The sequence below is a fragment of the Lacticaseibacillus baoqingensis genome, from assembly GCF_003946165.1.
In the GTDB taxonomy this organism is placed as follows: domain Bacteria; phylum Bacillota; class Bacilli; order Lactobacillales; family Lactobacillaceae; genus Lacticaseibacillus; species Lacticaseibacillus baoqingensis.
In genome coordinates this window covers 1-47,795 of record NZ_RHOI01000022.1, presented here as the reverse complement: position 1 = coordinate 47,795, position 47,795 = coordinate 1, and the positions used below count along the sequence as shown (strand labels likewise).

Below are 47,795 nucleotides of genomic sequence, written 5' to 3'. Positions count from 1 at the left end.
TGGAGATTGGCAATGCTGGCAGCGGGACGCTTCAATCTGGCGACCAAGGTGGCAATTCGTTGCTGCACAAGCATAATTGGGCAGTGCACTTGCCGCAAAGCGTAAAGCTCACGATCCATCGCCACCAGCTCATTATAAATAAAGCGACTGGCATCGCTGTTGCGTTTGATCAAGCGTTTCTGTTCAGTCGATGGGTAGACACGCAGGCGAACGCCGAAGTGATACGGGAGTTGTGCCATCGTCACTGTTTTGGGCCTAGGCATATTGTCACCTCCGTCATGGTAAAAGTAATATGCCAAACACACGTTCCCGTGTCAAGCTACATTTTTGGCGGTACCCGCCAACTTGCATTCCTCCCCCGATTGAAATCGGGGGATTCTTGCCACGATTATATTGAACCTGCAGTAGTCAAGCCGTAAAATTAGAGTTGTTGTAATTAAGACGCGATCATGGAGGATGACATGCCGACACAAGATGAACTCAAGCAACAAGCGGCACAACAAGCGGCTGCAATGGTCCAACCACATACTGTATTAGGCGTCGGGACCGGCTCGACAGTCGCTTATTTTATCGATGCCCTCGCGGCACGCAACCAGCAAACCCCCTTAAACTTGAAGGCGTTGGTGACGACGAGCTCGCGCAGTCAAAAGCAATTAGAGGCCAATGGGTTTGTGGTTTCTGAATTAGCCGATATCGATCAAGTCGATTTGACGATCGATGGGGCTGATCGCGTTGATCATCAGCTTAACGGGATCAAAGGCGGCGGGGCCGCACATACGCTTGAAAAAAATGTGGCGATCAACTCAAAGAAGAATTTATGGATCGTGGATGAATCAAAGATCGTCACGCGCTTAGGTGGTTTTCCACTGCCAGTAGAAGTCTTGCCGGTCAGCGCCAAACAAACTTTTGCCAAATTTGCGGCAGCGGGCTTAAAACCAGAATTTCGGCTCAAAGCGGATGGCAGCCGCTTGACGACCCATTATGGGAATTGGATCATCGATTTGCATGTTGACCCATTGCCGATCCCAGCAGGCCTAGCCGCTTACTTAGACCAGACGGTGGGCGTTGTTGAACACGGGTTGTTTTTGAACATTGCCGATGAAGTATTGATCGCGACCAGTAAAGGCACGATCGAGCATTGGGTACGTTAGTTGACTTAAAATGAGAATCTGTCCCCCTCAAATGGCTTGAGGGGGACTTTTTTGGGTTAATTGTCACTTAACTTGTGCAAAATACACGTGAAAACGACTTAATTTTACGGAATTTGTCAGATTTTTCTAGAAAATTAAACGAAACTGATTGACATATTAAAATTTGATGATAGCCTACTAATTAAATCGACGCCGCAAACGTCGGCGCACGAAACTATTTGGCAACGGAGGGTGATCGTTAATGAGTGACACGTTGAACTTTACTGTCAGCGGTGAAGATATGCAAAAGCGCAGTGATGAAATCACGGTTGGGGTCGACCGGGCACCAGGGCGCAGCTTGTTATATGCCACAGGGAAAGTTAAAAACCCTGAAGACATGAAGAAACCGTTTATCGCGATTTGTAATTCGTATATTGAAATTGTGCCAGGCCACGTGCATTTGCGCGAGTTGGCAGATATCGCCAAAGAAGAGATCCGCAAGGCTGGCGGCATTCCGTTTGAATTCAACACGATCGGGGTCGATGATGGGATCGCCATGGGGCACATTGGCATGCGTTATTCCTTGCCGAGTCGCGAGATCATTGCCGATTCAGCCGAAACGGTGATCAATGCCCATTGGTTCGACGGCGTGTTATACATGCCAAACTGTGACAAGATCACGCCAGGCATGATCATGGCCAGCTTGCGGACCAACGTGCCTTGCACCTTTGTTTCCGGCGGTCCAATGAAAGCCGGCGTGGATCCCAATGGGAAAGCAGCGACGCTTTCAACCGTGTTTGAAGCCGTCGGGGCGTTTAAAGACGGGAAGATGAGCAAAGAAGACTTCTTAGAATTGGAACGCAACGCTTGTCCGTCATGCGGCTCTTGTGCCGGGATGTACACGGCCAATTCCATGAATTCGCTGATGGAAGCACTGGGGCTGGCATTGCCATATAATGGCACGGCTTTAGCCACTTCAAAAGAACGTCGGGAGCTGGTCCGCAAGGCTGCTCGGCAGGTAATGTACAACGTGCAGCATGACATCAAGCCGCGCGATATCGTGACCAAAGAAGCCATCGATGATGCGTTTGCTTTGGACATGGCCATGGGCGGCTCGACCAATACGGTCTTGCATGGTTTGGCGATCGCGCATGAAGCTGGGATCGCTTATAGCGAAGAAGATATCAATAAGATCGCTAAGAAGACCCCACATATCGCTAAGATCGCCCCAAGTTCTGCTTATACCATGGAAGAAGTCCACGAAGCAGGTGGGATCCCAGCGATTTTGAACGAATTGATCGAAAAAGGCGGGATCTTGCATCCTGACCGCTTGACGAACACCGGCAAGACCTTACGTGAAAACGTGGCTGGGGCGCATACCAAAAATCCAGAAGTGATCCGCACGATCGATAATGCGTATTCACCAGAAGGCGGGCTGTCTGTATTATTTGGGAATATTGCTAAAGACGGCTCGGTCATCAAAGTGGCTGGTGTCGATGACGATATCCATGAATTTACCGGTACAGCGGTTTGCTTTGATTCACATGATGACGCCGTCGAAGGCATTGATAACGGCACTGTGAAAGCCGGAGACGTGGTTGTCATCCGCTATGAAGGGCCTAAAGGCGGTCCGGGAATGCCAGAAATGCTCAACCCGACGAGTGATATTATTGGCCGCGGCTTAGGCCGCAGCGTTGCGTTGATCACGGACGGCCGCTTTTCCGGGGCGACACATGGGATCTGTGTTGGCCATGTGTCACCTGAAGCCGCTTCTGGCGGTGAGATCGCGCTGATCCATGATGGGGATAAGATCACCATCGACTTGACTAACCGGACGCTGAATGTGGCGGTATCAGAAGCTGAGTTTGCCAAGCGGCGCAAGGAATTGAAGCCGTTTAAGCCAAAGGTCCGCTTTGGGTATCTGGCGCGGTATCAATATCTTGTGACCTCGGCTAATACTGGCGGCGTCATGTTAGGTGCTGATGAGCTGTTCGGCAAAGAAGATGACGCGCAATAGGAGATGATGGCGATGGCGACTGAGACGACAACGCCTTTGCAAGATCGGCTGTTAACAGATTTGACTGGCGTGATCGATCCTGAATTAGGGGTGGATCTGGTCAATTTGGGGCTGATTTATGGGTTGGCAATGGCAGACGGCGTGGTGACGGTCACGATGACGTTAACGACAATGGGCTGCCCGATCACGCAAGTCTTGCAAAACATGATCGAGTCGGCTTTAGAAAAAGAACCGGAAGTCACGGCAGTCACCATCAAGCTTGTCTGGACGCCCGCTTGGACGCCCGCAAAAATGAGCCGCTATGCGCGTATGGCATTGCGGTATCACGGGTAGGTAATGATTAGACACAATAAGAGGCGAAACATATGGAAAAAGTAGAAGCATTTGGTAAATGGCTTAGTCGTTGGTTTACGGTCGTGGTGATCGTGTGGGCCGCATTTAACTATTTTGTCCCACAAACAAGTACTTGGGTCGTCCCGAATACCTCATATCTGTTGGGGATCATCTTGTTCGGGATGGGGCTGACCTTGCGGGGTGAAGATTTTGCCCGCATCTTGAAGCGCCCATTACCGGTTATTTTAGGGACCGTCGCGCATTATGTGATCATGCCGCTGATCGCGGTGGCATTATGTGCGATCTTCCATCTGCAAGGCGCGACCGCCGCTGGGGTCATCTTGGTGGGTTCTTGCCCAAGCGGGACCTCTAGTTCTGTGATGGCTTACTTAGCCGGTGGCGATGTGGCCTTGGATGTGTCGATCGAAACGTTGTCAACGTTATTAGCACCGCTGGCTTTACCAGGCTTGCTGCTGTTATATGCTGGCAAGTATGTGCCGATCCCAACCCAGTCCCTGTTTTTAAGCACCGTTAAAATCGTGTTAGTCCCGATCATCTTAGGGGTCGTGATCCACACCTTGTTCCGCAAGCAAGTAGACATGGTCACCCGGGCCTTACCGCTGATCTCTCAAGTTGCGATCTTATTGATCATCGGCGCCGTTGTTTCGGCTAACCATGCCAACTTATTCACCGCAGCCACTGCACTGGTGATCCCAGTCGTTATGCTGCACAACCTGTCTGGCTATGCTTTGGGCTTAGGGTTCTCCTTCTTGATCCGTTTGAAAGAACCACAACGCAAGGCGATCACCTTCGAAGTGGGGATGCAAGATTCCAGTCTTGGGGCGACTTTAGCCATGGCATATTTTGCCCCGGCGGCAGCGATCCCATCCACGATCTTCAGTATCTGGCATAATATCTCTGGTTCTGTTTTATCCAGCTGGTGGCGTGGACATTCCGAAAAGAAAGCCGCAACCGCACAAGTTGGAACAGCAGCGGTACATTAAGCGTTACACGCGAGGCGGGCCATGGGCGCGCCTCGTTTGTGTCATGATGAGTTGATAAGTGAGGTGATTCGATGAAACGTGAGCGCTGGCAAACGAACTTGGTGTATTTATGGTTCGGTAATTTCATGACCGGGATGGGTTTTTCGATGACGATGCCATTTTTGCCTTTGTTTATTCAAACGCTGGGGCATTTTGGTAAATGGGAGTTGAACTTGGTGAGCGGCACCGCGTTTGCGATCACCTTTTTGGCTAAAGCGATCGTTTCGCCTTTTTGGGGCCGCTTAGCCGACCAATACGGCCGCAAGCCCATGTGTTTGCGGGCCAGCTTGGGGATGACCTTCACGATCACCTTGTGCGGGCTGGTGCCTAATATTTGGGTACTGATCGTGTTGCGCGCGATCCAAGGCTGCTTTTCCGGATATATCAACAACGCCAACGCGATCATCGCCGCCAGCGTGCCAGCCCAGTGTTCTGGCAAAGCCATGGGGACTTTAGCGACAGGCAACGTCGTCGGCACGCTGTTAGGCCCATTGTTAGGCGGGATCTTAGCCGGAGCGTTTGGGTATCGCAGTTCGTTTTTAGTGACCGGGGCAATGATGCTGGTGGTGTTTATCCTCACATTGCTGTTTGTGCACGAAGACTTTCAACCGGTTTCTAAAGCAGCGATGGTCCCGACTAAGCAAGTCTTTAAGCAAATGCGGTATCCTTACTTAGTTTGGGGGCTGTTCATCACCACGATGGTGATCCAAGCGGCCAATATGTCGATAACCTCATTTATCAGTTTGTTGATCGATTCAATGGTCAAAAATCCTGGTCAAGTCGCCTTTGTCAGCGGGGTGATCTCGAGTTTGCCGGGGATCGTCACGCTGATCGCATCACCGATATTAGGTGCATTAAGCGATCGCGTCGGTCCGGAAAAAGTGTTGTTAGGCGGTTTAGTGATGGCGGTTTTTTGCTTCATCCCGATGAGCTTCATCCACAACGTCTGGCAATTAGGCGCGTTGCGGATGTTGTTAGGGGTCTCTGATGCCGCGCTGTTGCCAGCGATCCAAGCGCTGATGACGCTGTATGTGCCTAAGTCCGGGTTTGGCCGCATCTTTAGTTACAACCAGTCGTTTCAAGCGATGGGCAGTGTTAGCGGGCCGATGATGGGCTCGATCGTGGCCAGCATGTTCAACTACCGCTCAGTGTTTACCATGACGGCGATCCTTGAAGGCCTCAATGTGTTGATCTTATTCCCAGCCACGCGCCAAGTTTGGCGGACCAAAGATCAAGTGCCAGCCGTGCAACGCGCAGAATGATGGGGGCCACGCTTTGTTGACCCACAATAACGCTCATGGACCACGATTTGGGCTTAAAATCGTGGCCGATGGGCGCTTTTTGTGGCGCAAGCGCTGATTTTACCAGCAGCGGTGATGAAGGGCCTTTGATTTGCGTCCTTTTTTTTGTTACCCTTACCCAAAGACGCCAGGGGGGGATTTAGATGATAAAAAAAGGCATCGGCATCATCGTATTGCTGGTGATGGGCTTAGCGGCATGTAGTCGCCAGACTCACGCGCCAGCAGCAAAATCGCCAACGACCTGGTCACGGATGGTCAAAGAAGTGATCCAAACCCAAGACCCTGCTCGAATCGTGGATGCGATCTCAGGGCAAACGATGGTGGATACGATGGAAGGGTTATACCGCTACCAAGGCAATCAGCTTGAACCTGCCTTGGCCAGCAGTGTGGCCAAACCAAGCGCTGATGGGCTGAGTTATACTTATCATTTGCGGCAGTCTCAATGGTCTAATGGCGAGCCGGTGGTGGCTAGTGATTTTGTCTACGCGTGGCGCCGTGCTGTCACCCCAGCCACCCAGTCTGAAAATGCGTATTTGTTTGCCGGGATCAAAAACGCCAATCAGATCATGGCCAAACAAGCTGCGCCGCAAACGCTTGGGGTCCAAGCGCTGGATGCACATACCTTAAAGGTGACCTTGGCGCATGCGGTGCCGTATTTTAATACGATGATGGTCAATCCAGTGTTTTACCCATTGAATCAAAAAGCAGTGGAGCGCTATGGCAAGCAATATGGCAGCCAAGCGCGCTACATCGTCAACAATGGGCCGTACACGCTCAAAGGGTGGCATGGCACCAATAATTCCTGGTATGAGGTCAAAAATGCGCATTACTGGAATGCTAAGGCCGTCAAGATCCACCGCATCAATGTGCAGGTGGTCAAAGATGCCAACGCGGCTTTATCCTTATTTAATACCGGTAAGCTCGACGATGCGCAATTATATGGCACAACGGCGCAAAAAGAACGCCACAACAAGCATTATCAGGCCCTCAAGCAAGGCCGGACAACATTTTTGGATATGAACGAGCAACAAGTCCCGGCGTTTAAAAACGTGAAATTGCGCCAAGCGTTGAGCCTGGCGATCGATCGCCAGACGTTTGTCGGTAAGGTCTTAGGCGATGGCTCACTGGTCGCGCATACCTTAACGGCGGAGGGCTTGGCGCAAGACCCTAAATCTGGCAAGGACTTTGCCACGCAAGCCGCCCAGCCGACCTTGGATCAAACCACTTATGATCTGACCCGTGCCAAGCGCTTGTGGAAAGAAGGCTTGCGTGCGGTAGGCAAAACCCAACTGGCAGTCGAGCTGATGAGTGATGACACCGCCCAAGCCAAGCAAAGCGCCGAGTATTTGCAAGCGGCGTTAGAGCGGTTGCCAGGGTTCAAGGTGACGATCGTTTCTGTGCCGTTTAAGACCCGGGTGGCACGGTCGCTGGCTGGCGATACGCAATTGGTGATCTCAAGTTGGCAAGCAGATTTTCCGGATCCGCTGACGTTTTTGGATCTGTATACAGCAGACAATGATTATAACTTCAGCCGGTGGCAAAACAGTCAATATGACCGGTTGATCCAACAAGCTAAAACCACTGATGCCGCCAACGTCGAGCAGCGCTATCAAGACCTCTTGCAAGCCCAAACCCTGTTGACGCAGCAAATGGCAGTGGTGCCGTTGTATCAAACCGTCGAAGCGCATTTGGTCGCCAGCCGAATGACGAAGCTGACTTATAGCCCGGCGAATATGTATAATTTTGTCGGCGCTGAGTTGCGTTAGCGACACCGCTTTTGACATTGGCATCAACCGGCGTGTGATGAGGAGTCGCACGCCGGTTTTGCTGTCCGATAAAAGGTTGGCAAAAAATGACAAATCGATGTGTTTCCTCGCCTTTTTCCTCATTTTCTAGTATCATAGAGCAATGTTAATCAAAAAAACGGTCAGGAGGAATGGCTATGTTTAATCGCTATCGCAGCGTCAGTTTGATCTTGCGGATCGTGATCGGCATCATTGTCGGCACGATCTTAGGGGTGTTGGTGCCATCATGGTCATTCATCGCGATCTTAGGGCAATTATTTGTTGGCGCCTTGAAAGGGATCGCCCCAGTGATGGTGTTTTTCATCATTGCCAGTGCGATTTCAAAATATGAGCAAGGCACTGAAAATCATTTCGGCACCGTCGTGATCTTATATTTGACCGCCACGTTTTTGTCGGCGGTGACTGCAGTGGTGGCCAGCTTCTTGTTCAAGGTCCATTTGGTCTTTCCCCAAAGTGTCAAAGTCGACGCTTCGGCTGCGCCTAAAGGCTTAGGCAAAGTGATCTCTGATCTGTTGGTCAATGCGGTGGGCAATCCGGTGCAAGCGATCAGCCAAGCCAATTACTTGTCCATCTTGTTTTGGGCTTTGATGATCGGGTTTGCCTTGCGGATGACCAGCAAACAGACGCGGGCGGTGATCGCTGACGTGTCGCAAGCTGTCACGGCTGTGGCGCAGCTGGTGATCGAATTGGCGCCAGTAGGGATCGTTGGGTTGATGTTTTCGACGATCAGTGAAACTGGGTTTGATGGGGTAGCGAAATATGCACAGCTGGTGATCTTGTTAGTCGGGACGATGGCATTTGTCTATTTGGTGGTTTATCCGCTGATGGCGTGGTTGATGACCGGGCAAAACCCATATCCGCTGACGTTTTGGACGTTAAAAGTTTCTGGCATCCCGGCGTTTTTCACGCGCAGCGGCGCCGTGAACATTCCGATCAACTTGCAAGCGTGTGAAGATCTGGGCTTAAACAAAGCGTCTTATGCGGTGTCGATTCCTTTAGGCGGCTCGGCCAATTCCGGCGGTGCGGCGATCACGATTTCGGTGATGACCTTGGCGACGTGTTTTACCTTAGGCATTCACGTCAGCTTCCCGCTGGCTTTGATCTTGTGCTTTTTGACCGCTTTAGCTTCTACGGGGGTTTCTGGCATTGCTGGCGGATCGTTATTGATCATTCCGATGGCGGCCAGCTTGTTTGGGATCTCCAATGATATCGCGATGCAAGTCGTCGGGATCGGCTTTATTATCGGCGTGATCCAAGACTCCGTTGAAACCGCGGTCAACTCGGCTTCTGATTTGTTGTTCACCGCGACTGCAGAGTATCATGATTTGAAAAAAGCCGGCAAGCCGGTCGATATCCATGCGGCAGTCAAAGCAGCCAGAGTCAAAGAATAGGCAGTCTCAAACAAACGGCAATGTGGCGCCCCTAGGGGGTTGCGGCATTGCCGTTTTTTGGTGCGCAAAGGCGGCGCGCGCCGGCTAAAATGACGACTTGATGAAAGCGGCACCACCGTAATCTTAGAAAAAGTTAATTTTATTGTGCAAAAAGCGTAGACAAGTGTTCTAAAATCGTGTACTATATATCACATCAACTTAAAAGTCGCGCCTCGTTCTAGGGGAGTAGGCGCGGATTTATCTAGGAGGAGTTGCTTATGTTTGCGAAGTATCGTTCGGTCAGCTTGATTTTGCGGATCATCATCGGGTTAGTGGTTGGCGCGGTGTTGGCCATAGTCTTTCCTAAAGCCGCATTTATTGGGATCTTAGGGCAATTATTTGTCGGCGCTTTAAAAGGGATCGCCCCAGTGATGGTGTTCTTCTTGATCATGGCGGCGATTTCAGCGTTTCATGAAGGCGGCGAGAACCACTTTGGCTCTGTCATCAAGTTGTATTTGTCAGCAACGTTATTGTCTGCGTTTGCTGCAGTGGCGGCCTCTTGGCTGTTCCCATTGAAACTGGCCTTTCCTAAGAGCGTGAAGGTAGCTGCTTCCGCTCCCAAAAGCTTAGGAAAAGTCATTGAAGATCTCTTGGTCAATGCGGTGGGGAACCCGCTGGATGCGATCGTCAATGCGAATTACTTGTCCATCTTGTTTTGGGCGTTGTTGATTGGCTTTGCTTTACGGTTGGCATCTAAGCAAACCCGCACCGTGCTCACCGATGTTTCCAATGCGATCATTCATGTGGCGCAGTTAGTGATCGAGTTTGCCCCATTTGGGATCGCCGGGTTAGTGTACACCTCGATTTCTGAAACTGGGTTTGCCAGCGTGGCTAAGTATGGGCAATTGGTCTTGTTGTTAGTCGGGACGATGGCGGCGGTATATTTAGTCTTATATCCATTGATGGTGTTTGTGATGACCGGGCAAAATCCGTATCCATTGACCTTGTGGACTTTGAAGGTTTCTGGGATCCCGGCATTTTTCACCCGCAGTTCTGCGGTGAACATCCCGATCAACTTGCAAGCTTGCGAAGACTTGGGATTGAATAAGGAATCTTATGCGGTTTCCATTACCTTAGGCGGGTCGGCTAATTCCGGCGGCGCGGCGATCACCGTATCAGTGATGACCTTGGCGGCGTGCTCCACGTTAGGGATCCATGTGTCTTTCTTCTTGGCGATCATCTTATGTGTCTTGACTGCTTTAGCCGCAACTGGGGCTTCTGGGATCGCCGGCGGGTCTTTGTTGATCATCCCGATGGCGGCATCGATTTTTGGGATCTCCAATGACATTGCCATGCAAGTCGTTGGGATCGGGTTCATTATCGGCGTGATCCAAGACTCTGTGGAAACGGCGGTCAATTCTGCGTCTGACTTATTGTTTGCGGCAGCAGCGGAGTATCATGATGTCCAAAAGCAAACCGGTCAAAAAGTGGATATTCGCGGCGCTGTGCGCAAAGCCAACCACAAAGAATCCTCGCGGACGGTTGAAGCACCAGTAAACGCAGAAGCTTAAGCTTTTATCTTAATAAGTAATAACTCCTAAGGGCGAACCGAGTGATCGGTTCGCCCTATTTGTTTGGGTCAAGGGGCTGGCGACACGGTCAGTTTTGCGGTTGACAAGCCTAAGAATAAACGGCAAAATATTTAGGGTGTTTCTCATTTTCTTAATTATCATTAATACTTACATAGGAGGACGACGATGCGCGCGCTTTTCAAACGGATGACGCAAAAAGAAGACCCTAGTGTTTATGAGGATAAAGACTCGCATTTACCGCGGGTCTTAAAGGTTCGCGACTTCTTGGCTTTAGGCGTCGGGACCATTGTTTCTACCACGATCTTTACTCTTCCAGGCGTGGTCGCAGCCGATCATGCCGGCCCAGCAGTGGCGTTGTCGTGCTTAGGCGCGGCGATCGTAGCCGGATTAGTGGCATTTGCTTATGCGGAAATGTCGGCGGCAATGCCATTTGCCGGCTCGGCTTATTCTTGGATCAACGTTGTTTTTGGGGAAGTATTTGGCTGGATCGCCGGTTGGGCGCTATTGGCGGAATATTTTATCGCGGTGGCCTTTGTGGCTTCCGGGCTATCGGCTAACTTGCGGGGCTTATTGGCGAGTTTTGGGCTGGTGGTGCCTAGGGCCTTGGCCAATCCTTTTGGCCACAATGGCGGGGTGATGGATCTGATCGCCACGATCGCGATCATCTTAGTGGCGGTGTTATTGTCGCGCGGGGTCAGTGAAGCCGCCCGCGTGGAAAATATCTTGGTGGTGTTGAAGGTGCTGGCGATCTTAGCGTTTATCGCGATCGGCTTGACCGCGATCCACTGGGAAAATTACACGCCGTTTATTCCGGCTTATCATGTCAATCCTGATGGCACGGCGTTTGGCGGCTGGAAAGGGATCTATGCCGGGATGAGCACGATTTTCTTAGCATATATCGGCTTTGATTCGATCGCAGCCAATTCAGCTGAAGCCAAAGACCCGGAAAAAACCATGCCGCGAGGGATCATTGGCAGCTTGATCATTGCGGTAATCTTATTTATGGCGGTTTCGTTGGTGTTAGTCGGGATGTTTCATTATGCCGACTATGCTGGCAACGCAGAGCCTGTCGGTTGGGCATTGCGGCATTCAGGCCACAAGCTGGCAGCGACGGTGATCGAAGGCGTGGCGGTGATCGGGATGTTTACCGCACTGATCGGCATGATGATGGCCGGCAGCCGCTTGTTATACAGTTTTGGCCGTGATGGGATGCTGCCGAAACCTTTAGGCAAGCTGACCAAAGACCAAGGCTTGCCGAACAATGCGTTGCTGTTGTTGGCGGTGATCGGCGTCGTGATCGGGGCGTTTTTCCCCTTCGACTTCTTGTCGCAGCTGATTTCTGCAGGCACCTTGATCGCCTTCATGTTCGTCAGTTTAGGTGTTTATCGCTTGCGGCCGCGTGAAGGCAAAGATATCATTGACCCGGCGTTTAAGATGCCATTTTACCCGGTGATGCCGGCTTTAGCGTTTCTTGGCGCTTTGATCGTCTTTTTAGGCTTAGATATTCAAGCAAAACTGTATTCTGGCGTTTGGTTTGTGATTGGGCTGATCGTTTATCTCGCATATGGCATGCATCATTCGGTATTAGAACGGAAAAAGTAGTATACTACAATTGGCCATTGTGCCAAACTATCGGATTCCTTGCACTTTCCGTATAAACTCATCATGTTTTAATTTTTTGTGCTAAACTATCATAGTATCCTCACAAAAGAAAGGTGATCAAGCATATGACGCAAGCTACCGACTACATTGCAGCGGTGCGGGCAAAGATCCAAGCACGCGACCCGCACCAACCAGAATTCCAAGAAGCGATCTCTAACTTCTTTAAGACCATTACCCCAGTCTTCGAGAAACACCCAGAATACATCAAAGCCAATGTTTTGGCCCGCATCACGGAGCCGGATCGGGCGATCCAATTTCAAGTGCCGTGGGTCGATGATGCCGGCAACATGCAGGTCAATCGCGGCTTTCGGGTCCAATTCAATTCTGCGATCGGCCCTTACAAAGGCGGTTTGCGCCTGCACCCGTCAGTTAACTTGTCGATCGTGAAGTTCCTTGGGTTCGAGCAGATCTTCAAGAACTCCTTGACCGGCTTGCCGATCGGCGGCGGCAAAGGCGGGTCTGACTTTGATCCTAAAGGCAAGTCCGATAATGAGATCATGCGTTTTTGCCAAAGCTTCATGTTGGAATTACACCGCCACATCGGCTTAGACATTGATGTGCCTGCTGGTGATATTGGTGTCGGCGGCCGCGAGATCGGCTACTTATATGGGATGTATAAGCGCCTGCATGGTGCAGAACGCGGCATTTTGACCGGTAAAGGCTTGAGCTATGGCGGGTCTTTAGCCCGCACTGAAGCGACCGGTTATGGGTTGTTGTACTACACCAATGCCATGCTCAAAGAAAATGGCCAAAGCTTGCAAGACAAGCGCATCGTGATCTCTGGTGCCGGCAACGTGGCGATCTACGCCACGGAAAAAGCGCAAGCCTATGGCGCCAAGGTTTTGACCGTGTCTGATTCCAGTGGTTACGTTTATGATGAAAACGGCATCGATGTCGCGACTTTGAAGCAGGTCAAAGAAGTTGAACGCGCCCGAATCAGCGAATATGCTAAGCGCGTTGCCACGGCTGAATATCATGAAGGCTCAGTTTGGGATGCGGACATCGCCTATGATGTGGCATTGCCATGTGCGACCCAAAACGAGATCAATGGCGATCAAGCGCAGAAATTGCGCGCTAATGGTGCCATTGCAGTCGCTGAAGGGGCTAATATGCCGTCAACGCCAGAAGCGATCGCCGATTACCAAGCCAATGGGATCTATTATGGCCCGGCTAAGGCCGCTAACGCTGGCGGTGTCGCAGTCTCTGCATTGGAAATGGGGCAAAACTCTCGGCGCGCGTCAGATTCGTTTGAAACCGTGGATGGCGAACTGAAGGGCATTATGGAAACCTTGTTCCAAAACTCTGTGGTTGCCGCTCAAGAATATGGCGTTGCCGGAGATTACCTTGCCGGGGCCAACATCGCCGGCTTCACCAAAGTGGCGGATGCGATGACGGCCCAAGGCTGGTAGGCACCGAGCACTGGCCAAGCGCTGCTGAAAATGCGGCGGTTAGCTTAAAGTTTGCCGCCAGGCCGGCAAATTGCGGGTTGCAGGCAAGAGTTTGCGAGTTCCTGCGCAAAAGCATTAGGTTTTGTTGCAAGTCTGTGGTATACTGAACTCAAGTAATTAACAGAAGCGAGAATTATTGTGTCATGCATAATGAATTTTCCTTTCGAGATTACCGTTGTTTGTCACTATGTATTTATAAAGGAGATTCATCACATGCAACAAGGCACAGTTAAATGGTTTAATGCAGACAAAGGCTACGGCTTTATCACAGGTCAAGATGGCCAAGACGTATTTGTACATTTCTCCGCTATCCAAGGCGAAGGCTACAAGTCTCTTGACGAAGGTCAAGCTGTTTCCTACGATATCGAACAATCCGATCGTGGGCCTCAGGCTGCTAACGTTAACAAGCTGTAATCTTACCGCTTATTAACAAAAAACCGTTTCAGCATTTGCTGAAGCGGTTTTTTTTATGCCAATCATCAGGCTAAGCGGAAACATTGCTGATGATCTGCGCGATCACAGCCGGGGACTCTTTGGCGCCCTGGCTGAGCCAACGGGTGATCACGTGAATGGCGCCGCTGAAGTAATAGTCAAAATAGTAGTTAAGCACTTGCGGATCAGATTCGTTGAAACGCTGGGCGTAAGCGAGCAGCGTTTGTTGGCGCAACGGCTTTAAGATCGTTTGCAGGATCGGGCTGGCGTCAATATTTTGCAAGATGATCGTTGTGGCAGTATGCGCTTGGCGGATCACGTCTAACACCTGCGGCAGCCAGGTCATCACCGACACATCTGGTTGGATCAAAGGCGCAACTTGTGCGACCAGATCTTGTTCGATCGCGTGAAATAAGGCCGTCGGGTTGTCATAGTGCATATAAAAAGTCCCGCGATTGACGTTGGCCTGCTGGCAAATCGCCGTGACTGTGACATGGGCTAAAGGTTGGGTGCTCAGCAGTGCGATCAGCGCGGCTTTGAGTTGCTGGCGGGTGTATTGGGCGCGGCGGTTATTTTTGATCCCGACCATGGCGGCTCCTTTCGACACTTTTTTAAAAAGTGTTCAATTAATGACAGACTGATGGTTTTTTGTGGTTGAGGTCATTTTCCCATAGCGGGATAATATTAGCAATGAGCCAATATGGGAGGTTTTGTCGTGGCATATATTGAAGTGAAAAACGAATTTAAAACGTATCAAATGGGGGAAACACAGATCCATGCCAACCATGACCTCAGCTTTGCGTGTGAGCAAGGCCAGCTGACGGTGATCTTAGGCCCGTCTGGTGCCGGCAAGTCAACGGTGTTGAATATCCTTGGCGGGATGGATACGCCGACTAGCGGTGAAGTGTTGATCGATGGCGTCGACATTGCCCAATTCAACGATAAACAGTTGACTGAATATCGCCGCAATCAAGTCGGATTCGTCTTCCAGTTTTATAACTTGGTGCCCAATTTGACCACCAAAGAAAATGTTGAGTTAGCTAACTCCATCGTCGCTGACGCTTTAGATGCGACGGCGACCTTGCAACAAGTCGGCCTTGGCGCACGGCTGGATAACTTTCCATCACAGTTGTCTGGCGGGGAACAACAGCGGGTGGCGATCGCCCGCGCGCTCGCGAAGAATCCGAAGCTGTTATTGTGTGATGAGCCGACTGGGGCGTTGGATTATGAAACCGGCAAGCAGGTGCTGCAGTTGTTGCAAGATGCCTCGCGCAAGGACAACAAGACGGTTTTGATCATCACGCATAACGCGGCTTTGGCTAAGATGGCGGATCGGGTGATCCATATCAATGATGCGCGGGTGCGGGAAGTGATCGATAATCCCACCCCGACACCGGTCGCACAGATCGAGTGGTGAGTGCATGAAACCAATGACAAAAAACATGTGGCGGGAGATCGGCGCCAGTCGCGGCCGGTTTATCGCGATTATCTTGATCATCATGATGGGGTGTTTGACCTTCGTCGGCGTCAAAGCCGCCGGGCCGGGGCTGAATGAATCGTTGACCACAACGGTGCAAGACTTGCACCTGGCCGACGTGCAGCTGATGAGCACGACCGGCTTCACGCCAAAAGATGTGCAAACCGCTGAAAAAGTGGCTGGCGCCCATGCTGAAGCAGTCAAGTTCATGCCGGCGACTGGCGGGCAAAATGCCTTAGCCGTGGCGGTATATGGGTATGATGCAAAACATTCGGTGAATCAGCTGGATTTGGTCAGCGGCCATTTGCCGCATGCCGCCGATCAAGTGGTCTTAGACCAAAAGGCGCAAACCGATCATGGCTACAAGCTGGGGCAGACTTTTACCTTTGGTCAAGCGGCCAAGTTGAAACGACATCGCTTTAAGATCGTCGGCTTTGCCAATTCGCCGCAATATATCGACAATGGCTTGCGCGGCGCGACGAATGTTGGCGACGGTACGGTCCGCTTTTTTGCCTATGTGCCCGCGGCTCAAATCGATTTGCCCACGGCGACGCTGCTTAATATCCGCTTTGCAAAGCTGCAAGCCGCCAATACTTATGCGGGGACTTATGAACACGCCCGCGATCGGCAATTGACCAAGTTAAAGCAAGCCTTCAAACCGAGAGCTATTGCCCGGACTAAAGCGCTGATCGCCGCAGCCGATAAGCAAATGGCACCGCAACAAGCGAAATTGGATACGGCGCAACAGCAGTTAGACGCCGCTGTTGCGCAAGTCGCCCAAGCCAGCGGCGGCACGCAGTCCACGACGCCGGCACTGACCGCCCAACAACAGCAGTTAGACACCGCCAAAGCGCAACTTACCGCCGCTAAAAAGCAAGCCGCCAAAGCGGCTGAAACGCATTATACGTGGCAAACGCGCGCTGATCTGCCAGGCTTTTCTGCCTATGGGGAGTCGAGCAAACGCATCGCTGCGATCGCCAATGTCTTCCCAGTGTTCTTCTTTTTGATCGCAGCGTTGATCACTTTTACCACAATCACGCGCATGGTCGAAGAAGCCCGTGGCCAAATCGGGACGTTCAAAGCGTTAGGCTATGGCAAATGGGCCATCGCCAAGAATTATTTGGGCTATGCCTTACTGGCCGCAGTGATCGGCGGCATCTTTGGCAGTGTCTTTGGCAATATGACCTTGCCGCGCTTCATTATCGCCTTATATCATCAATGTATCCCATTGTCGGCAACGGTGCGGATGCAGTGGGGGTCTGCGGCTTTGGCGGTGGGCTTTTCGCTATTGGCCACGGTTGGGGCAGCGGCGTTTGTCGTGCGCCGGGAGTTAGCCGAAGGACCGGCGGCATTGATGCTGCCTAAAGCGCCGAAGTCAGCGAAGCGGATCTTGTTAGAAAAAATCACCCCCTTGTGGTTGCGGTTGAATTTTAACCAAAAGGTATCCTACCGCAACTTGTTTCGGTATAAAAGCCGGATGGTGATGTCGATCGTCGGCATTGCCGGCGGGTGTGCGCTGATCTTATGCGGTTTTGGGATCCGCGATTCGATCATTGCTTCAGGCACACGCCAATATGGCGGAATCGTGCGTTATCAAGCGGTGGTACAACTCAAAGATCAAGCCCAAACCGCCTCAGTGCAAGCGGCTTTAAAACACACCGCGCAATATCAAAGCAGCACTGCGGTGGCAGCGGAGACTGCGAAGCTGCGCTTAGGCGAAAACAGCGTGGCAGCGGTGAATGTGTTTACGCCGCAAAGTGCCGATTTTGACCGCTATGTGCACCTTAGCCAGCCAGATGGGACTTCGTTGAAGCTGCCCAATAGCGGGGCAGTGATCAGTGAAAAAACCGCGAAGCTGCTTGGGGCGCAAACTGGTGATCGCGTGCGCGTCAGCTTGACTGGCGGCAAACAAACACGGATCAAGATCGCGACGATCACGCAAAATTATATTGGCGATTACTTGTACTTGAGCCCGCAGGCATATCGTGCTGCTTGGGGGCAAAAGGCATTGCGCAACGCTTTATTGGTACGCTTAAAGCACCAAAGCGATCAGCAGCGCAATGCTTTGGCACATCGATTGCTTAAAACCGGGGCGGTATTAGGCACCAGCTATATCGCCGATCAAAAGCAGTCCATTGACAGCATGTCCAGTACGCTGGATCCGGTGGTGGTGATCTTCATCGTGATGTCTGGATTGTTGTCGTTTGTGGTGATGTATAATTTGACGAACATCAATGTTTCCGAACGTATCCGCGAGTTGTCGACGGTGAAAGTCTTGGGCTTTTATGATCGGGAAGTGACGATGTATGTCATGCGTGAAAATGTCGTCTTGACCATCGCTGGGATCGTTGTCGGCTATGGGATCGGCAACGCGTTGACTTGGTATATCCTGCAGCAGGCGACTACGGCACAAGTGATGTTTCCATTGACCATTCACTGGCCCGGTTATGTTGCCGCAGCGTGTTTGATGGCGCTGTTCACAGCGATCGTGATGTTTGTGACCCATAAGCGGCTGCAGCATGTCGATATGGTATCGGCTTTAAAAGCTAACGAATAATACGGACGAGACTACAAAAACCGGCAAGCGCGTTTGCGCTTGCCGGTTTTTGATTGGGTCAGAAAGTTTTTAGGCGATCAAGCGGCCAATAGCGCCAAATCACCACGGATTGGACTTGTTTTGCGGTGATGAACCCAAAGGCGCGGCCATCATGGGACACTAGGCGATTGTCGCCCATCACGAAATAATGCCCTGCAGGCACAGTCGTTTGATGGGTCGCTTTTAATGTGGCCAAGGAGAAGTCTGGGGTAAAGGTTTGAGCCTTGTCAGCTTGAGCAAAGGCGCGCAGTTCCCGTTTGGCAAAGGCGGTGTTGAGATAAGGTTCAGTTTGTTTTTGGCCATTTAAGTAGAGCTGGTCGGCTTTGACCGTGATGCGATCGCCGGCCACACCGATCACACGTTTTATGTAAAGCGCCCCAGGCGCATCTGGAGCGTTTAAGACAATGATATCAAAACGCCGCGGCTTTTTTTGCTTCAGCGAGATCAACCGCTGACCGGATTCAAGCGTCGGCTGCATCGAATTGCCGGCGACGATGTCGTTAGAGATCAAGCAGCGCGTGGACACAAAAACGCCGATGAAAATCACAGCGAGACATAATAGCCAACGCCAAGACGATTTAGTTTTTGACGCCAAGGCGCCACCTGCTTTCGTAATAATTACTCCCCAAACGCGGGTTCATCGGTGAAGTCATCCACCAATTGAAAAACGACGTTCGGGTTTTCCTTGAGGAGCTTAGCGACTGGGCATTCGTCCAGGGCCGTGGCAATGATCGCTTGGGCTTGGGAGAGATCGTAATCAGGCATTTTGATCTGCGCGGTGACTAAGAATTGATAGCCAAGATCATCATGGGTGATATCTACGCGGACGCGCATTTGCGAGTTAGCCGGCTGATGCTGGCGGGTTTGCACGATGCGGATCGTCGCGTTGAAGCAAGTGGCCAAGGCAAAGCCGATGAACTGTTCAGGATTCGTGCCTGGCGCTTGGATCAAGGAACTGGACACGCCTAATGCGAGCCCTTCGTCACCTTCAACAAAGCTGGTGCCAGTCAAGCCATTGTGATTTTGCACATACGTGTGGTACAACGACTGCATAAAAACTCCTCCTTGCGCCGCGTCCCCACGCGCGGACGATGTTATTTTGTAGTCGTTTTCAGCGTACCACGGATGACCGAGATTGTCAGGTCAAAAGGCACTGCTATCAGTAAAATTCGGCACTAAGCGCACGCTGACGTTGGCGCTTGACGCCACCAGTTTGGCAATGGGGCATTCGCGTTGGGCCTGGGCTAATAGCTGTTGGGCCGCTGCTTGATCATGTTGCGGCAAGCACACTTGAGCCGTCAAGGTAAACTGGTAACCGGCTTGGTCTTTACCCATGTCGACGCGCACGCGCACGGCAGCATCCAAGGCGTCGTGTTGGCGTTGTTCGATCAAGCGCAAGGTGGCATTTAAACAAGTCGCCAGCGCCAAGCCGATCAATTGTTCCGGATTGGTGCCGGCTGCTGGCGTCAATGGGCTAGAGACGGCTAATTGCAAGCCTGCTGGGGCATCGATATAGCTGGTGCCAGGCAAGCCGGTACGGTTAACGGCAAACGTATGATAAAGACTATCCATGGTGAGCTCCTTTTATTTGGCCGGGGTCAATGTGATCACTTTAGTGGCCACGCGATCGATGAAAGCTTGGTCATGTTCGACAAACAATAGCGTTGGCTTTGAGCTGAGGATGCTTTTGGCTAATTGATCTTGATTATCCAGATCTAAGAAATTCAAGGGCTCATCCCAAACGCACAAGTTGGCAGGCGTGACTAAAGCTGCCGCTAAAGCGACTTTTTTTTGCTGGCCCATGCTGAGATGTTCGATCGGCGTGGTGAAGCTGGTACGCGCCAAGCCCAGTTTTTTGAGGTTGTTCAATAACGCTTGGTAATCTAAGTGATGGGCGGCGGCAAAATCACTGATCGCGCCGCTTAAGCGAGTTTGCTGGGCCAACCAGCTGAACTTGAGTGCCGGGTGGGACAAAATGCCTTGACTGCTGCCGGTGAAGCGCTGGTGGAGTGCTTGCAGCAGCGAGGACTTGCCGATCCCGTTAGGTCCGACTAATGCGACGCGATCGCCTGGTGTCACGTCAAAGCTCACGGGGGCAAACAACGGCTGATCGGCATAGCTGAGTTGAAACTGATCGGCGTGCACGTAAACGGGGTGATGGTCGCACACGGTGTTGATCACCAAAGGCGCCACGGTTTCGACGTTTTGCAACAGTGCTTCTTTGGCCGCTAACTCGCGGTCCATGCGATGTTCCAGGTTTTTGCGCTTTTGCATCACCCGCGCGGCACGAGCGCCGATAAAGCCGGTATTGTTGATGGCCCCTGAGCCTTTGACATGGCGGTCGCCATATTTATCGCGTTCGCGCGATTGTGACCATTGGTTTTTTTGTGCGGCGGTGTGTTTTAAGCGTTCGATGTCTTTGCGCAGTTTTTGGTCTTCTGCTTGTTCTTGGGCATCTTGTTGGGCTTTTGCTTGCGCATAAACGCTGTAATTGCCTTGATATAAGCTGATTTTTTGACGCTCTAAAGCCAAGGTGTGATCACAGATCGCGTCAAGAAAATCACGGTCGTGGCTGATCACGATGAAGCCGGATTTTTGCTTGAGGTAAGCGGCGACTGCTTGGCGCGAGGCGTGGTCCAAGTGGTTGGTGGGCTCATCGATCAAAGCGAACGCTTCGGTGTTCGTGAATAATAAGGCTAGGCGCACCTTGGTTTGCTCGCCGCCAGAAAGCGCTTGATAAGGGCGCCAAAGCAAGTCAGGATCCAAGCCCATCAAGGTCATTTCCCGAACGAGCTGCCATTGCTCAAAGTCGTTGGCTGCTTGTAAGGCATATAAAGTCAGCTGGCTGGGATCAGGCAAGGGTTGGGGAAAATACGTCAAGGCTACCGGCACATGGATCTGGCCGGTGTAGTCGAGTTGTTGTTGCAACAGCCGCATCAAAGTCGTCTTGCCGCGGCCATTGCGGCCGACTAACCCAAGGTGCCAGCTGGTGTCTAAGTGAAGCGCCACGTCGTCAAACAGCGGTGCTTGGCCGTCATAATTGAAATTCAGATGCTGTAAGGTAATTGTCGCCATAGTCGTCATCTCCTCGTGCTGGATGACCCAAGGTCAGGCGTTGTGGCATGCAAAAAGGCCTAGCGGCAGCTGCCTGCTAGACCTCAGGTGATCGCCTGAGGCAAGCCCTTTGCCAAAAATGTCGAGACCACGCCAATGTGTCATGGGTCGGGAACAAATTCGTCAAGGGGCTTACTTCAAGGGCTTCACTTCCGTTTCATTTATTATTGTTCACAAGATAACACCTGCTGGGGAAGCTTGTCAAGCAGGCTAGAAGGTGTGCTTTTTAGTCGGGGTCTTTTCCAGCAGCAGCGCCGCGAGGTCTTCAGGAGCCACCGGGCCTAAGTTGGCGGTAAGGTCAATGCCGCTTAAGGCGGTGACAATGGCGCTTTGGGTGAAGTTGATGCCAGTCAGCGCCGATTCGATGATGGTGATATCCCCGCCGGTAATAAAGTCGCCATATAACTTGATACGGCTGATTCGACCGGTGTTCAAAGAGTAGTTGAAACTGACGGTCCCAATGTCAAAATGCCGGCTGACATAGTAATCATAACCCGGGTTGGTACCGTAATTCCAAGCATCGGTATCATATTTGCCGGCCAAGCGGGCATCAATGATCTCCCAGTCATGATCGTTGAGATGATACGTTTGAATCTCTTCAAGCTTATCGACATGGAATAATTCTTTAAGCAGCGCTTCTTTGAATTGTTCGATGGTGTAATCGGCATATGGAGCGGTCAAAAACGGTTTGAGGTTGGTGACGCGGGCTTTGACCGAGCGGACGCCTTTTGAGGCAAGCTTGGCTTTATCTGGGGTCAATACGCGGGTGGCGGCGTCTTGATCAAGATCAAACAATAAAGTGCCGCCGGCGGCATAAGAATGGCCCACCTTGAACATGGTCATGCCAGAGAACTTCTGATCATTGATCACCATGTCATTGCGGCCGCGCAATTGTGCTTCAGTCGCGCCCATATGGTGCACGGCGTCTAAAATCGGCTGGGCGAAGTAGCCATAATCGCCAAAGTGACTGTCGTCGTCGATCACGATGTTTTCAAAAATCAAATTACCGAAGTCGTGATACACTGCGCCGCCGCCTGATGTCCGGCGCACTAACTTGATGTCATGGGCTTTAAGGTAGGGGAGGTCGACTTCTGAATAAGCATTTTGGTTAACGCCGATGATCACTGCCGGCTGATTGACATAAACGATCAATCCGTGGCCAGGCAGTTTGAGATCATTGACTAAATAATTATCTAGGGATTGGTTCACGATAGGATCGTAGACGGGCTTGCCGTTACGTGATGTGTCGATCAAAAACATACTGAGTCCTCCTTTATGAGTCTCTTTCAGTATAGCGCTTGCTTTTGCGTAAGGGAAAAACGTGCATTAACGAGCAATACACAAATCAGGCTTGGGCGGGGTCGCAACAAACCGCGGTATGACTGATTAAGGCAAAAAAAGACTGAACCATGATCGGTTCAGTCTGATTGCAGTTGACCCCATGATCACTTGCCTGCGGCCGCTTAGCGCTGATAGGTCAATTTAATCACAAGGCTTGGGCGATCGGCAAGTTCCCGCTGGCGATCTTGATCGTGTTGCGATGTTGATCAGATTCGATCGCTTCGACTAACACCGTGGCGACGTCTTGGCGGGCAATCGTGCTCGTGCCTTTCGGCTCAAGGGTGATTTGGCCAGTGGCTTGTGAATTGGTCAAAGTCGTTGGCTGGACGATCACATAATCCAGCGTGGTGTGATGTTTGAGCCACTCATCGGCATAGTATTTGGCGATGTAATAATCGTTTAAGCTGGCAGGCCATTTTTCCCGCACTTCCGCATTTAAGGTGCTCAATTGGATGAAGCGTGAGATCCCAGCGCGTTGTGCCGCCAGCATCGCTTTGACCGCACCATCCAAGTCGACAGCTAATAAGGCTTTGCCTTGTGAGCCAGACGCGTTGATCACCGCGTCGCTGCCGGCCATGGCTTGTGCCAATGTGGCAACGCTGGCAGTGAGGTCAAATGCGACTGGTCGATATTCGGCAGTTTCCGGGCGAGCTTGGGTTTGTGGGTCACGATAGCCGGCGACGACTTTGTAGTCATTTTCGAGTAAGGTGGCAACCACGTGCTGGCCGACTTGGCCATGGGCGCCAATGACAAAAATTTGCATAAAATCCTCCTGAGGGATCAAATCATCCCTAATGGTTGTTTAGTGGTCGGTGCAGGAAAGGCATGGTCGATGGTTTCCAGTTCATCGGCGGTGAAAGTCACCGCCATCGCCGCGATGTTGGCGGCCATGTGCTTGGCGTTAGCTGCTTTAGGGATCGGGAAAACGTCGTGATCGCGCATGGTCCAAGCCAACAGCAGCTGGTGTTCAGTGATGCCTTTGGCTTTTGCCATGGCTTTAAGCGGCTGCGGGACGACGATACTTTGACCCGCGCCAGAATTGAAGGGTGAATAGCCGATCAAGGTTTGGTGATGCAGGCGCTGATAAGGGCGCAAGTCATAATCGATGCCGCGGGCGCTGAGGTTGTATAACACTTCGTTGGCAGCGATCTGATCGCCGCCTGGCAAGGCCGCAGCTTCTTTTAAGTCGGCGACATCAAAATTTGAAACCCCGTATGCCTTGATCAAACCGGCTTTTTTCAACGCTTGCATCCCGGCTAAGGTTTCTTTTAACGGGGTATTGCCGCGCCAATGATATAAATATAAATCGAGGTAATCCGTACCTAACCGTTGCAGTGAATTCTCCAAGGCTTTGCGCATTTGCCGTGCCGTGGCATGCCATGGATAAAATTTCGAGATCAAGTATAGTTGATGGCGATCGTAAGGCTTGATCGCTTGGCCAACCAGCGTTTCCGAAGCGCCTTCGCCATACATTTCAGCAGTATCGATCACGGTTAAGCCATGGTCGAGACCGTAGCGCAAGCTTTGGATCTCTTGTTGGCTTTTAGCAGCGTTGCCTTCGCCTAGATACCAAGTGCCCATGCCTAACGCGGGTACTTTAGTTCCTGCGAGTTTGATTGTTTGCATCCATGCTCACCTGCTTTCGCTTAGATCACGCCAAAAAGCGCGTGCGCCTTTATTATAAAGGAAGCGGTTGCGAATGTTAACCGCAGGCCTGAGCACTGCTTTAAAATTAGCGACAAATGTGGGAGGGTAGCTTGATTCGGATTATAATTAAAATGATACAAACCAAAAAAGGGGCCGCACACCTGAAAAGACGCAATGGCTCAGCAACAGTGGTCATCGCAAAGCTGACGTGGCGGTACTTTGATTGGTTTGTGCGATCACACTAGGCAATTTGATCGCGTCGATGGCGGCTGCTGGGTGGGTTTGGCGCCATACGCAAATGCCATGTGCATGGTGGTTAAGTGAAGTTGAGGAGGAAAAATATGGACTATCAATTGCAAGGCAGTGACACATTTCCGATCGTCGTTTTGCCCCTGGCGACAGGCGAAAGTATCCAGCTGGAATCTGGGGCGATGATCTACCATAATGGCGGGGTTGAATTGACCGGTAAAATGAACAGCAATGGCAAAAAAGGCCTCGGGGGTTTGATGAGTGCGATCGGCCGCAGTATGACCAGCGGCGAAAGCTTTTTTATCACTACTGCCAAAGGCATTGCTGCTGATGGTGAAATCGGCATCGCTCCAGGTAATCCTGGCGCGATCAAGGCGTTGACTTTAGCCGCAAACCAACAGTGGTATTTAAATACCGGTGCTTTTCTTGCTGGGGCGGCGACGACTAGCTACAGCATGGTCAGCCAGCATATTACCGGCGCGCTGTTTGGCGGTACTGGGGGCTTTTTCGTGATGCATACCGCGGGTGTTGGCGAGATGTTGGTGAGTGCTTATGGCGATATGGTGCCGATCGATTTGGATGGCACGCATGATTATGTCGTGGATAATAGTCATGTCGTGGCGTGGGCGGATACCCTTGATTATCACATTGAAGCCGCCAGCGGGGTTTTAGGGTTCACAACCGGGGAAGGCTTAGTCAATCATTTTACCGGTCAAGGGAGAGTCTATCTGCAAACGCGCAACATTGAAGCGTTAGCCAAGCTGATCGTCCCGTATGTCCCAACCAAGCAGTCTTAGTGCCGCAAGCTCGGCCCTTAATACATTCTTAATGATTCAGCGGATCAGGACCGACTGATAATGACCATCAGCAGCCGCTGATGGCCATTGCCGCCTAAGCGCATGGCTTTTGAAAACCCAGAATTAAATAACAGTGTTAACGGTTAAGTGTCCTTTGATAAAAGAATTTATGCAGTAAAAAATAACGTGTTTGGCTTGTGCTGGATGCGCTTACATGCTATACTCACTTCATCGGCAAGCCATGGCTGGAAGGTCCGTTAACGGGCGCCGTTGCGGTGAGTTCCTGTCCAGTCGACGAATCATTCCGGCGATGTGAAAGCATCGTGATTCGTCCTCTCAGAAGGTCGACATCTTTACTTCTCCCCAGGTACGTTGCGCTGGGGACATCAGGGTGACCCTCGGAACCGTCGATTGCGATCGACGGAAAATGTACCACCGGCACTAAGCGGCAACGCTTAGGCTTATTGAAACTGTCAAAAAAAGCCAGATCCCCAACCAGCACCTCGAGATCGCAGGCAATCAGCAAAATGGGACACGAGCGGGTAACCGTCCGTGTCCTTTGTGTGCGGTAAAAAAAGCGGGGTCCTCAGACCCCAAATATGGGCTAAAAAAAGGTCGTGTGATCTTAGATCACACGACCTTTTTTTGGCGTCAGCGGGCCTTTTTTGGATGATGTTTGACAAAGTAGATCGCGGTCATGATCCCGAGATAGATCACACCGATCAACAAGCTGATCCGCGTTTCTGGGTTGAGGATCATAAACAGCAAGGTGACGGCCAAAAAGGCTAAGGTCAAATAATTCGTATATGGAGCGCCAGGCATTTTGAAGGGGTGTGCGGCCATTTGGTCGGCATGCAGCTTGCGGAAGCGGGTCTCAGAAATCAAGATCACGACCCATGGCACCATGCCTGGCAAAACTGAACTTGAGTAAACTAAGACAAACACATTCCCGGCAGCTGGGGCGATGATCGGCAACAACGCATTTAACAACACGCCTAAGCCGATCCCCAAACCGATCAGCAAGACCGGATATAAAGGCACCCCATGGCGATTGAGCAGCTTGAATTTCTTGGGCAGCTGGCCTTCATCGGCTAAGGTATAAAGCATTCGGCTGGCTGAGTAGATCCCAGAGTTGGCACCGGATAAAGCGGCGGTGATCACGACAAAATTGACCAGCGCTGCGGCAAAGGTGATCCCGATTTTGGCAAACGTCTGCACAAATGGTGAGCCGATGGCAGAAAGCTGATTCCATGGATAAATCGCGACAATGACAAAAATCGCCCCGACATAAAAGATCAAGATCCGGCCAACGGTTTCTTTGACGGCTTTGACAATGGTCGGCTGGGGATTTTCCGCTTCTCCGGCGGTGATCCCTAAAAGCTCAACCCCTTGATAAGAGCCCAGCACGATCGCCAAAGCGAAGAAGAAGCCTTTAAAGCCGCCGGTGAAAAAGCCGCCATGCGTCCAAAGATTGGCGATCCCCATGGGCTGGCCGCCATTGCCAAAACCAAACAAGATCACGCCTAAGCCGGCGATGATCATCAACACGATCGTGACCACTTTGATCAAGGCAAACCAAAACTCTAACTCCCCAAACATGCGCACAGAAATCAAGTTAGCGATCACTAAACAAGTGATCGCGACTAATCCTGGCAGCCATCCTGGCAAATGCGGCCACCAAAATTGGAAGTATTCGCCGATCGCGATCATTTCTGACATGCCGACCACCACGAATTGAAAGACATTGCTCCAAGCCGTGAGGTAGCCAAACACGGGATGCAGATATTCGGTGGCAAATTTGGCAAATGATCCAGTGGCCGGGTCGACATATAACATCTCCCCCAGCGCCCGCATGATCAAGTATAAAAAGACCCCGGCGATCGTATACGCAAGCAGTACCGAAGGCCCGGTCCACTTGATCGTCGAAGTGGCGCCCATGAAAAGGCCGACGCCAATGGTGCCGCCTAAGGCAATCATTTGCATGTGGCGCGCACTAAGTTTTCGTTCCATAGTAAGCTGGACTCCTTATGTTCAAAAGATGAGAGAGGCTGTCGATGTCAGGATAATTCACAAATTAACAGATTCCATAATACGCGCTTTATCTTTGATTGGCAAACACGTGACTAGCAAGTGTAGACGCCGAGAATTGTGGTGGCGTTTTCACGAAAAAACAGGTAGGCTGGTGGTAGCAAGTGGCTGCCAAAGCCATTGAACAAAAGGAGTGCGTTAAGATGACGACTATTTTAGGAACTCGCTTGCCATTGATCCAAGGGGCGCTGGCCCAGATCTCAACGGCACCATTAGTTGCGGCAGTCAGTCAAGCCGGCGGCTTAGGGGTGTTGACGACGACTGGCTTGGACCAAGCGGGATTGGCAACGCAGATCCAAGCAGTGCACAGCCAAACCGATGCCCCATTTGCGGTCAATTTGATGCTGCAGCAGCCTAACATCCCAGAATTGTTAGATTACCTCTTGGCGCATCCAGTGCCGGTCGTCACAACCAGCGCCGGTTCGCCGAAGCGTTTTGCGGCCCAGCTGCAAGCAGTCGGCACCAAAGTGGTCGCGGTGATCCCTTCAGTTAAAGTGGCGCAAAAAATGGCCGCACTAGGGGTTGATGCTTTAGTCGCAGAAGGCATGGAGTCAGGTGGGCATATCGGCACCTTGACGACAATGGCATTGGTGCAGCAAGTGACAGCTGCGGTGACGCTGCCGGTATTTGCCGCTGGCGGGATCTATGATGCCGCCGGCGTGCAGGCAGCAAGCGCTTTAGGGGCCGTTGGGGTGCAAGTCGGCACAGCCTTTTTAGCGGCGACAGAAACGCCGATCAGCCGTGCCTATCAAGAAGCCGTGGTGGCCGCCAGTGATACCAGTACCGTCGTGACCGGCTATGCGCTGAATGACGCGGTGCGCTGCTTAAAAAATCCGTTGACAGAGGCATATTTTGCCGCAGAACGCCAAGGCGCGGCGCCAGCGCAATTACATGCGCTGTTAGATGGCAGCTTGGCCAAAGCCATTGCCGGCGACGTCGATCACGGCACGCTGATGGCAGGGCAAATCGCCGGGCGCATCCAAGTCATCGAGCCGGTTGCGGCGATCGTCAAGCGGCTGTATCCGCAGGCAAAATAGCCTAGGCGAATGGCGCCGGTCGTGGTTTAATAAGAGTAAACGGGGCAGACGGGTGCTTCAAAGCACCCGTTTTTGCGTGAATGGGGAGAAGAAAATGGGGAAAAGAGCATGGTGGCTGCTGGGATTAGTCGGCGTGTTAGCCGTCGGCGTTAGCGCGTGCGGACAGCCTGCCGCTAAGGCCAAACCAGCCGCTAATTCATCCGTGAGCCAAGCGGCTGTTGCTAAGGCTAAAAGCACGACTAGCAGCGTTGCGGCGCCGACACGTCAACCGTCAGCGTCAGAACAAATCGCCTTGTTGTTGCTGGCAGATGGGGCACAAGCGTGGTCACCCACCGGGCAGCAATTGTTAGCCAAAGAGACGCAAGATACCGCCACACCGGCAACTGGTTACGCCACTGAGGCGCCGGCAAACGCCAAGGTCTACACGCTGCGCCAAGAACACAAGGATCTGACACCTTTGGTCGTGATCACCGGCGATCAAGCGTATTTGCTGGCGTCTCAAAGTGCGGTTCCATACGCCTATATTCAACAGCACGGCTTTCGCGTCAATTGGCATGACTTATGGCAAAAATATTACCAAAGTGCTGATGTCGCCAAGTTAGCGGCCTTGATCCCGATCGCGGCCGATACCCCTGATGTGTCTAAAAACGGGATCAGCTCAGACCCGCAAACTGCGCTTGCCCAAGCCAAAGGCGAGTATATCGAAGATGATTCGACGGTTAGTGACGGCAGTGCTCAGCGGACCAGTTTTTTTGAACAAGACGGGGCGTTGATGTGGGAAGCACATCATGAAGGTGATGGCGCGATGCAATATGAGTTTGACCTCAGCGCTTTGACTTATGCAGGACCGGATAATGCTGGCGGGCAGCTATTTTCTGGTAATGGGGTCGAGTATAGCGGCCATCAGGTGCCATTGACCATCGACATCATCAATGATCAAACCTATACGTTGAAGTCCACAGCCATCAATTATTACGGCATGTTCAACCGCAAAGAGTGAGGAAACGATGAAAAAAATACTGGGTATCGCCTTGTTGATGCTTTCTTTAAGCGTTGCCAGTTGTGGTCACTCGAGTGAAACTGCGACCAAAACAACCTCCACCTCTGCTTCAGCAGTGGCGGCCTATTCTGATGAAGAATATGCGCTGGCCGCATTTGCCAAATCAAAGGGGCAACAAGCCCTTGACCAAGCGCAGTTGCGGGTGTTGACGCGCGCTGATGGGCTTTTTATCGGCGATCAAGCCAGCGATACGCAAGGGCTCGTGTTTACCAGCACCAAAAAGCACGTGCAAGCGACAGATCCAGCCGGTAAAACCACCACTTACTTAAAATCGGCGCTGCAGCCGCAATTGCAAAAGCATCGGGCCGATTATGATGCGGCTTTGCAACAAGGCAAACAGCAAGAAAAAGCCGCCCAAGCCGCTGCCAGCACCGCCGCTGCCAAAGTCCAAGCGGCTACGGCTGCCGCTGCTAGTGCCAGCCAATCTGCTGGGGTTGACATGAAAAACCTGACGACGGCGCAAGTGCAAGATTGGATCATGCGCAACATGGCCAAATACGCGCCGGATGCCTACACCTATGATGACCCGCAGGCCTTTGGCTGGGCTTATAGTCATGATGACGCTGGGCAGCTGGTGGTGCATGTCAGCGAAAATCATGACTACGCCAATGCGCATGGCGGCAATTTTGATCCCAATGTCGCGCCGACAGTGGGTGAGTTTACCGTGACCAAAGACGGCGACTTAGCTGTTGCTGCCATGGGCATCGCCGGCATGGCCGTTTATCAAGCTGTCAATGGCGATAGCCAAAGCGGCGACCTGGCGATCGTGGCCACGGATTTTAACGACTAAAACCTAAAAAAAACCAAGCCCATCGCCGTTTTTGGCTGATGGGCTTGGTTTTTTTTTTAAAGTTGCGAAAGTGCGGCTAAGATCGCTTGGGTGGCAGTTTCTGGCGTCAACTGGTCAGCTTGCAGCAAGGCTTGGCGGGTCAATTCATGATTGAATTCCCGCTTGGCGCCTAAGGTGAGCACCGCCATGTTGCTAGGGCCAAAGTACGCCGCTACTTTTTGGCCGAAGCCGCCATCAAGACTGTTTTCTTCAAAGGTGACTACCAGATGGTGAGCACTGCGTAATTGCTCAAGACCTGCCGTATCTAGTGTGTTCAAACTGCGTGGATCGATCAATGTCGCGTCAATATGGTGGGCTAAAAGCCCAGCCGCCACTTGTTGCGCCAGCGGCAGCAGCGAGCCGACAGCCATCAAGGCCACTTGTTGGCCGTGATGGATGACATGCTGATGGGTCGCTGACCAGTCGGCAGCCAACGGTGCTGAAGTGACTGGGCCAGCGGGGATGCGAATGGCGATGGGGCCATGCGGCTGCGCCAAGGCCCAATCCAGCATCGCGATTAATTCTTCTTTGCCGGTTGGTGCCAGGTAAGTCAGGTTAGGGATATTGCTCAACATGCCGGCATCCAAGTCGGCTTGGTGGGTCGGATCGCCGCCAGTGATTTGACCGCCGCGCACCAGCACCACCACCGGCAGCGCATTGATGCCCAGATCATGGCTGAGCTGATCATAAGCGCGCTGCAAAAACGTCGCCGCTTCAAACACCACCGGCCTCAGCCCCCCTTTGACCATGCCAGCGGCCAGCGTGATGCTCATTTGCTCGGCGATGCCGACATCGATGTAGCGGTCGGGATGAGCCGCTTGCCAGTCTTTAAGGTGAAAACCGCCAGGGATCGCCGCGTTGATGGTATAGATCGGCTTGCCGGTTTGCAGCTGCCGTTCAAGGGCAGCCAAGATGATATCCGGATAGTTTTCACCAGTTGCTGGATGCAAGGCGCTGCCGTCGCTTAAGTGAAACGGGGCATGCCAATGAAAGGCTTCTTCATTGGCTAAAGCCGGCGCAAACCCGCGGCCTTTTTGCGTGTTGACATGCAAAACCAAGGGATGATCGCAGGCCTTAGCGGCTTGAAAAGCGGCGATCATCGCGGCGACATCATTGCCGTTGGCTTCATAAGTATAGTCTAACCCCAAGGCTTTAAAGCCGTTGTTGGCGGCTTGGCCAAAGGTGTCGCGCAGCAGTTTGAGGTTTTGGTACAACCCGCCGTGGTTTTCGGCTATGCTCCATTGGTTATCGTTGACCACGATCAATAGCTGATGGTTCAAAACGGCGGCATTATTCAGGGCTTCATAAGCTAAGCCGCCAGATAAAGCCCCATCGCCGATCACCGCGGTGATGTGATCGTGAGTACCAGCAGCATCACGGGCTAATGCCAAGCCTGAAGCTAAGCCAATAGACGTTGAGGTATGGCCGATGGTGAAAAAGTCATGCGGGGATTCACGCGGTTCGGTAAAACCGGTGACGTCATGATAATGTTTTGGGTCCAAAAAGGCCTGTTTGCGGCCGGTGAGCAGTTTGTGAGTGTAGCTTTGGTGAGAAACGTCCCAAATGATCTTGTCATGCGGGGAATCAAACACATAATGCCACGCGATGGTCAATTCCACATCACCCAGATTCGGGCCAACATGTCCGCCGGTGGCACTGAGTTTGGTCAACAAAGCAGTCCGGATCTCGGCGGCCAAAGTCGTCAGCTCAGCCATGCTGTGCTGGCGCAAGTCTGCTGGGGAAGCGATCGTTTCTAAAATAGACATAAAAGTTCCTTTCAAAAACCGTGATACTTACATTATATAAGGTTAGTCAAGGCGGCTGTCAGTTGGCCAAAAGCGGCGACAAAAACGTCATCAAGCCGCGATCTAAAGGGACGATCGCGGCTTGATGGCGCCAGGTTGAATCAGTTTGCAGGTCCAACTTGATGAACCACTAATAATTGCGACTTACTGTGCTTGCCGATGTTTGGCGACGGTTGCCTTGGCTTTGCGCGCAATGACGCGTTCTGGCGTGAGCAGCTTGTAAATGCCAAACGATAAGAGACCGATGACGGCGGTAGTGCCGAAGACAATGGAATATAAGGTGCCGTCGATGGATGGCTTCGGCGTTTCATCTTTGAGTTTCGATGCAGTTTGCTTGATTGTTTTTAATGCCATGGTCTACCTCCTAGGCTTATTATACGCCGGATAAAGCGCTATCGTTGGCAAGAATCAAGAAATTAGTCATCCTTAACTAATACCAGGCGCCCTTCGTGGGGTTGGCCGAGCAATTCATGGCCTTGTTCAATGCCGGCTAAGGTAAACGGCAAAGGTTCCGCCACATGCAGCCGCAAACTGCCATCGGCCACCGCCGGCGCTAAAGCAGCTAAAGCCACCGCGTCACTAGGCGTGTCTGCCGGGTGGACATGGACCACTTGGATCTTTTTATCCCCGGCGCGCCCGGCCACGTGCGCTACGGTGACCAGCTGGCCGCCAGGGCGGGTCATCGCGGCGTCTTCGGCAAAACCGATGCCGTCCATGGCGACATTGATCACCACGTCGCCGGCATTGGCTAAGACGGCCACCAAGTCAGCATTGTCATAAGGGACCGCGCGCAAGGCCCCGGCTTCGACCACGGCTTCTTGATGGCGCGCAGCGGCGATCCCGATCACATCGGCACCTAATGCCGTGGCCAATTGGACCACTAAGGCGCCGACGCCGCCGTTTGCGCCTTTGACGATGACGGTTTGGCCAGGCTGGATGGTGGCAAAGCGATGAACGATCCGCCAAGCGGTAATCCCGGTGGTCACCAACGCAGCGGCTTTAGGCAAAGGCAAAGCTGGCGGCAAGGCGACTGCAGTGTCTGGAGTGGCCAGCACTTGTTCAGCGTATGCCTGGCTGGTATGCGCGATGACCAGCTGCCCAGGGGCAAAATCGGTGGTACCAGGATCCAAAACGCGCCCAGCCACGTCATGACCGGGAATCGTGAAGTGCCCATCAGGGGCGCTCAAGCGCTCCATGCGGTCGCGATTGTTTAGGCCGACGGCAAGCGGGGTGAGGGTGAACTGGCCAAAATGCGGATGCAGATCTGGGACGTTGGCGCTGACAAAAGGACCGTTGGGATGATTGAGGCCGAATGCTTGCATGGGGAATACCTCCTCTAGTCAAAGGGATGCGGAAACAGCTCCATTGTATAAGACCGTAGAGAGGGGATGCAACTTTTAAGCCTCTAATTTGGCGGCTATTGATTCCGCGGATCAAATCCGCGCATCTGGCCTTGGAATTCATCCGGGTAGCGCAAGACGTCGCTCATGTCGTCATGGGATTCGGCCACTTCGCCGTGTTCAGACAGATCCAAGCCGATTTTTTCATCATGGGCGGTGACGCGCATCGGGATGAACCGGCGCAAAATCAAGATGATCACGGTGGCCATGACGGCAACTAAGATGATCGTCACGGCAGTCCCGCCGAGCTGGACTCCAAACAAGTGCCAGCCACCGCCATAAAACAGCCCGTTTTCGGCGATGCTTGAGTTGGCGGTTTTAGTCGCAAAAGCGCCGGTCAAAATACTGCCCACGATCCCAGAGACCCCATGACACCCAAAAGCGTCTAAGGCATCATCGATATGCAGCCGCGGCTTGAGTTTTTCAATGAACCAATACGAACATGCCGTCGCCGCGATCCCGATGATGAAACTGCCAAATATCGTGACATACCCACAAGCCGGGGTCACACCGACTAAGCCGCACAAGGCGCCGGTACAAACCCCGATCAACGTCGGCTTGCCATGTTGGCGCACATCCAATACCATCCAAGCCACCATCGCACTGGCGGCGGCAACGCTCGTGGTCAGCGCCGCGTTGACGGCGGTGGTGTTGGCGGCTAAAGCAGAGCCGGCGTTAAAGCCGTACCAGCCGATCCACAAAATGGCGGTGCCTAACAAGACCCATGGCCGGTTGTTCGGCTCGGTTTGTTTGGCGTGGCGAGCGCCTAAAAAGCCGGATAACACTAACGCGGTGATCCCGGCGTTGATATGGATGACAGTGCCGCCGGCAAAATCCAAGACCCCCCAGCCGGCCATCAAGCCGTTGGGACTCCAAACCAGATGCACTAGCGGGTAATAGATCAACACGCTCCATAACACGATGAACCAAGTTAAGAAGCTAAAGCGGATGCGGCCGACGACGGCACCGATGAACAATGCCGGGGTAATGATCGCAAACATCATTTGAAACAAGGCGAAGGCGCCTTCTGGCAGCTTGTCCGGCCGCAGTGAGTTGAGATCCACGCCATTCATGAATAAGCCGCGCACCGACCCAATGATCCCAAGATGATCGGGGCCAAAGGAAAGTTCATACCCGCATAAGGCCCATAATAAGATCGCGATCCCGGTGATGTAAAAGACCGAGAGCATCGTATTGACCACGTTGCGCTTGGAGACCAATCCCCCGTAGAAAAAGGCCAGTCCGGGGGTCATAAACCACACCAAGACGCTGGCGAGGATGACAAAAGCTGTGTTTGCGATGTTCATATGGATCCCTCCCAAAAAATGATTGGGGATATTGTAGCACCGGTTTGCACCATACCAATTTAAGTAAGCGCTTTATATTTTTTGACGTTGGTGGCGAACATAAAAAAAACGCCGTGATGACGGCGTTTGGAAAAATTTAGGAGATGTCAGCATAGGTGACAGATTTGATTGACGGCCCTTGGCGCTCAGCGTAATTTGGCCTTAGGCCGTAAGAGCTTTTTGTAGCTGGCTTGGATCGTCACGACGTAGATAATGAAAAAACAGCCGATCGCATCTAACAAAAACATCAACGCGACGCCTAATGCACTGTTCAAAGCGATCACCGGGGCGATCGCCACGATCAATAAGCCAATGCCGGTGCACAACCCGATCACATAAGACTGGCGGTAAGCGGCGAGTTTTTGTTGGGCCAGCGCTTGCGTGGCCGGGGCGATCAAGACGCGTTTGGCTTTGTGACCGCCGCGGTGCAGCAGGCGCGGGATCAGCAATAAGACCACGCCGATGGCCAAGGTGACAAAAAACGCCCCCGCCCCATAACCGCCGGTATGATCGCTGGCCACGACGATGATCGCCAACCCGCCGATCAACACGGCGATGCCTAAAGCGGTCAGCCGCGCGGTGAATTCCGCGCGCCGCCAAAAACTGTTGGCAGTGGCGGCATCGATGCCGATACTTTGGTGATGGTTGGCAACGCCAGCATCCGCATAAGTTGACATGACTGCCAGCAACGCGGCTTCTGGAGTTTGACCGGCAGCGATCGCCGCTTGATAGTCTGCTTCCATGGCTGCTAAGACGACGGTTTTTTGCCGTTGGTCGCCTTGGGCAAACAAGCCGTCTGCGTAGATCTGTAGTTTATCCATCTTCATTCCTCCACTGAGCTTCTTGTTCAGCGTACACGATTTTGGCCGCGCAAGCGTCAGTCTGCAGACTGATTGGTCATTGCAAGCGGCTGGTGCCGTCGGCGTAATTGAGGATGACGCCAGGTTGGACGTTGAAGATATAAACGTTAAAGCGGATCGTGTGGTCGCCAACCGATTGTGCGCGCATCGCCACGCCGCGCGCCAGCAATTCATCCCCGCGAAAAACCGGGGTCACCTCATAGCGGACATAATGGCTGGGGCTTTGTTTGAGGTAGTGGGCAATATCGTCTTCATGTGCTTGCATCAGCGGCGAATTCAGCTCTCTGGTGCCGGTCATCAAGTTCTTAGGGTTGTTATTTTCCCCAGACAGCTGAAAGCCGATCAAGTGACTGCGGTTGTACAGCCAAGTGCCATGTACGCGTTTATTGTGCCAGCCTGTGGGGTCGAAAGTCAGCGGCTGGCGGTCTTGGGTCGGCATCAACTGACGGTTGAGCAAGGCTTCTGCCGCGCCGGCGCGATTGTATTGATCCAAGTTGCTGAAACTTGTCCAAGGGCCTTTAGCGGTGCTGAGTTCATGGGCCGAAAAGGCGGGATCATTATTGTTGATGGTGATTTCTTGTTCCCCGTTATACGTCAGCATGGCCAGCTTGGCCACCGGCTGTGCGGTGGCGTCAGCGGTTTTAGCCGGGGCTTGGGCGGTGTTTTGAACAGGCGCCTTAGGGCCGGTCACTTTTTGCTGCACAGGCTGTCCTAACGCTAAGGCCAAGCCGATAGTGATCAAACTGGCGGCTTGCTTGCGCCGGCGGGTACGGGCTTTTTTGGCGCGCGGGGGGTGGCGCAGCAAAAGCCCGATGCCGCCTAACAACACGATGAGTCCTAAGATGAGCATGCAGTTACCTCCTTGCTGCATTCAGTGTAGCGGATACCACTTAAAAAGCAACTTGTCTACTATAGATTGCCCAAAGCAAAAAATTCTGGTAATATGAATAGCAATGTGTTTTGCAACGACTTCTAAACAAAGTGAGGTAAGGTATTGCTTACAGTTAATAATGTCTCGATGACGTTCACCGACCGGACCCTATATGCTAACGTAAACTTGAAATTCACCCCAGGGAACTGTTACGGGATCATTGGGGCAAATGGCGCGGGTAAGTCGACTTTTTTGAAGATCTTAGAAGGCAAGCTCACCCCAACGACTGGCAGCGTGTCACTGGGCCCCAACGAGCGAATGAGCAGCTTGAAACAAGATCACTTCGCCTTTGATGATCAAACCGTGATGAACACGGTGTTACAAGGCCACCAGCGGCTTTTTGAGGTGATGACCGAAAAAGACGCGTTATATGCCTTGCCTGATTTCAGCGAAGAAGATGGGATCAAAGCCGCCGAATTGGAAGGCGAGTTTGCGGAAATGGACGGCTGGAACGCCGAATCCGATGCCAGCCAGCTGTTGCAATCGGTCGGCATCCCAGAAAGCCAGCACCAAACCTTGATGGCAGAGCTGCCAGAAGGGGAAAAAGTCAAAGTCTTGTTGGCCCAAGCGATGTTTGGCAAGCCGGATGTGCTGTTGTTAGACGAACCGACCAACGGGCTTGACCCGCAAGCGATCGCCTGGCTGGAAGACTTCTTAGCCGGCTATGAAAATACCGTCTTAGTGGTCAGCCATGACCGGCATTTTCTCAATGCGGTGTGCACGATGATGTGCGACGTGGACTTTGGCAAGATCGAAATGTTTGTCGGCAACTACGATTTTTGGATGGAATCGTCCAAGCTTGCCCAACAGCTGCGGTCAAACGCCAACGCCAAAAAAGAAGAGCAGATCAAGCAGCTGCAAGAATTCGTGGCGCGCTTTTCTGCGAATGCGTCAAAGTCTAAACAAGCGACCAGCCGCAAGAAACAGTTAGAAAAGATCACCTTAGACGACATCAAGCCGTCTTCTCGCAAGTATCCTTTCATCAAGTTCGTCCCAGAACGTGAGCTTGGCAATGACTTATTGCGGGTAGAAAATGTGTCTTTGACCGTTGAAGGCGAAAAAGTCTTGGACAACGTCTCCTTCATCTTGCGCCCAGGCGATAAAACGGCGTTCATTTCCCGTTCTGATGTGACGACCAGCTACTTGATGCAAGTCGTTGCCGGGACCATGCAACCTGATGCCGGTACGGTCACTTGGGGCGTCACCACCAGCCGGGCGTATATGCCTAAAGATCTCACCCCTGAATTCAGCGATGAGCGCTTTGACATCCTCGAATGGCTGCGGCAGTTTGCCAGCAAAGAAGAATCAGATAACACCTTCTTGCGCGGCTTCTTAGGGCAGATGCTGTTTCGTGGGGATGAGCCATTGAAGAAAGTCACCGTGTTGTCCGGGGGCGAAAAGGTGCGCTCATACTTGGCGAAGATGATGCTGTCTAAAGCCAATGTCTTGTTGATGGATGACCCGACGAATCATTTGGATCTGGAATCAATCACCAGCTTAAACGATGCGCTGATCGATTTTCCTGGCGCGGTGGTCTTTACCAGTCATGATCACCAGTTCATCCAAACCATTGCCAACCATATCATCGAAGTTGGCCCTAAAGGCGTCGTGGACCGTGCAGATACCACGTACGATGAATTTATCGCCCATGACATCGCCCAAAAGCAAGTCGCTGCGCTATATTAAGCATAATACGCAAACAAGGCTGAACCGATTATCGGTTCAGCCTTGTTTGTTAGTCGTTGGTTTGACCCGGTTAAAAGATCGCTGCTTGTTGCGGGGTCAAGGTCAATTGGTCGGTGGTGAAGGCGTTGAGGTGCTGCCAGTCGATTTGATAGCCGATGCCTGGGGTTGTCGGGACGTCGATATAGGTGCCATCTAAAGCCACGGTAGGCGTAATGATGTCTTCGTCATAATAGCGGGTTGACGCGGCAATGTCGTTTGGCAAGGTATACCCGGACAAGGTCGCCACGGCAACGTTTTCGGCTCTGGCGACGCCTGAGTCGAGCATCCCGCCGCTCCAACAGTCGATGCCGTTTTCTTGGGCTAAGGCTTGGATCTTGCGGGCAGTGCTTAACCCGCCGACGCGCGCGACTTTGATGTTGATGATCTTGCCGCTGCCGAGGCGGATCATTTTTTGGGTGTCGGCGACTGAAAGAATCGATTCGTCTAGGCAAACCGGCGTTTTGATCAGTTTTTGCAGATCCGCGTGATCGAGCAGATTGCCTGGCTCCAAGGGCTGTTCGATCATGATCAAGTTGAGGTCATCGAGGCGTTTGAGCATTTTAAAATCGGCCCGGCGATAAGCAGAATTGGCATCGCCCATGAGCATGACGTCGGGATATGCTTGGCGCACGGCGGCTAAGTACTCATAGTCTTTGCCGGGTTTGATCTTGCACTTGATGCGTCGGTAGCCATCGGCAAGATAGCCGGCAACCACCGCGACCAGGGCTTGAGGGGAGTCTTGCACGCCGATGCTGACGCCGGTTTCCACTTTGGTTTTGGTGCCGCCTAACGCTTTGGCGAGGCTGAGGCCTTGCTCTTGGGCGTAAATGTCCCATAGCGCACAGTTCAGTGAGGATTTAGCCATGTTGTGGCGGCGGATCGGTGCGACTAAGGCATCCATGTCATCTGGATGCGCAATGGTTTGCCCTAATAATAGCGGGGCTAAATATTCTTTTAACACGACCCAAGCGCCATCGCGAAATTCTTCGCTGTAATACGGACCGCCAAAGGCTGAAACTTCGCCGTAGCCGGTGGTACCGGCTGCATCGGTAATTGCAACGATGATCGTTTCTTTGGTGAGCATGCGGGTAAAGCTGGTTTCGAACGGATCGCGTAAGGGAATGTCGACTTTGCGTAAGGTGATTTTTTCAATTTTCATGGGGTAACCTCTTTTTCTGGAGTGCCTTGGACGGCTTGCTTGTGGGCGCGCAGCTGCTTGTCATTCATCAACAATGCGGTGATAGAAGCCAGTGCGGCGCAAATGACTAAGAATAAAAATGCTGGGGCATAAGCGCCTTTGAAGGCGGTGACGATAAAGCCGATCGCTAAAGGCGCCACAAAGCCTGCTAATTGGCCGCCAAAGTTGACAATGCCGATGGCGGAACCATAGCGTTCTTTGCTGACCAGTTCTGCGAAAAACGCAAACGCGCCGGAAAATGCGGCTGACTTGAAGAAATAAGTTAAGATCTCCCAAGTCACCACGCTGATCAAAGACGTGGAACGGTACATGATGTACATGGAAACCGTGGTTAAAATAGCGGCTAAGGCTAAGAAGATCTTTTCATGGCCGCGGAATAATTTGGTCAGCAGCCAGCCGGCCAAAACAGCGCTGATGCCGGCGGCGATCGATGGCAAAGGCACTAACCAGGCCAGATTTGCCAAGTTGATATGGCGCGTCGTCAATAAGTAAGTCGGCATCCAAGAATCCATGCCTTTGGTCGTGGCGCTGACGCCAAAGACGATCAAGAAGAACTCCCAGATCATCTTGTCTTTTAACGTTGTGCGCCAAGCGATCTTCGGCCGCGTCGAATCTTGCTGCCGATTGCTGGCGGCTTTGCGATAGCGAAACATCATTGCGGCAAAGGCGGCCACAAACAACAGCCCGATGATCCCGACAACATGAAACCCGCCGCGCCAGCCGACCGTGGCGATGATCGGCGCCATCAACATTGGCGCTACGGCGGCGCCGATTTCGTTAGACGAGATCAAATTGGCGGTGCCGGTAGAGCGCTTGTCATAAGGGAATGATTCTGAAATCGAAGTCAGCGCCGCAGAAGGAAACATCCCTTCGCCGATCCCGAATAAGACGCGGATCACGACTAAGGCGATCAATGACCAAGCAAAGCCGGTCATCAAGGTGAAAAACGACCACATGCTGATGGCAATAATGATCGCTTTATAGGTGCCGATTTTGTCGGTCAACCAACCGCCAGGGATCTGCATCAGCGCGTAGCTGAAGAAAAAGGCACTGGAGACGATCCCCAGCGTTGCCGTGCTTAGCTGCATTTCTTTGCCAATATAAGGCAGCGTAATGCTGATCGCGGAACGATCGATAAAACAAATCACATAGCCGATATAGCTCATCAAAAAGGCGAGCTGTGCCCGGCGTGAAAGTTTGGCAGGTGTCGCAGCATGGGTCAATTCCATAGGCTTGGGCCTCCTTTTTCGTAGCGAGTCAGCAAGGCTTGGATCAAGTCGCTGCCCGCTTTAAATGCGTCAAGAGAAATGTTTTCGTTGGTGTCGTGATTATGTTGATCAAAGTTGGCAAGAGGAATGGTGAAAGTTTTGACCCCCAGCGTTTGGGCCCAAACGGCGTTAGGCACAGAGCCTGCCATGACCGGCTCGACCAATAATGGCAAGTGAGCCGCGGTTGCAGCTTGGCGCAAGGCGGCGATATCGGCGGTGGCGTCGGTGGTGTAGGTCGGGGCGAGTTCGCCGGTGATCGAGTAAACGAGCTGCTTAGCCGCCACATAAGGGGCTAAGCACTTTTGGGTGGCGCGTTTGATCTTGGTCACCGACTGGCCAGGGGCTAAGCGCATGTTCAAGCTGGCATCAAGGTCGCCGGGAATGATCGTTTTGACGCCGGCACCGGTGTAGCCGCTTTGAATGCCTGACAAGTTGAAGGTCGGTTGAAACATTAAGCGGGTGAAATAATCGCGTTGGTCAGTGGTCAATAGCGGCCCGCCAAAAACTTGGGCGAGCTTTTCAGGATCAAAAGGCAGCGCTGCGATCCAATCCAGCGCTTGTTGATCTGGGGTCATGAGGCCGTCATAAAATCCGGGGATCAACACCCGCTGAGTTTGCGGGTCATAAAGCTGCGCCAAAATGGTTTGAAATCGCATAAACGGGTTTTCGATGACATTGCCGGCATTGCCAGAATGGTTGGCATGGCTGGCGCAGCGAATGTGCAGCCGGATACCAAACAAACCGCGATTGCCTAAACGCACGACATGATCGCCTGACGCATTCATCGACCCGTCGATCACAAAAGCTTTTTGCACCCCTTTTAGCAAAGTCGGTTTGGCTTGGCTGATAGCGGCGTCAAGATGCCGGCTGCCTTGCTCTTCTTCCCCTTCTAAGACGATTTTGATGCCGAGTTGATGATCCGCATGGGCCTTGACGAAGCGGGCAACAGCGCTTAACGTGGCGATCAGCTGGCCTTTGTTATCGCCGCAGCCGCGGCCGTATAAGCGGTCGTCGCGCTGCGTGAGTGTGAACGGATCACTGGCCCAATCCGCTTTGTCACCGGGATCCATCACGTCATAATGGCCGTAAAGCAACAAGGTGTGTGGGCCTTGGCCGGCAATATCGGCGATGATCACCGGCTGGCCGGCGGTGGCAACGGTGTGGACAGTGGCGTGACAGTCGGCGTTGAGGTGTGTCGTGAGAAACTTGACGGCTTGTTGTAAGCCGCAAGCATCGGTGCTGATGCTGTGACAATGGATAAATTCAGCGAGGGCGGTGGTGGGATCGTCCCCGATATTGATGGGAGTTGGTGTCATACGCAAACCACCTTTCATGTCAGTTTAGCTAACTATAGTCAGTCGATCGATCAATTGATGAGGTCACTTTAGTCCCTGATGACGAAAAATACGACTGATTTTGTCACGTTAGCTCACCTAAACTGATTTTTTAGTAATGTAAGCGGATTCTGGTGAGAAAAGCTAACACGTGTTTTGCACTGAGCGCTTTTTGGCCATCAAAAAAAGCCGCCGCAGCAAGTGGCGGTGGCTGGTTAGCGAAATTTAGGGGTAGCGGGGTTAGCGTTCGGCAGAATTTAGCCTGAGGATCGCTAAAGCTTGTGTCATAATGACAGTAGCGCTTCTGGGGTCTTTAACGCATAGGCGATCGGCGCCAATGCCCCGCTTGGCGCCGTGGTCCAAGTGGCCAAGGCAAACGGGACCTGCGCATCTGCGGCTGCTTGCGAGTCGGTGATGGTATCGCCGACATACACCGCATGCTCACGGCTGCCATTGAGCCGTTTTAGCGCCAGTAAAATGGGGTCGCCAAAAGGCTTGTTGCGCTTGGTGTCATGCGCGACCACCGCGGTGTCGACGTAATCACTAAAGTGAAAACGGGCATCATCTAAGGCGTATTCTGCCGCGGCCTTGCTGGTCACGATCCCTAAGCGGTGGCCGGCTTGGCGCAATTGGCGCATGGTTTTTGTCATCCCCGGGATCCAGTCGACGCTTTGGGCATAGGGCTTGGTACAAGCCAGCCACTCAGCGATCAACGCTTTTGCCTCAGAGCCAAAATAGCCGAGTTGAGTGGCGGTATCACTAGACGGGATCCCATTGGAAAAGGTCAAATCGGATAAGGCAAAATCGCGCCCGCGGGCGTGTAAAGCGTCTTGTAAGCCATGCAAATACATCGGCACGGAATCGATCAAGGTGCCGTCGACATCAAAAATATATGTAGACAACCAAAAGCACTCCTTTCGTGGATGGCTTTAGTATAACAGGAAAGCAGGCGATCGCTGGTGAAAATTTTACACACAGCCGATTGGCATATCGGCAAGAAACTCGCAGGGTTTGAGCTCTTAGCAGATCAAGAAGCGGTGTTTGAACACTTGGTGGCAGTGGCCAAAAAAGAACAGGTGGATGCGATCATTATCGCCGGGGATCTCTATGATCGGGCCATGCCCAGTGAAGCGGCCACGGCAGTCGTCAACCGCATGTTATTGCGCCTCAACCGCGAGCTCGGGTATCCGCTGTTGGTGGTTTCAGGCAACCATGATTCTGCGGTGCGCTTAAACACCGGCCGGGATTGGTATCAAAGCACGCAATTATATTTGAATACCCGCTTGGATCAGGCGTTTTCGCCGGTGACCTTAGGCGACACGCAATTTTTCTTGCTGCCATATTTTGAGCCGGTGATGGCCCGCCAATATTTTGACGATGACAGCTTAACTAACATTGCCAAAGCCATGGTCCCAGTGATTGCCAAGATGCAGACCATGTTTGCCGCGGACAAAAAGCATGTGCTGGTCGGGCATTTTTTTGCTGCCGGCAGCGAGCATTCGGATTCGGAAACGCGCGTGAATGTCGGCGGCTTGGATGCTGTTGCCGTCAGTGATCTGACCCCGTTTGACTATGTGGCATTGGGGCATTTGCACAATCGCCACGCCTTAAAGGCGGAGAAGATCCAATATTCGGGGGCGTTATTGAAATATTCCGTTTCAGAAGTGGCGCAAGCCAAAGGCGTCTACATCTTGGATACCCAAACCATGACCCGCAAGTTCATGGCCTTGGCGCCAAAATATGAGGTCCAGCACTTGACGGATCGCTTTGCGCATTTGGCGGATCCTGATTACTATCAAAGCTTAGATCGGGAGGCGTATACCGCGATCACGCTGACGGATACCCAAGTGATCCCGAATGTGATGGCGAGTTTGCGGGCGATCTTTCCGCGAGTGATCAGCCTCGATCGCGCGCATGGGGTGCGCTTGGCCAAAACGCCGCAAGTGCAAGCGGCCAAGCTTGGGCCGTTGCCGTTATTGGCGGATTTTTATCAGGTGACCACCGGGACGGCGCTGACGGCGCAACAAAAGACTTGGGCCAAGCAAGCATTAGCGGCGAGTCAACAGGAGGTTTGAGATGCGGTTAGCACAACTAGAGATGCAAAACTTTGGTCCTTATCGGCATGAAAGCATTGATTTTAGTGACTTTGAGACCACGCCGGTGTTTTTGATCAGCGGCAAAACCGGCAGCGGCAAAACGACGATCTTTGATGCGCTGGTGTTTGCCTTATACGGCACGACCACTGGCGGTGAGCGCACCGGCGCTGAAATGCGCGCCAATTTTGCCACCTCCAAGGAGCCGACGCGGGTGGTGCTGGATTTTAGCCATGAAAATCGGCATTATCGCATCACCCGCGCCCCGGATCAGCTGCTGGCTAAAAAACGCGGCCGCGGGCTGACCAAGGTGAGTGCCAAGGTGAGCTTGCAAGTCTTCAAAGACGGGGTTGAAGCAGCCGAATTTACGAAGATCCAACAAGTACGTGAGCAAATCGAAAACTTGCTGCACTTAGATGCCGATCAATTTCGGCAAATGGTGTTGCTGCCACAAGGCAAGTTTCGCCAGTTTTTAGACGCCAATTCCGACACTAAAGGGGCATTATTGCGGCATTTGTTTGGGACCAGCCAATATGCCCGCTGGCAAAAAGCACTGTTAGAATTGGCCAAACAGCAAGCGGCCAGCCGCCAAAAACAAGCGGCACGGTTAGAAACATTAGCCGCACAATTTGATTATGGGGCTTTTTTGCCGGCGGCTAACGCAACGTTAGCCGACCGCTTGCAGGCGATGGCCCAAGCTTTGGCGGCGCAACAAAGCGCCTTAGCGGACCAACAAACTAAAGCCCAAACGGCCAAGGCGGCTTATGAGCAAGCCAATCACGCCTTGCAAACCGGCACCGCCATTGCGCACGCTTATGCCCAAAAAGCCCAAGCCCAAAAGGCATTGGCCAAACTGGCGGCACAAGCCGATCAGCTGACCGCGGCTGCCAAGCGCTTGCAAGACTTGCAATGGGCGCATGACTGGCAGCCGGTTTTTGCCCAAGTGCAAACCCAACGCCAACAGCGCGACGCTTTGGGCCAACAGCGCCGCCAAACCCAAACCGCGTTAAACACTGCTGCGGCGGCAGTCGATGATCTGCAAGCCCAACAAGACGCTTTGCAAGTCCAAGCCGTAGCGATCGCCAATGCCCGAGAGCAGCTGGCGGGGATGAGCCGCTTGCAAACGCAGCTGGAAACCTTGCAACAAGCAGCGGCTGAAGTGCAAGCCGCCACTACCGCTCAACAAGCGGCTAAAGCGGCGCAACAAGCCGCCCAAGAAGCGGCAAAAGCGGGGCAAGCGCGCCTAGCGGCCAACGCAGCGGCGCAACAAGCCTTAGCAAAAGCAGATCAAACCCCAGCCGCGCATCAAGCCGAACAGTTGCTTACCCAACTACAAGGACTGGCCCAACAGCGCCAACAGGTGCAGCAGCGCTTGGCCGCCAATCAAGTCCAATTGCAACAAGCCCAAGCGGCGCTGACCCAAGCCCAAAAGACGTTAGCTGAGCGCAGCGCCTTTTATACCGCCTTAAATGATCAGCGGCTAACGGCCCAAATCGCAGAGTTAGTCTTGGCCTTGTCGCCAGGCGCGCCATGTCCGGTGTGCGGCAGCACGACGCATCCGCATCCCGCCGCCAGCACTGCCAAAGCGGTAGCACCAGCAGACTATCAAGCCGCGATCAAAGCCCGCGACACGGCCCAAGCTGCCGCAGCTCAAGCCCAAGCGCAAGTGCAACAGCTGCAAGCCCAAAAGAGCCAATGGCAAGTTGACTGCCAAGCACTGGCCGCCCAGATCCAAGCCCAAGCCAAAACACATGCCCAAGCAGATGCTGAAGCGACACTTACCGCTGTCAAACAGCGCGTGGCGGCATTGAACCAAGCAGTCGCCCAAGCACAAACCAAGCAGCAAGACTTACAAGCAGCCGCCCAACAGCTGACCCAAGCGCAACAAGCGCTTGATCAAGCCTTGCAAACCGCTGCGGCTAAAGCGCAAGCCGCAGCATTAACCACGGCATCAGCCACCGCCAAATACACTGCCGCCCAAGAAGCAGTGCCTGAACAAGCGCCTGCTTTGGCCGACTTGCAAGCGGAAACGGCAGCTTTAACCAAGCGCGTGCAGCAGTATGACGACACCACTGCCCAAACCACCCAAGCCCTGCAAGCCGCGCGCTTAACGCATACCCGCTTGCAAACCACGCTTGATGATCTCACCACCCAACAACAGCAGCTCACCCAAACGCTGCAGCAAGCCGAAGCGCGGCTGCATCAAGCGCTGCGAAAGCATCACCAAACGGATCAAGCCACTTTTGCTGCCTGGGTCAAAGCGGCAAAAGAGATCCCGGCTTTGACCCAGCAGCTGCAAGCTGCGCGTGAAGCCAAGGCCCAACAAATGGCCTTGCTGGCGGCGGCTGAGGCTGCGATCGGCCCAGCGCCGCTGCCGGATCTGCCTGCATTAACGGCCCAGCGCCAAGCTGCTGATGAAACTGCCAGCGCGGCATCTGCACAACTAGCCACGGCCACGCATGCCTTGGCGCAAGCCAAAACGCTTCATGACACCATCGATCGTGATTATCAGGCCAATCAACAAGCATTGGCTGAAGCCGCGGCGCTGCAAGACTTAGCGGCGGTAGTCAATGGCAATAACGATCAGAAGCTGAGTTTAGAGCGCTATGTGCTGCGGGCATACTTGCAACAAGTGCTGGTGGTGGCGAATCAGCGCCTGCAAGGGTTGTCTGATGGGCGCTATCAATTGCAGCTGCACGGCGATCCTGGGAGTTATCGCAATGATTCTGGGTTAGAAATCGATGTGTATGATGATCAAGTCGGCGAAACGCGTTCGGTGCACACCTTATCTGGCGGTGAGTCGTTCATTGCGGCATTAGGGTTGGCATTGGCATTAGGCGAAGTGATCCAGCAAGAAGCGGGGGGGATCACGATCGATGCTTTGTTTATCGATGAAGGCTTTGGTTCATTGGACAGTGCCAGCTTAGCGGTCGCTTTAGACGCATTGGAAAGCATTGAAGGCCAATCGCGCATGATCGGGATCATCAGCCATGTCGAGTCCTTGCAAACTGGGATCCCGGATCAATTGCGCGTGACGCCAACAGGAGCCGGCGACAGCCACATCACGCCGGTGCATTTAGGGGCCTAGGATTAGCAAATCGCAACTTAATGTGCTAACGGTTGCAATAAGTGGTATAACTAACTTGTCGGGAGCATGTTGCCCTCAACTCAAAATCATTGATGAAGAGGCGAGAAGTATGGCAGGAAAGCTCAGTAAACAAGAGCGCAAGGCCTTGATCGCGCAAGCGGAAAAGGATCGCGCAGAACATCCCAAGAAAAAGACCGAGTCAGGGTTTGCCACGATCGACAAAGATGCCGAGCGGTTGGAAAATGAAAACTAAACTCACAGTCTGTCGCGACCTTTAAAAGGGTCGCGTTTTTTATTTGGCCGACGAATTGTCAACTCAAGTGCAACTTTTTGCCTAGGTAAACCTCAGATGGTGTCTTCCAGCCTAAGACCTTGCGTG

General features: G+C 52.6%; 40 protein-coding genes and 1 pseudogene. 21 read left to right on the top strand and 20 right to left on the bottom strand.

Features of this window, described 5'->3' with window-relative positions; translation table 11 throughout:
* Positions 1-263 (bottom strand): helix-turn-helix domain-containing protein (locus EKM91_RS09475; protein ID WP_164508524.1); only part of this gene is annotated, 263 nt, incomplete at its 3' end.
* 186 nt (positions 264-449) lie between these two features.
* On the opposite strand from EKM91_RS09475, the gene rpiA reads away from it, so the two are divergent.
* The 11 genes from rpiA (at position 450) to EKM91_RS09420 (ending at position 14,115) form a co-directional block, all read left to right on the top strand.
* Positions 450-1,151 (top strand): ribose-5-phosphate isomerase RpiA, encoded by a 702-nt coding sequence (gene rpiA / locus EKM91_RS09470; RefSeq protein WP_379896421.1) that lies wholly within the window; start codon positions 450-452, stop codon positions 1,149-1,151.
* Positions 1,152-1,392: 241 nt separating this feature from the next.
* Positions 1,393-3,147, top strand: a complete 1,755-nt coding sequence (gene ilvD, locus EKM91_RS09465) for a dihydroxy-acid dehydratase (protein WP_125753263.1) — start codon at positions 1,393-1,395, stop codon at positions 3,145-3,147.
* A gap of 12 nt (positions 3,148-3,159) precedes the next feature.
* Positions 3,160-3,480, top strand: a complete 321-nt coding sequence (locus EKM91_RS09460; RefSeq protein WP_379896424.1) for a metal-sulfur cluster assembly factor — start codon at positions 3,160-3,162, stop codon at positions 3,478-3,480.
* 32 nt (positions 3,481-3,512) lie between these two features.
* Positions 3,513-4,484 (top strand): bile acid:sodium symporter family protein, encoded by a 972-nt coding sequence (locus EKM91_RS09455; protein ID WP_125753257.1) that lies wholly within the window; start codon positions 3,513-3,515, stop codon positions 4,482-4,484.
* 71 nt (positions 4,485-4,555) lie between these two features.
* Positions 4,556-5,785: an MFS transporter gene (locus EKM91_RS09450; RefSeq protein ID WP_125753254.1), complete on the top strand. Its 1,230-nt coding sequence runs from the start codon at positions 4,556-4,558 to the stop codon at positions 5,783-5,785.
* A gap of 182 nt (positions 5,786-5,967) precedes the next feature.
* Positions 5,968-7,590 carry a peptide ABC transporter substrate-binding protein gene (locus EKM91_RS09445; protein WP_125753250.1) on the top strand — a complete coding sequence of 541 codons (1,623 nt, stop codon included), beginning with the start codon at positions 5,968-5,970 and terminating at the stop codon, positions 7,588-7,590.
* A 176-nt stretch (positions 7,591-7,766) separates the two neighbouring features.
* Complete coding sequence (sstT, locus tag EKM91_RS09440; RefSeq protein ID WP_125753246.1) at positions 7,767-9,020, top strand: serine/threonine transporter SstT; 1,254 nt, start codon at positions 7,767-7,769, stop codon at positions 9,018-9,020.
* A gap of 257 nt (positions 9,021-9,277) precedes the next feature.
* On the top strand, positions 9,278-10,570 hold the full coding sequence (gene sstT, locus EKM91_RS09435; protein WP_125753243.1) for a serine/threonine transporter SstT: 1,293 nt from the start codon (positions 9,278-9,280) through the stop codon (positions 10,568-10,570).
* A 186-nt stretch (positions 10,571-10,756) separates the two neighbouring features.
* Entirely contained in the window at positions 10,757-12,193 is a 1,437-nt protein-coding gene (locus tag EKM91_RS09430) for an APC family permease (protein WP_125753240.1), read from the top strand.
* A 125-nt stretch (positions 12,194-12,318) separates the two neighbouring features.
* The gene (gdhA, locus tag EKM91_RS09425) at positions 12,319-13,662 is read left to right on the top strand and encodes an NADP-specific glutamate dehydrogenase (protein WP_125753237.1); all 1,344 of its coding nucleotides are present in this window, start codon (positions 12,319-12,321) and stop codon (positions 13,660-13,662) included.
* A 252-nt stretch (positions 13,663-13,914) separates the two neighbouring features.
* Entirely contained in the window at positions 13,915-14,115 is a 201-nt protein-coding gene (locus EKM91_RS09420) for a cold-shock protein (protein WP_125753234.1), read from the top strand.
* A 70-nt stretch (positions 14,116-14,185) separates the two neighbouring features.
* Here EKM91_RS09420 and EKM91_RS09415 read toward each other — a convergent pair whose 3' ends face one another.
* On the bottom strand, positions 14,186-14,722 hold the full coding sequence (locus EKM91_RS09415) for a TetR/AcrR family transcriptional regulator (protein ID WP_125753231.1): 537 nt from the start codon (positions 14,720-14,722) through the stop codon (positions 14,186-14,188).
* A gap of 126 nt (positions 14,723-14,848) precedes the next feature.
* Between EKM91_RS09415 and EKM91_RS09410 the strand changes: the two genes are divergently transcribed.
* Positions 14,849-15,550 carry an ABC transporter ATP-binding protein gene (locus EKM91_RS09410; RefSeq protein ID WP_125753228.1) on the top strand — a complete coding sequence of 234 codons (702 nt, stop codon included), beginning with the start codon at positions 14,849-14,851 and terminating at the stop codon, positions 15,548-15,550.
* 4 nt (positions 15,551-15,554) lie between these two features.
* Entirely contained in the window at positions 15,555-18,167 is a 2,613-nt protein-coding gene (locus EKM91_RS09405) for an ABC transporter permease (RefSeq protein WP_125753225.1), read from the top strand.
* Between the two features lie 58 nt (positions 18,168-18,225).
* Here the strand turns inward: EKM91_RS09405 and lepB are convergent, their stop codons facing one another.
* The 7 genes from lepB to EKM91_RS09370 form a co-directional block, all read right to left on the bottom strand.
* On the bottom strand, positions 18,226-18,801 hold the full coding sequence (gene lepB / locus EKM91_RS09400) for a signal peptidase I (RefSeq protein ID WP_125753222.1): 576 nt from the start codon (positions 18,799-18,801) through the stop codon (positions 18,226-18,228).
* A gap of 23 nt (positions 18,802-18,824) precedes the next feature.
* On the bottom strand, positions 18,825-19,259 hold the full coding sequence (locus EKM91_RS09395; RefSeq protein WP_125753219.1) for an OsmC family protein: 435 nt from the start codon (positions 19,257-19,259) through the stop codon (positions 18,825-18,827).
* 90 nt (positions 19,260-19,349) lie between these two features.
* Entirely contained in the window at positions 19,350-19,778 is a 429-nt protein-coding gene (locus tag EKM91_RS09390; RefSeq protein ID WP_125753216.1) for an OsmC family protein, read from the bottom strand.
* A 12-nt stretch (positions 19,779-19,790) separates the two neighbouring features.
* On the bottom strand, positions 19,791-21,281 hold the full coding sequence (gene abc-f, locus EKM91_RS09385) for a ribosomal protection-like ABC-F family protein (protein ID WP_125753213.1): 1,491 nt from the start codon (positions 21,279-21,281) through the stop codon (positions 19,791-19,793).
* Positions 21,282-21,530: 249 nt separating this feature from the next.
* Positions 21,531-22,580, bottom strand: coding sequence for a lipoate--protein ligase (locus EKM91_RS09380; protein WP_125753210.1), 1,050 nt, complete (start codon positions 22,578-22,580; stop codon positions 21,531-21,533).
* Positions 22,581-22,806: 226 nt separating this feature from the next.
* A complete protein-coding gene (locus EKM91_RS09375) occupies positions 22,807-23,424 on the bottom strand; it encodes an SDR family oxidoreductase (RefSeq protein ID WP_125753207.1) in 618 nt (205 codons plus the stop codon).
* A 17-nt stretch (positions 23,425-23,441) separates the two neighbouring features.
* Positions 23,442-24,287 (bottom strand): aldo/keto reductase, encoded by an 846-nt coding sequence (locus tag EKM91_RS09370; protein ID WP_125753205.1) that lies wholly within the window; start codon positions 24,285-24,287, stop codon positions 23,442-23,444.
* Between the two features lie 362 nt (positions 24,288-24,649).
* Here EKM91_RS09370 and EKM91_RS09365 point away from each other — a divergent pair, with 362 nt between their 5' ends.
* Entirely contained in the window at positions 24,650-25,354 is a 705-nt protein-coding gene (locus EKM91_RS09365; protein ID WP_125753202.1) for a TIGR00266 family protein, read from the top strand.
* A 651-nt stretch (positions 25,355-26,005) separates the two neighbouring features.
* On the opposite strand, the gene EKM91_RS09360 is transcribed toward EKM91_RS09365, so the two are convergent.
* Positions 26,006-27,364: an amino acid permease gene (locus EKM91_RS09360; RefSeq protein WP_125753199.1), complete on the bottom strand. Its 1,359-nt coding sequence runs from the start codon at positions 27,362-27,364 to the stop codon at positions 26,006-26,008.
* Positions 27,365-27,585: 221 nt separating this feature from the next.
* On the opposite strand from EKM91_RS09360, the gene EKM91_RS09355 reads away from it, so the two are divergent.
* The 3 genes from EKM91_RS09355 (at position 27,586) to EKM91_RS09345 (ending at position 30,329) form a co-directional block, all read left to right on the top strand.
* Entirely contained in the window at positions 27,586-28,479 is an 894-nt protein-coding gene (locus EKM91_RS09355; RefSeq protein ID WP_125753196.1) for an NAD(P)H-dependent flavin oxidoreductase, read from the top strand.
* A gap of 94 nt (positions 28,480-28,573) precedes the next feature.
* Positions 28,574-29,479, top strand: coding sequence for a hypothetical protein (locus EKM91_RS09350; protein ID WP_125753193.1), 906 nt, complete (start codon positions 28,574-28,576; stop codon positions 29,477-29,479).
* 7 nt (positions 29,480-29,486) lie between these two features.
* Complete coding sequence (locus tag EKM91_RS09345) at positions 29,487-30,329, top strand: hypothetical protein (RefSeq protein ID WP_125753190.1); 843 nt, start codon at positions 29,487-29,489, stop codon at positions 30,327-30,329.
* A gap of 56 nt (positions 30,330-30,385) precedes the next feature.
* Here the strand turns inward: EKM91_RS09345 and EKM91_RS09340 are convergent, their stop codons facing one another.
* The 6 genes and pseudogenes from EKM91_RS09340 to EKM91_RS09315 all read right to left on the bottom strand — a co-directional run.
* Positions 30,386-32,134, bottom strand: coding sequence for a 1-deoxy-D-xylulose-5-phosphate synthase (locus tag EKM91_RS09340; protein WP_125753187.1), 1,749 nt, complete (start codon positions 32,132-32,134; stop codon positions 30,386-30,388).
* Between the two features lie 183 nt (positions 32,135-32,317).
* The gene (locus EKM91_RS09335) at positions 32,318-32,527 is read right to left on the bottom strand and encodes a hypothetical protein (RefSeq protein ID WP_125753184.1); all 210 of its coding nucleotides are present in this window, start codon (positions 32,525-32,527) and stop codon (positions 32,318-32,320) included.
* A gap of 62 nt (positions 32,528-32,589) precedes the next feature.
* A complete protein-coding gene (locus tag EKM91_RS09330; RefSeq protein WP_125753181.1) occupies positions 32,590-33,495 on the bottom strand; it encodes a quinone oxidoreductase family protein in 906 nt (301 codons plus the stop codon).
* Positions 33,496-33,590: 95 nt separating this feature from the next.
* Positions 33,591-34,880, bottom strand: a complete 1,290-nt coding sequence (locus EKM91_RS09325) for an ammonium transporter (protein WP_125753179.1) — start codon at positions 34,878-34,880, stop codon at positions 33,591-33,593.
* A 185-nt stretch (positions 34,881-35,065) separates the two neighbouring features.
* Positions 35,066-35,740, bottom strand: a complete 675-nt coding sequence (locus EKM91_RS09320; RefSeq protein ID WP_125753176.1) for a hypothetical protein — start codon at positions 35,738-35,740, stop codon at positions 35,066-35,068.
* Positions 35,741-35,816: 76 nt separating this feature from the next.
* A pseudogene (locus EKM91_RS09315) lies at positions 35,817-36,404 on the bottom strand (DNA/RNA non-specific endonuclease); the annotation flags it as partial.
* A gap of 369 nt (positions 36,405-36,773) precedes the next feature.
* On the opposite strand from EKM91_RS09315, the gene EKM91_RS09310 reads away from it, so the two are divergent.
* Positions 36,774-38,396 carry an ABC-F family ATP-binding cassette domain-containing protein gene (locus EKM91_RS09310; RefSeq protein ID WP_164508523.1) on the top strand — a complete coding sequence of 541 codons (1,623 nt, stop codon included), beginning with the start codon at positions 36,774-36,776 and terminating at the stop codon, positions 38,394-38,396.
* A gap of 70 nt (positions 38,397-38,466) precedes the next feature.
* Here EKM91_RS09310 and menC read toward each other — a convergent pair whose 3' ends face one another.
* The 4 genes from menC to EKM91_RS09290 all read right to left on the bottom strand — a co-directional run bounded on the left by menC (position 38,467) and on the right by EKM91_RS09290 (position 43,137).
* Positions 38,467-39,594: an o-succinylbenzoate synthase gene (gene menC / locus EKM91_RS09305; RefSeq protein WP_125753169.1), complete on the bottom strand. Its 1,128-nt coding sequence runs from the start codon at positions 39,592-39,594 to the stop codon at positions 38,467-38,469.
* Positions 39,591-40,862 (bottom strand): MFS transporter, encoded by a 1,272-nt coding sequence (locus EKM91_RS09300; protein ID WP_125753166.1) that lies wholly within the window; start codon positions 40,860-40,862, stop codon positions 39,591-39,593. Before EKM91_RS09300 ends, menC begins: the two co-directional genes overlap by 4 nt.
* A complete protein-coding gene (locus EKM91_RS09295; RefSeq protein ID WP_125753162.1) occupies positions 40,853-42,217 on the bottom strand; it encodes a M20/M25/M40 family metallo-hydrolase in 1,365 nt (454 codons plus the stop codon). Before EKM91_RS09295 ends, EKM91_RS09300 begins: the two co-directional genes overlap by 10 nt.
* 302 nt (positions 42,218-42,519) lie before the next feature.
* A complete protein-coding gene (locus EKM91_RS09290) occupies positions 42,520-43,137 on the bottom strand; it encodes an HAD family hydrolase (RefSeq protein WP_125753159.1) in 618 nt (205 codons plus the stop codon).
* A gap of 57 nt (positions 43,138-43,194) precedes the next feature.
* Between EKM91_RS09290 and EKM91_RS09285 the strand changes: the two genes are divergently transcribed.
* The 3 genes from EKM91_RS09285 to EKM91_RS13880 all read left to right on the top strand — a co-directional run bounded on the left by EKM91_RS09285 (position 43,195) and on the right by EKM91_RS13880 (position 47,669).
* A complete protein-coding gene (locus EKM91_RS09285; RefSeq protein ID WP_125753157.1) occupies positions 43,195-44,310 on the top strand; it encodes an exonuclease SbcCD subunit D in 1,116 nt (371 codons plus the stop codon).
* 1 nt (position 44,311) lies between these two features.
* The gene (locus EKM91_RS09280; RefSeq protein ID WP_125753154.1) at positions 44,312-47,416 is read left to right on the top strand and encodes an AAA family ATPase; all 3,105 of its coding nucleotides are present in this window, start codon (positions 44,312-44,314) and stop codon (positions 47,414-47,416) included.
* Positions 47,417-47,525: 109 nt separating this feature from the next.
* The gene (locus tag EKM91_RS13880) at positions 47,526-47,669 is read left to right on the top strand and encodes a hypothetical protein (protein WP_164508522.1); all 144 of its coding nucleotides are present in this window, start codon (positions 47,526-47,528) and stop codon (positions 47,667-47,669) included.
* Positions 47,670-47,795: the final 126 nt, after the last annotated feature.

What these genes read in the sequence shown, in the direction of transcription:
- gdhA (WP_125753237.1), top strand. Translation starts at nt 12,319, where the DNA reads ATGACGCAAGCTACCGACTACATTGCAGCGGTGCGGGCAAAGATCCAA.
- EKM91_RS09430 (WP_125753240.1), top strand. Translation starts at nt 10,757, where the DNA reads ATGCGCGCGCTTTTCAAACGGATGACGCAAAAAGAAGACCCTAGTGTT.
- EKM91_RS09390 (WP_125753216.1), bottom strand. Translation starts at nt 19,778, where the DNA reads ATGGATAGTCTTTATCATACGTTTGCCGTTAACCGTACCGGCTTGCCT.
- EKM91_RS09280 (WP_125753154.1), top strand. Translation starts at nt 44,312, where the DNA reads ATGCGGTTAGCACAACTAGAGATGCAAAACTTTGGTCCTTATCGGCAT.
- EKM91_RS09295 (WP_125753162.1), bottom strand. Translation starts at nt 42,217, where the DNA reads ATGACACCAACTCCCATCAATATCGGGGACGATCCCACCACCGCCCTC.
- rpiA (WP_379896421.1), top strand. Translation starts at nt 450, where the DNA reads ATGGAGGATGACATGCCGACACAAGATGAACTCAAGCAACAAGCGGCA.
- EKM91_RS09445 (WP_125753250.1), top strand. Translation starts at nt 5,968, where the DNA reads ATGATAAAAAAAGGCATCGGCATCATCGTATTGCTGGTGATGGGCTTA.
- EKM91_RS09340 (WP_125753187.1), bottom strand. Translation starts at nt 32,134, where the DNA reads ATGTCTATTTTAGAAACGATCGCTTCCCCAGCAGACTTGCGCCAGCAC.
- EKM91_RS09370 (WP_125753205.1), bottom strand. Translation starts at nt 24,287, where the DNA reads ATGCAAACAATCAAACTCGCAGGAACTAAAGTACCCGCGTTAGGCATG.
- EKM91_RS09455 (WP_125753257.1), top strand. Translation starts at nt 3,513, where the DNA reads ATGGAAAAAGTAGAAGCATTTGGTAAATGGCTTAGTCGTTGGTTTACG.
- EKM91_RS09395 (WP_125753219.1), bottom strand. Translation starts at nt 19,259, where the DNA reads ATGCAGTCGTTGTACCACACGTATGTGCAAAATCACAATGGCTTGACT.
- EKM91_RS09405 (WP_125753225.1), top strand. Translation starts at nt 15,555, where the DNA reads ATGAAACCAATGACAAAAAACATGTGGCGGGAGATCGGCGCCAGTCGC.
- EKM91_RS09320 (WP_125753176.1), bottom strand. Translation starts at nt 35,740, where the DNA reads ATGGATAAACTACAGATCTACGCAGACGGCTTGTTTGCCCAAGGCGAC.
- sstT (WP_125753246.1), top strand. Translation starts at nt 7,767, where the DNA reads ATGTTTAATCGCTATCGCAGCGTCAGTTTGATCTTGCGGATCGTGATC.
- EKM91_RS13880 (WP_164508522.1), top strand. Translation starts at nt 47,526, where the DNA reads ATGGCAGGAAAGCTCAGTAAACAAGAGCGCAAGGCCTTGATCGCGCAA.
- EKM91_RS09360 (WP_125753199.1), bottom strand. Translation starts at nt 27,364, where the DNA reads ATGGAACGAAAACTTAGTGCGCGCCACATGCAAATGATTGCCTTAGGC.
- EKM91_RS09335 (WP_125753184.1), bottom strand. Translation starts at nt 32,527, where the DNA reads ATGGCATTAAAAACAATCAAGCAAACTGCATCGAAACTCAAAGATGAA.
- EKM91_RS09355 (WP_125753196.1), top strand. Translation starts at nt 27,586, where the DNA reads ATGACGACTATTTTAGGAACTCGCTTGCCATTGATCCAAGGGGCGCTG.
- EKM91_RS09325 (WP_125753179.1), bottom strand. Translation starts at nt 34,880, where the DNA reads ATGAACATCGCAAACACAGCTTTTGTCATCCTCGCCAGCGTCTTGGTG.
- EKM91_RS09460 (WP_379896424.1), top strand. Translation starts at nt 3,160, where the DNA reads ATGGCGACTGAGACGACAACGCCTTTGCAAGATCGGCTGTTAACAGAT.
- menC (WP_125753169.1), bottom strand. Translation starts at nt 39,594, where the DNA reads ATGAAAATTGAAAAAATCACCTTACGCAAAGTCGACATTCCCTTACGC.
- EKM91_RS09375 (WP_125753207.1), bottom strand. Translation starts at nt 23,424, where the DNA reads ATGCAAATTTTTGTCATTGGCGCCCATGGCCAAGTCGGCCAGCACGTG.
- EKM91_RS09380 (WP_125753210.1), bottom strand. Translation starts at nt 22,580, where the DNA reads ATGTTTTTGATCGACACATCACGTAACGGCAAGCCCGTCTACGATCCT.
- EKM91_RS09450 (WP_125753254.1), top strand. Translation starts at nt 4,556, where the DNA reads ATGAAACGTGAGCGCTGGCAAACGAACTTGGTGTATTTATGGTTCGGT.
- EKM91_RS09350 (WP_125753193.1), top strand. Translation starts at nt 28,574, where the DNA reads ATGGGGAAAAGAGCATGGTGGCTGCTGGGATTAGTCGGCGTGTTAGCC.
- sstT (WP_125753243.1), top strand. Translation starts at nt 9,278, where the DNA reads ATGTTTGCGAAGTATCGTTCGGTCAGCTTGATTTTGCGGATCATCATC.
- EKM91_RS09300 (WP_125753166.1), bottom strand. Translation starts at nt 40,862, where the DNA reads ATGGAATTGACCCATGCTGCGACACCTGCCAAACTTTCACGCCGGGCA.
- abc-f (WP_125753213.1), bottom strand. Translation starts at nt 21,281, where the DNA reads ATGGCGACAATTACCTTACAGCATCTGAATTTCAATTATGACGGCCAA.
- EKM91_RS09415 (WP_125753231.1), bottom strand. Translation starts at nt 14,722, where the DNA reads ATGGTCGGGATCAAAAATAACCGCCGCGCCCAATACACCCGCCAGCAA.
- EKM91_RS09345 (WP_125753190.1), top strand. Translation starts at nt 29,487, where the DNA reads ATGAAAAAAATACTGGGTATCGCCTTGTTGATGCTTTCTTTAAGCGTT.
- EKM91_RS09420 (WP_125753234.1), top strand. Translation starts at nt 13,915, where the DNA reads ATGCAACAAGGCACAGTTAAATGGTTTAATGCAGACAAAGGCTACGGC.
- EKM91_RS09330 (WP_125753181.1), bottom strand. Translation starts at nt 33,495, where the DNA reads ATGCAAGCATTCGGCCTCAATCATCCCAACGGTCCTTTTGTCAGCGCC.
- ilvD (WP_125753263.1), top strand. Translation starts at nt 1,393, where the DNA reads ATGAGTGACACGTTGAACTTTACTGTCAGCGGTGAAGATATGCAAAAG.
- EKM91_RS09365 (WP_125753202.1), top strand. Translation starts at nt 24,650, where the DNA reads ATGGACTATCAATTGCAAGGCAGTGACACATTTCCGATCGTCGTTTTG.